The sequence below is a fragment of the Streptomyces sp. NPDC033216 genome, assembly GCF_055577115.1.
The window spans coordinates 55,733-112,871 of sequence record NZ_JBVIQK010000020.1; the positions used below are offsets into that span (position 1 = coordinate 55,733).

Consider the following 57,139-nt stretch of genomic DNA (forward strand, 5'->3'; position numbering starts at 1 on the left):
CATGACGCCGACAACTACGGCACCCCCAGCAAGCTGACCCGCGAAGACCTCCTCGACCTCATCCGCGACGCGGGTTTCCGCCCGGTGGAACGCAACACCCGCTACGAGATCATCCGCGAGTACGACGCCCCGGACCCCGCCCGCCGGGAGTCCCCGCAGCCGATGCGACTCTGACGGCCCCCGCCCCCGCCGCAAGGTCCGCCGCCGGGCGTGCTTCACTGGAAGGCGCCCCTTTGGGACCTTCGGGACCTTCGGACCTCCCCGGGAGGGGAGACCCAGAGACGGAAGAGTGGATTTAGGGATGCTTCGCTACACGCTGATGCGCCTCGGTGTCTTCGCCGGCTGCCTCGCGGCCGTCTGGGGGCTTGTCCGTCTCGGTGTCTTCCCGCGTGGCCTGGGCGACTCCAACGGCATGTGGATCATCCTGCTCTCGCTGGTGCTCTCCGCGCCGATCAGCTTCGTCCTGCTGCGCAAGGAGCGCGACCGAGCCTCGGAGACGGTGGTGCGCCGTGTGGACCGCATGAAGGCCGGCCTGGAGTCCAGCCGCTCCCAGGAGGACGAGACGGTCGACTCCGCCCACGCGCAGGGCCAGCCCTCGTAGGGTCCCCGGTACGGCGCTCGCACCGGTCGGTCATCGGCGGGCGCGCCGCCCTCGGGACCGGCGCCGAGCGGTGACCGCCGCTCGGTCTCGGCCGACTCGGGCCGGGGGACGCCTTCGCAGGGGAGTTCGGCCCTGCCGGCCGCAACTAGTCTTTCCCCATGGGTGCCGTGAAGACCAAGCGGATGCCGCGTGCGGTCCGTGAGCAGCAGATGCTGGACGCCGCCGTGGAGACCTTCGGGCGGCGCGGGTACACGGCCGCGTCGATGGACGAGATCGCCGAACTGGCGGGTGTGTCCAAGCCGTTGGTCTACCTGTACCTGAACTCCAAGGAAGACCTGTTCACCGCGTGCATCCGGCGTGAGGCGGAGGCGCTCGTCGGGGCGGTGCGCGCGGGCGTGGACACCCGCCTGCCGGCCGACCGCCGGCTCTGGGAGGGCCTGCTGGCGTTCTTCGCCCACACCGGCCGCCATCCGCACGCCTGGTCCGTCCTGCACATCCAGGCCCGCACCCACGGCGAGACCTTCGCCGCCGAGGTCACGGCGATGCGCGATGAGATCGTGGCGTTCGTGACCCAGCTGATCGTGGTCGCCGCCCGCGAGGCGCACCGTGACCCGGACCTCCCCGAACGGGAGGTGGCGGGCCTGGCCGAGGCCCTGGTGGGCGCAGCGGAGTCCCTGGCCGCCTGGGCCAACGCGTCCGGGTCGGTCACCCCCCGCCAGGCGGCGGCGACCTTGATGAACTTCGCCTGGGCAGGCCTCGGCAACCTCATGACCGGCCGCCCCTGGTCCCCACCGGAGTCCTGAACCGGGGGCGCTCAGTGAGCCGGGATCGCCGGCTCCACCCGCCCCCGCACGTGGGTTCGCCCCTCGTCTCCCGTGCCTCGCAGCTCGAACCGCCCCCCGTCCGCCGCGAAGGTCACCGTTCCGGGCAGCAGGACCGGCGCCCGGAAATCGACCCGGACGTGCGCGGCGGCCGGGGCGCTGTGGGCGGCGAGGCAGCGGGCCGCCGTCCACATGCCGTGGGCGATGGCGCGGGGCAATCCGAAGAGGCGGGCGGTGAGCGGGGAGAGATGGATCGGGTTGCGGTCCCCGGAGACGGCCCCGTACCGCCGCCCGACGTCGGCGCCGAGCCGCCACTCGCCGACCACGGGGAGGGAAGACCCGGCCGGGGAAGACCCCGCCGGGAGAGTCCCGGCCACGGCGTCCACGTCAGCCGGACCCTGGCCTGCGGCCTGCCCCCGCGTCCGGTGCCGGGCGAGATACGTGCTCTCCGACTCCCACACCACCTCCCCGCTCTCCCGCAGCTCGGTCACGACGACGGCCTCCGTGCCACGCCGGTGCGGGGCCAACCGCTCGACATGCACAGCGAGTTCGTACGTCCCCGTGGCCGGGACGGGCCGGTGCCGGGTCAGGGAGATCGAGGTGTGGACCAGACCGAGCAGCGGGAGCGGGAAGGCGCGGCCGCTCATGATGCGCATGGCCAGGGGGAAGCCCAGGACGTGCGGATAGGTGATCGGCAGGGCGTCGTCGCCGGTCGGGAAGCCGCACACCCGCTCGTAGGCGGCTAGCCGGGCCAGGTCGACGCGCAGGCCGGGCAGGACCAGCCGGCCGCCCGAGAAGTCGGCGCCGGGCCGGGGCCGCTTGAAGGGCGACAGGAGCGCGGCGCGTGCGAACAGCGGGCCGAGGGCCGGGGGTGCGGAGAGCGGCGGGGTCGTCACCGGGCCCGCTCCTCGCCCGCGAGGCGCCCGTTCCGGTCGGCCATGTCCATTTCTCCCGCCCTCTCGCCCGCCCTCTGCCCATTCCTTACTCTGGAGTAGGTTACCGCCGGTAAAGTCTCCGGCAAGTCCACCGGGCGACTTCGCGACAACCGCCCCCGGTGAATCTGAGGGTCACTCACGAACCCCTGGAGGTTGCACAGCCCCGGCCCACGGACGCCCCCGAATGCGCACAGGCCCCACACGTCAGCCCCGTACGATCCCCCTCCTGGCCGGGGGTAACCCCTTTCTGCGGTTCCGTCCCGGTTGAACGCCTCGGCACACGAGGCACGTACCTCATGCAGCAAGCAGTTCGGTCGCTGCACGCCCAGGGAGTCGCCCGTGTCCACCCCGCGTTCATCCACCCCGGCCTTCGCCGGTTACGACGCTCCCCCCGCCCTCGTGGAGCCCGAGACCCGCCGGCTGGACGGCGCCGTACGGGAGGTGTCGATGCCGGTGTTCGCGCGGCCGGTGACGCACGGCTCCCTCGCCGAACTGCCGTTCGACAACGCGGCGGCCGCCCCCGACGCGGTGGTCCTCAGCCGCAGGGACGCGGAGGGCCGGTGGACGGATGTGACGGCACGGCAGTTCGCGACCGAAGTCCTCGCCGTGGCCAAGGGGTTGATCGGTGAGGGTCTGATGCCGGGTGACCGCCTCGCCATCATGGCCCGTACGAGGTACGAGTGGACGCTGCTCGACTTCGCCGCCTGGGCGGCCGGACTGGTGACCGTCCCCGTCTACCCGACCTCGTCCGTCTTCCAGACCCGGTGGATCCTCCAGGACTCCGGCGCGGTGGCCCTCGTCACCGAGACGGGCGGGCAGGCGGCGGCCATCGGCCCCGAACGCGACCGGCTGCCCGACCTCCACCACATCTGGGTGATCGAGAAGGGTCACGTGGACCGCCTCGCCGAACTGGGCGAGCAGCACGTCCCGGAGGCCGAGACCGACATCCGCCGGGGCATGTTGGTCCCCGACACCCTCGCCACCCTCATCTACACCTCGGGTACCACCGGCCGCCCCAAGGGATGTGCGCTCACCCACGGGAACTTCTTCGCCGAGATCGACAACGCGATCGAGCTGCTGTACCCGGTGTTCAAGTCGTCCACCGACGACCTCTCCGTGCTCCTCTTCCTCCCCATGTCGCACGTCTTCGGCCGGATGGTCGCCATCGCCTGCGTCCGCGCCCGCGTCCGCCTCGGCCACGCCCCCAGCCTCAAGGCCGACCAACTCCTCCCGGACCTGGAAGCGTTCAGACCCACCTGCCTGCTCGCCATCCCGTACATGCTGGAGAAGATCTTCAACACGGCCCGCGCGAAGGCGGAGGCGGGCGGCCGGGTGTCCTCCTTCGACCGGGCGGTGAACACGGCCATCCGCTACGGCGAGGCGGTCGAGGCCCACAACGCGGGCACCGGAGGCGGCCCCGGCGCCGGCCTCCGCGCGGCCCGCGCCCTCTACGACCCGCTGGTCTACCGCCGTATCCGCAGCGCCATGGGCGGCCGGGTCCGGCACGCCATCTGCGGCGGCTCCCCGCTGGGCCGACGCCTCGCCGCGTTCTACGCCGGCGCGGGCATCGAGATCTACGAGGGTTACGGCCTCACCGAGACGACCGGCGCCTCGACCGTCACCCCACCCATGAAGCCCCGACTGGGCACGGTCGGCTGGCCGCTGCCCGGCACCAGGATCCGGATAGCGGCCGACGGCGAGATACTCATCGCCGGTGACCACGTCCTGCGCGGCTACTGGGACCCGGCGGCCGGCGGAGTCGTACCCGCCGCCCCCGACGGCTGGCTCGCCACCGGTGACATCGGCGAACTCGACGACGAGGGCTACCTCACGATCACCGGCCGCAAGAAGGAGCTGATCATCACCTCCGGCGGCAAGAGCGTCGCGCCCGCCCCGCTGGAGAACTGGCTGCGCTCGCACCCACTGATCTCCCAGGCCATGGTCCTCGGCGACGGCCGCCCGTACGTCTCCGCCCTGCTCACCCTCGACGCCGACGGCCTCACCCACTGGCGCCAGATGAACGGCAAGCACCCCGTCCCGGTGGAACTCCTCATCGGGGACGAGGAGTTGAACGGCGTCCTCCAGCGCGCGATCGACGAGGCCAACAAGCTGGTCTCCCGCCCCGAGTCGATCCGCCGGTTCGCCGTCCTGCCCGGCGACTTCACCGAGGCGGAGGGCCACCTCACCCCCTCGATGAAACTGCGCCGAGAGGCGATCCTGCGGGACTTCGGTGACGAGGTGGAGAGCCTCTACGGGCAGTGACCCCCACGGGCGGCAAAACGGTTCGCGGCACAGGTCCACGGCCGGGGAGGATGCCGCCCGTGAACGCCATCGAGTTCTTCCAGTACCCCTGCGCCGAAAGCCCGACCCACCCGGTGTGGGGAGTCAGGGTGGACGGCACGGACCTGCGCACGCTCGTAGGCGAGGCGACCCGCCCGCTGTGGCGCGCCGAACTGGCGGGGGAGTTCGACGGCGAGGCGGAGGACGAGAAGGAGACCGCCGAGCAGGTCCGCGTCCAGCACGGCGGCCTCGGCGTCGCCGAGTTCGAGGACCACTTCCGCACCGCCGGGCACGCCGTTCCTTTGCTCGGCTGCTCCTGCGGCATCTGGGGCTGCTGGCCCCTCATGGCCAAGGTCACCCTCACTCCCACGACGGTGACCTGGTCGGCCTTCCGCCAGCCGTACCGGGAGGAATGGGGGGAACTCGCGCTGGGACCCTACGAGTTCCCCCGGGAGGCCTACGAGTCCGCGGTGGGCGCTCCGCTGGCGCTGGGCGAGGACCCGCTGCCGTAGGGGAGGAAGTGGGCCCAGGCCGCGGGGGAGAGACCCAGGGTGGGGCCGGTGGGGTTCTTGGAGCCACGGACGTGGATGGTGGTGGCGCAGGCGGCCACTTCCAGGCATTCGCCGCCTCCGCCACTGCTGTAGCTGCTCTTGAACCAGCTGAGTTCCTGGGTACTCATAGACTTCCCCGCAGTTTGTCGATCAGGTCCAGCGACTCGCTGGGCCTGAGGGCCTGCGCCCTGAGGAGCCCGTAGCGCTCGCCCAGAACGCGAACTTCTTCCGCGTCCGAGATGAGTCGTGGATGCGTGTGGATCTCCACGTACGCTACCTGCTCCCCCTTCCGAACCGTCAGCAGGTTGAACGGGCCGTCCATGCTGGGCTGTTCCTCACGATCCATCGGCATCACCTGAAGTTCAACGGCTCGGAAGCTGCCGATGCGCAGAAGGTTCTGCAACTGTGCTGCGTGCACCTTCTCTCCACCGATCGGCCGGAGCAGCACGCTCTCATCCAGCACGAAACCGAACGTCGGCGACGGTCCACCTGGTTAGAGACAACAGGCCACGCTCAGTCACGTGAACTCCGAAATCTCCACCCAGATCTCCACCCCTCTCGGGGAGCTGACCCTCCGCCTCAGTTCCACGCCGAGGGGGGCCCGGCTGGCCCGGCGGATGACCGGGCAGCAGCTCGACGCCTGGGGATACCCGCACGACGGGGACGCCAACGACACCGCGCAGCACGTCGTCGCGGAGCTGGCCGCGAACGCCGTCACGCACGGCCGGGTGCCGGGCCGGGACTTCGAGCTACGGCTGCTGCTGTTCCCGGAGGGCACGCTGCGTGTCGAGGTGAGTGACACGCGCGGCGACCGGAAGCTGCGGTTCGTGACGGACCCGGACGCGGAGGGTGGCCGGGGCCTGGTGCTGGTCGCCCTACTCGCGAGGACGTGGGGCGTCGACGAGCGGGACGTGGGCAAGACGGTGTGGGCGGAGGTTCCGCTGACGACGCCAGGCCGCTCGACGCCGCCGCCCGGGCCCTGACTCCCCAGGACTCTCGCGCGACGGTCCCGGTCCGTGTCCGGTGGGGCCGGAAGGGGACCGTCGCGCCCGCAGGCGGCGGAGTGCCGTACGCTCCGGCTCCGGGGTCGCCGTGACGGGCCCGGCCGGGCCGGCGCCGGCTCGACGTCCGGCCCGCGATGACCCCGGCCACCTCGTGGCGCTCGACCCGGCAGGGGCTCGCTCCCTAGGCGCGCGCGACCAGGTAGGCCTGCGGAACCTTCTCGTCGAGTTCGGGCTCCGGTGCGCGGACCGTCCGGGAACGCACGGAGAAGCCGGCCTCGCCGAGCAGTTCGGCCATTTCCTCCGGCCTGCGGCGGTGGAAGTCCAGGGACACCGGGTGACCCCACGGCCGGTCGTGGTGCTTGGGCTCGTCGCCGACCTGGAAGGCCAGGAGAGCGTGGCCGCCGGGCTTGAGGACGCGCCGGAACCCGGCGAAGAGACGGGGCAGTTCCGCCACCGGTGTGTGGATGGAGGAGTACCAGGAGACGACCCCGTCCAGTGAGTCGTCGTCGTGCTCCAGCTCCAGCATCGAGCCCCGCTCGAACCGGATGCCCGGATTCTCCCGCCGGGCCACCGCCAGCATCGACTCCGACAGGTCCAGCCCGGACATGGACAGCCCCAGCGAGGCGAGGTGCCCGGTGACCCGCCCCGGCCCGCACCCGAGATCGACCACCTTCCCACCCGGTCCCACGAGTTCGGCGTACAGCGCGAACACGGCCCGGTCGTGGGGCAGCTTCGCGTGCAGGTCACGGAAGCGGTCGGAGTAGTCCTCGGCGACGGCGTCGTAGAAGGTGCGGGTCGCGGTGAGGAAGTCTGCGGCTTCGGTCATGCGCGGGACCGTAGCCGGTGCCACTGACACCGACGGCGGCACGGGCGCGGACCCGCCCTGCCACGGCTCAACCCACCCCCAGCGCCCGCAACCCCGCAGCCGTCACCGCCGCCCCCAGCACCACCACCGGGAACGGCGCCCGCCGCCACGCCAGCACCACGGCCACCAGCACCCCGGCCGGACGCGACCACCCCGCGAAGCCGCCGCCCTCGGTCAGGGCGCCGGTCGCCAGCAGCGCGGCCAGCAGCACCACCGCTCCCGCCGACGACAACTCCCGCACCCGCGCGGGCAGTACGACCCGCCCGTGCAACGCCGGCCCGACCAGCCGGAACGCGTACGTCCCCACCGTCAACACCAGAATCACGACGACCGACGCACTCATACGGCGGCCTCCTCACGGCCGTACAGAAACAGCCCGGCGAGTGCCGACAGGACCGGCACCCCGGCCGGGACGACCGGTGTCAGCGCCAAGGCCAGGGCGGCGCCGAAGGCCGCGGAACGCCGTAGCCGGGTGTCCTCGCGCAGCGCGGGCAGGACCAGGGCCACCAGGACGGCGGGGAAGGCGGCGTCTAGTCCGTAGGCGGCGGTGTCGCCGAGGGCGCCGCCGGCGAGCGCCCCGGCCAGCACACCGACGTTCCACACGGCGAACAGTCCGAGCCCGGAGATCCAGAAGGCCGCCCTGCACCGTCCGGGGTCGGACTGGGCGAGCGCGAAGGCGACGGTCTCGTCCGTGACGAGATGCGCGCCGAGAAGACGGGCCGCGCGACCGGGTCCCAGCAGATCGGCGACGGCCAGTCCGAACGCCACCGTCCGGGTGTTCAGCAGCAGCCCGGTCGCCGCCGCGGCGACCGGCCCGCCCCCGGCCAGCAGCACACCCACCGCGCTGAACTGCGCCGATCCCGCATACACCAGCACGGACATCGCCACCGGCACCCATACCGGAAGACCCCCGGCAACGGAGATCGCCCCGAAGGACACGCCGACCACCCCGCCGGCGAGCCAGACGAGTGAGCTGTCACGGACGAGGGCCCGGCGGACCGCGGGGGCGGCGGCCCAAGGGGTGCGGGGCGTCCGGGGGGAGCGGGGTGTGCGAGATGTTCGGTTCGGCGAACGCATGTTTTCTACAATGGACAGACCGGCCACTGTTCGTCAAGGCGAACGTCCGTACCGATGGAGCGAACAACATGTCCGACGCCGTACCCCCGCCTCCCGCCCCGTCCCCCACTCCGCCCCCCTCCCGCCTCCCTCTCGACTGGATCGCCGCGTCCCTGCGTCGCGAGCGCACCCGCGCCGGGCTGTCCCTCTCCGAACTGGCCAAGCGCGCCGGCATCGCCAAGTCCACGCTCTCCCAGCTGGAGGCGGCGAGCGGGAACCCGAGCATGGAGACGATCTGGGCGCTCGGCGTGGCCCTGGGTGTCCCGTTCAGCGTGCTGGTGGAGCCCCCGGTGTCCGCCGTGCGGGTCGTCAGGGCGGGGGAGGGGCCGACGGTCGCCTCGGAGCAGGCGCCCTACGTGGCGACCCTGTTGTCCGCGAGCCCGCCGGGCGCCCGGAGGGACCTCTATCACCTCCGCGCCGAACCGGGCGCGGCCCGCGTCTCGGAGCCGCACATCCCCGGCACGGTCGAGCATCTGATCGTGAGCACCGGGCGGGTGCAGGCGGGGCCGGTGGGGGAGACGGCGCGGCTGGAGCCCGGCGACTACATGACGTACCGGGGCGATGTGCCGCACTCGTACGAGGCGCTGCTGCCCGGCACGACGTTCGTGCTCGTCATGCAGCATGTGTAGGCGCCGTCACCAAAAGGCAGGAGCCCCGTCGCCTTGCGGCGCGGGGCTCCTTGGGTACTGCTCTCAGAGACTTGCGATCTCAGGGTTTGGCGCGATCAGACGGGGGTGACGTTCTCCGCCTGCGGGCCCTTCGGGCCCTGGGTCACGTCGAAGGAGACCTGCTGGTTCTCCTCGAGCGAACGAAAACCCTGCGCGTTGATCGCGGAGTAGTGGACGAAGACGTCGGGGCCGCCGCCCTCCTGGGCGATGAAGCCAAAGCCCTTTTCGGCGTTGAACCACTTCACGGTTCCGGTAGCCATAAGCCCTCCTTGGGCCCAAAGGGTTGCCCTGCTCCAGAACCCTGCAAGCGTGAAAGCAAGTGCCGCACAACTGCATACGTCTGAAAACGACAAGAGCCTGCGGTTACATGCTCCGCAGGCTCTGTACTGCAAGGGAAACCAAACTGCAACTTGCGGCGAGCCTAGCATGCAGGCGCCCGAAAGCAACAGAGGTCAAGATCACGTCACCCGGATGTTTGAAGATCCGGAAAAGGGGTTGACGCGGGCCGGTCAGGGGCCGGACTCCGGAGGCTGCCGGACGGGGTCTATCGTCGCGATGTGGACAATTCTCGCACCCGGCCGCGCGTCGGCCACATCCAGTTCCTGAACTGCCTGCCCCTGTACTGGGGGCTCGCGAGAACCGGCACCCTCCTCGACTTCGAGCTGACCAAGGACACCCCGGAGAAGCTCAGTGAGCAGTTGGTGCGGGGGGACCTCGACATCGGGCCCATCACCCTCGTCGAGTTCCTGAAGAACGCCGACGACCTGGTCGCCTTCCCCGACATCGCCGTCGGCTGCGACGGCCCCGTGATGTCCTGCGTGATCGTCTCGCAGGTGCCGCTGGAGGAGCTGGACGGCGCCCGCGTCGCCCTCGGCTCCACCTCACGCACCTCCGTGCGCCTGGCCCAGCTCCTGCTGTCCGACCGCTACGGCGTCCGGCCCGACTATTACACCTGCCCGCCGGACCTGAGCCTGATGATGCAGGAGGCCGAGGCGGCCGTACTCATCGGCGACGCGGCCCTGCGGGCGAACCTGCTGGACGGCCCGAAGTTCGGTCTCCAGGTGCATGACCTCGGCGCGCTCTGGAAGGAGTGGACCGGCCTGCCGTTCGTCTTCGCGGTGTGGGCGGCCCGCCGGGACTACCTGGAACGCGAGCCGGTCATCACCCGCAAGGTCCACGAGGCCTTCCTCGCCTCCCGCAACCTCTCCCTCGAAGAGGTCACCAAGGTCGCCGAACAGGCGGCCCGCTGGGAGGCCTTCGACGAGCGGGTCCTGGAGCGGTACTTCACCACCCTGGACTTCCGCTTCGGCCCCGCCCAGCTCGCGGCCGTCACCGAGTTCGCCCGCCGCGTCGGCCCGACGACGGGCTTCCCGGCCGACGTGAACGTGGAGCTGCTCCAGCCGTAACGACGGCACTAGGCTGCTGCCGGGCCTCACGGAGTCCACGGGGCCACGGGCGCACGGGGGAGGGTGGACGTCATGCAGCCGCTCGGTGTCGACGAACCCACCGAGGTGGGGCCCTACCGGCTGCTCGGCCGACTCGGCTCCGGCGGGATGGGCCGCGTCTACCTGGGCCGCAGCTCCGGAGGCCGGACGGTCGCCGTGAAGATCGTGCACCCCCACCTCGCGCTCGACGAGGAGTTCCGCGCCCGCTTCCGCCGCGAGGTCGACGCCGCCCGGCGGGTTGGCGGGGCCTGGACCGCGCCCGTCCTGGACGCCGACGCGACGGCGAACGTCCCCTGGGTCGCCACGGCCTACGCCGCCGGACCCTCGCTGGCCGCGGCGGTGGCGGACGGCGGCGCCCTGCCCGAGCACACGGTACGGGTGCTGGGGGCGGGCCTCGGCGAAGCGCTCGCGACCGTACACGGACTGGGCCTCGTGCACCGGGACGTCAAGCCGTCCAACGTCCTGCTCACCGTGGACGGCCCGCTGCTCATCGACTTCGGCATCGCCCGCGCGACGGACGGCACCGCGTCCCTCACCTCCACCGGCGTCTCGGTCGGCTCCCCCGGCTACATGGCGCCCGAGCAGATCCTCGGCACGAGCGTCTCCGGCGCGGCCGACGTCTTCTCCCTCGGCGCGGTACTGGCGTACGCGGCGACCGGTGAACCCCCGTTCCCCGGTGACTCCTCGGCCGCCCTGCTCTACAAGGTCGTCCACGAGCAGCCCGAACTGGGGTGCCTGGAGGGCGGGTTGCGCGACCTGGTCGCGGCCTGCCTGGCCAAGGACCCGGCCGCCCGGCCGGCCCCCGCGGAGGTCGCCCACCGGCTCGCTCCGGAGGGGGCGGCCCGGCTGGTCGCCTCGGGCTGGCTGCCGGGGAGGCTGGTCGAGCAGGTGGGGCGGAGCGCCGTACAACTGCTGAACCTGGAGGTGACGGGGGCGGGCACCGGGGCGGGTCCGGTGTCCGGACCGGTGGGGTTCAGCAGCGCTTCGGTGGGGGAGGCGCAGGCTCCGGTCACGGCGGGGCAGTTCGGGCCGGCGTCGGCCACGGTGCAGGCGGCGCGGGCTCCGGCCCCGGTGGGGGAGTTCGGGCCGGCACCGGTGATGCCGGATGCGGGGCCGGCGGCGCCGGGTGCGACGCCCGCGGTGTCCGTGCCGGGGGTCGCCGACGGCGACGGGCGGCCCGGCGGCCCCGGCAGGGTGTCCCTCTCCCTCGCGGCGGCCGCGACGCCCGGCGAGGACGGGCGCGGGCGGCGGCTGAGCTGCACCCTGGCACTCGCGGTCGCGGGCGCGCTCGCGGCGGTGACCGTGGGCTCGGTGCTCGTCCTCGACCTGATGCCGGGCTCGGGCTCCGACGACAACGACAGCGCCGCGGGCGACGACGCGTCCTCCCGGCCTCCGGCGGCCACCGCCCCCCCTGCCCCGTCCGGGGCGGTCCCCGCCGCCTACGTCGGCACCTGGGAGGGCCAGGGCAGCGGTCTGGGCGGGCGGCTCCCGATGGGCACCTTCCGCCTCACGGTGAAACAGGCCGCCGTGGGAGAGGAGTTGGGGCGTCTGCGTCAGACGGACGTGCTCGGCGGCGTCTGCCTCGACGTCCTGACCCTGAAGAAGACGACCTCGAAGGAACTGATCGCCACCTCCGTCGGCGCCGAGACCAACCACAGCGGCTGCAACCCGGCTGCCCACACGGTGCGGTTGGCGCGGACGGGCGACGATCTGACGTACCGGTCGCAGAGTTCGGCCGAGGGCGATCCGGTGGCGCGGATGACACGGGTCGACTAGGGCGTGTGTCGTGCGTGCCAGGCGTCGCGGGACGGACGGGCCTTTCGAGACGCGCCCTGGCCGGCACCTCGGATGACGAACCAGGAGAGGCGGAGTTCTTGACCGTCGCATCGATCGACGCCCTGCTGACCGCCCTCGCCGTGGTGTGGGGCGCGGCGACGGGAGCGGTGCTGCCCCGGGCGGCGTACCGGTTCTCGGTGGAACTGGAACTGGAACTGGAACTGGAGGAGGGAGAGGGGGAGGGGTCCGGAGCCGTCGAACCGGGTTGGCATCGGGCCTGCCCCGCCGGGCACCCGCTGCGCGGCTGGCTCGGTCCCGCCCGCTGTCCGCGGTGCCCCGATTCGCCGTACGGCCCCGGCGCCCCGCGTCTCTCCCTCGTCACCGCGCTCCTGTGCGCCGGCCTCGCGCTCGCCACCGGGATCCGGCCCGAGTTGGCCGTATGGCTGGCGTTGGCGCCCGTCGGCGTGCTGCTCGCGGCCGTCGATCTGCGGGTGAGGCGGCTGCCCGACCCCCTGACCCTGCCCCTCGCGGCCGCCGCCCTCGCCCTGCTCGGCGTGGCCGCGCTGCTGCCCGAGCACGCCGGTGACTGGACGACGGCCCTGCTGGGGTCCCTCGCGCTCGGCGCCGGCTACCTCGTGCTGCACCTCATCAATCCGGGCGGCATGGGCTTCGGTGACGTGAAGCTCGCCCTCGGCGCGGGCGCGGTCCTCGGCTGGTACGGCTGGGCGACGGTCATGCTGGGGACCTTCGCCGGGTTCCTGTTCGGCGCGCTGTACGGCGGCGTGCTCCTGCTCGCAGGCCGGGCCGGGCGCAGGACGGCGATCCCGTTCGGGCCGTTCCTGATCGCCGGTGTGTACGCCGGTGTGCTGATGGGGGCGTACGCGGCCTGAGGTGAGCCGGTCGAAGGCGCTGGCGTAGGCTGGCCGGGTCCGTCCACAACCCTTGACGAAAGGGACGCTCCGGTGACCGAGAAGGCCGACCTTCAGTCCGTCCTCGACCGTGCCGCCGAGGGTGGGCGGATCACCCCCGAGGAAGCGCTCGACCTCTACCGTGACGCGCCCCTGCACGCGCTGGGCTCCGCCGCCGACGCCGTACGCCGCCGCCAGTACGCCGGCATCGAGCACATCGCGACGTACATCATCGAGCGGAACATCAACTACACGAACGTGTGCGTCACGGCGTGCAAGTTCTGCGCCTTCTACGCGGCGCCGAAGGACACGGCCAAGGGCTGGACCCGCGACCTGGACGACATCCTGCGCCGGTGCGCGGAGACCGTCGAACTCGGCGGCACCCAGATCATGTTCCAGGGCGGACACCACCCGGACTACGGCGTCGAGTACTACGAGAAGCACTTCTCCGCCATCAAGAGGGAGTTCCCGCAGCTCGTCATCCACAGCCTGGGGGCGAGTGAGGTCGAGCACATGGCGCGGATCTCGAAGGTGTCCGTCGAGGAGGCGATCCAGCGCATCCACGCCGCGGGTCTCGACTCCTTCGCCGGTGCCGGCGCCGAGCTGCTCCCCGCCCGCCCGCGCAAGGCGATCGCCCCGCTGAAGGAGTCCGGCGAGCGCTGGCTGGAGATCATGGAGACCGCGCACAACCTCGGCGTGGAGTCCACGTCGACCATGCTGATGGGCACCGGGGAGACCAACGCCGAGCGCATCGAGCACCTGCGGATGATCCGTGACGTACAGGACCGGACGGGCGGCTTCCGCGCCTTCATCCCGTACACCTACCAGCCCGAGAACAACCACCTGAAGGGCCGCACCCAGGCGACCCTCTTCGAGTACCTGCGGATGATCGCGATCGCCCGCCTCTTCCTCGACAACGTCCGTCACATCCAGGGCTCCTGGCTGACCACGGGCAAGGAGGTCGGCCAGCTGTCGCTGCACTACGGCGCGGACGACCTCGGCTCGATCATGCTGGAGGAGAACGTCGTCTCCTCCGCCGGTGCCAAGCACCGCTCCAACCGCCTGGAGATCATCGACCTGATCCGCAAGGCGGGCCGCGTCCCGGCGCAGCGCGCGACGACGTACGAGCACCTCGTCGTGCACGACGACCCGGCGAACGACCCCGTCGACGAGAGGGTCGTCTCGCACATCTCCTCCACCGCGATCGAGGGCGGCACCGCGCACCCCGAGCTGAAGCTGCTGGCCTCCAACTGACCCGCCCGTGCTGACGATCCACGCGGCGGACGAGGTCCGCCACGTCTGGGACGACGACCCGGCGCCGGTCGGGGGCGGTGCCGTCGCCGTCCAGGGGATCCGGGTGGCGGGTGTGGGGCCCCTCGCGGAGCTGGAGGCGCGGTTCCCCGGCGCGCGGGTCCGGCACTGGCCCGGTGTGCTCGGTCCCGCGCACATCCACGACGGTCCCCTGCCGGACGCCCCGAGCCCGCGCGAGCGGATCCACGCGGTGCTGAAGCTCGGCGCGGTGGCCGTCCTCGCCGAGCACGCCGGCTCACCCGAACTCCGGTCCGCCGCCGAGCGCAACGACGTCGTGGTGCTGTCGCGGGTCCGGCCCACCGCGATCGTCGAGAACGGCCGCGCCGACCTCGCCGTCTTCGACGAGAACGGCACGTGCGTCGCCACGGTGTGTGCGGGGCGACTGGTGCACCGACGGCGGTGATCGGCCGTGCGGTGACCGGTCGGCTGCCGCCGCGGCGTGACCTGCCGGGTGTCCAGGGGCCTGCCGGGTGTCCAGAGGACGGTGACCGGTCATGTGGTGACCGGTCATGTGGTGACCGGTCGGCTGCGTCCGGCGGCGCCGGCCTGCGGGGTGCCTCAGCCCTCGCCAGGCGGAGAAGACCTCCGCGAACGCCGGCGGACTCTGCTCCACCCCACTGCAATGGGTCATCGCGTCGAGGCTGCTGCCATGACGGCCGACCCCCTGCTGCCACAATGGGCGGGTGACCCGTGCTTCCCTGAACAAGCAGCCCCGCGAAGTCGCCTCCATGTTCGACCGCGTGGCGGAGCGGTACGACCTCACCAACGACGTCCTCTCGCTCGGCCAGGACCGCAGATGGCGCAAGGAGGTCGCGCGCGCGGTCGACGCCCGTCCCGCGCAGAAGGTCCTCGACCTGGCCGCGGGCACGGCCACCTCCTCGATGCCCTTCGCCCGCACCGGCGCCTACGTCGTCCCCTGCGACTTCTCCCTCGGCATGCTCCAGGTCGGCAAGCAGAAGCATCCCTGGCTGCCGCTCACCGCGGGCGACGCGACGAAGCTGCCTTTCAAGGACGACACCTTCGACGCCGTCACCATCTCCTTCGGGCTGCGCAACGTGCAGGACTTCGACGCGGCCCTGCGGGAGATGTACCGGGTCACGCGGCCCGGCGGACGCGTCGTGATCTGCGAGTTCTCGCACCCGACCTGGGCGCCGTTCCGTCAGGTCTACACCGAGTACCTGATGCGGGCGCTGCCCCCGGTCGCCCGCGCGGTGTCCTCGAATCCCGACGCGTACGTCTATCTCGCCGAGTCCATCCGCGCCTGGCCGGACCAGCCGGCCCTCGCCGAGCACCTGCGCGGGGCCGGCTGGTCCAAGGTCGCCTGGCGCAACCTCACCGGCGGCGTGGTCACCCTGCACCGGGGCTTCAAAGTCGACTGAGCCACCCGACGGCCGGGCGCTCCCCGCCCGCGGCTACCTGGGGACCGGGCTCGAAGAGGTCTTCCGGCGCGTGCGTTTCGCGCCGCATCCCGCAGCTGCCCGGCGCCGGCAGCCGCGGCTCGCGGACGCCCGCGCCTCCGCCGCCCTCCCCGTCGGCGAAGTCGAACCACACGGTGACGACGGCCCCGCGCGGCACCTCGGCACCGGGCGGCGGGCACTGCCGTACGACGTGGTCGACGACGGTGCGGTGGAAGTCGGGCCGGTCGGGCGCGGCCAGCAGCACTCCCCGCGCGGTGGCCGCTTCGCGCGCGTCCCTGGCCATCAGGCCGACGAGCCTCGGTACGCGCACCTCGGGTGGTGTGGGTCGTATGCGCACGGATGTCACCCCCAGCGGTACCGGCAGCGCAACCGCCGGGGGGGGGGGTGCCGTCGGGCAGCTCTCGGTATCTTCCGTGACGATCCACTACTGAAGGTCACGAAAGGGGAGTCGGGGCCTCTACAGGTCCAGCCGGTAGCAGTGCCCCTCCTGCCCCGACCCAGGGGTGGTGAACACGTCGGCGCGCCGCATGCCGAGCCGCTGGGTGACGGCGATGGACCGGGTGTTGCGCGCGACGACCATGGCCACCACGCTCGGCACCCCCGCGTCCCGCACCCGCTCCAGCGTCATCCGCGCCGCCGCCGTGACGTACCCCCGGCCCCAGTACTCCCGGCCGAGCCGCCAGCCGATCTCGATCTCACCGGTCGGGCCCCACTCCCGCTCCCAGGGCTGGGCGCCGGTGAAGCCGATGACCCGTCCCGACTCGTCGAGCATCGTCCACAGGCAGAATCCGCGCTCGGCGTCGTGCCGGCGCTGGCGGGCGGTGAGCTCCTCGTAGACGGAGAGCCCCGCGGAACGGCCGCCGTGGAACTCCATGACCTCGGGATGGTCGAAGACCCGGTGCCACGCGACCGCGTCCTCGTCCGTGGGGACGCGCAGCCGTACTACGGGCGGAACTCGGTTCACGGGGGCAGCCCTTCAGCAGGTCGATCAATTCTCCCGAATAGACTGCCCATGTCCAGTGCCGGTCGGCACGTAGTTCCGAACCTTGGGGAGAACCCGCCGTGACCGAGCCCCTCTCCGAAAACAGCGCCGACGTGATCGTGGTCGGCGCGGGGCCAGCGGGCTCCACGACCGCGTACCACCTCGCCAAGGCCGGTCTCGACGTACTCCTGCTGGAGAAGACCGAATTCCCGCGCGAGAAGGTCTGCGGCGACGGCCTCACCCCGCGCGCCGTCAAGCAGCTCGTCGCCATGGGGATCGACATCTCCGAGGAGGCCGGCTGGCTGCGCAACAAGGGGCTGCGCATCATCGGCGGCGGCGTCCGCCTCCAGCTGGACTGGCCGGATCTCGCCTCCTTCCCGGACTACGGCCTCGTCCGCAAGCGGGACGACTTCGACGAGCAGCTCGCCCGCCAGGCCCAGAAGGCGGGCGCCCGCCTCTACGAGCGCTGCAACGTCGGCGCGCCCATCGTCGACGACCGCACCGGCCGGATCACCGGCGTGCACGCCAAGCTCGGCGAGGAGAAGCGCGAGGTCACCTTCCGCGCCCCGCTCGTCGTCGCCGCCGACGGCAACTCCACCCGCCTCTCCCTGGCGATGGGCCTGCACCGCCGCGAGGACCGCCCGATGGGCGTCGCGGTGCGCACCTACTTCACCAGCCCCCGCCACGAGGACGACTACCTCGAGTCCTGGCTCGAACTCTGGGACCGGCGAGGGCCGGGCGAGGACCGTCTGCTGCCGGGCTACGGCTGGATCTTCGGCATGGGCGACGGCACCTCCAACGTCGGCCTGGGCGTCCTCAACACCTCCGACTCCTTCAAGGAACTGGACTGGCGCGAGGTCCTGAAGGCCTGGTGCGCCTCCATGCCGCAGGACTGGGGCTACACGCCGGACAACATGACCGGCCCCATCCGCGGCGCCGCACTGCCGATGGCCTTCAACCGCCAGCCGCACTACACCCGCGGCCTGCTGCTCGTCGGCGACGCCGGCGGCCTGGTGAACCCCTTCAACGGCGAGGGCATCGCCTACGCCATGGAGTCCGGCCAGCTCGCCGCCGACGTCATCGTCCAGGCCCACGCCCGCTCGACGCCTTCGGGCCGCGAACTCGCGCTCCAGCGCTACCCCCGCGTCCTCAAGGACACCTACGGCGGCTACTACACACTGGGCCGCGCCTTCGTGAAGCTCATCGGCAACCCGAAGGTCATGAAGATCGCGGCCCAGCGCGGCCTGACGCACCCGCTGCTGATGAAGTTCACGCTCAAGATGCTCGCCAACCTCACCGACCCCACCGGCGGCGACGCCATGGACCGCATCATCAACGGTCTGAGCAAGGTCGCTCCGAAGGCCTGACCGGGCGGGTGCGGCGACGGCGTGGCGGGGCTGTGCGGGCCGTGCGCCCGCGGCGGAGCCACCGACGCGCACCGGGCGGCACCGGCGCGGTCCCGGGCGGCCGTACGGCCGGTGGCGGTGTGATCAGGCGGTGAGCGTCCGCCGCCCGGCGGCCCGGCGGGCGGGGACCTCCTCCCGTCGGTCCGCCACCTGCCGCGGCTCCTTCTGCCCCCGCCGGGAGAGCCGGAGCGACTCCTCAGGGGTCCGGCGCCGGAGCCGGTCGACGCGGCCCGCAGGCGGCTGCTCGAAGACATCGAGAGCCGGCGGTCCGGGAGCCGGCCTCGCGGCGAACCACGGGGCCGATCTGCGACTGTCCGTCCACGCCCGCCGGACCATACCGGTTCCCGGCGTGCCGGACACCTCGTTCGTCAACGACGGCACGGGGTCCTTCGTGTGATCGAGGACGTTCGGTGCTTCACGTGATCGAGGGGGCGGGGGGCCTTCGCGCGGTCGAGGGGGCGGGGGCTTCTTCGCGCGCTGCCTCGCCCGCCGGAGCGGCCGGGTGAGAGAGCCCGAAGGGCCGCAGCCCCCGAGCGGCTGCGGCCCTTCCGGATGGGTCCGTGCGTGCGGACCGGCGCGTGTCAGAGCACGCGCACCGCACCCGACGCCGGGTAACCGGACAGATCCTGGATCACCACGCCCTTGGACGGGTTGGCCGCGTCGAGGTACTGGCCGCCCCCGATGTAGACGCCCACGTGGTACGCGGAACCCTTCCCGCCCCAGTACAGGATGTCGCCGACCTGAAGGTCGGACAGCGACACGTCCGTGCCGAACATCGACTGGTCCTGCGAGACGCGCGGGAGGTCCACACCGACCTCACGGAACGCGGCCTGCACCAGGCTCGAACAGTCCCAGGCGTTGGGGCCGGTGGCGCCCATGACGTACGCGTCGCCCACCTGTGCCCGGAGGAAGGAGATGACCGTCGCGACGCTGCCGCTGGCCGGAGCGGAGACGGTCGTCGAGGTGGACAGGGTGGTCCGCTCCGAGGAACGGGACACGGCGGCCTCAGCGGCAGCCTTGCGGGCCTCCTCGGCCTTCTTCTTCTTCGCCTCGGCCTTCTTGGCGGCGTCGAGGTCCTTCTTGGCCTCCTTGGCGGCCGCGGCGGCGGCCGCGTCGCGCTCCGCCTCGAGCTGGTAGTTCGCGGCGGCCTGCTGCGTGGCGTTCGCGGACTGTGCGACCTGTGCGGCCACGTCGCCCGTCAGGACGGGCAGTTCGAGCGTCTGCGTCACCGGCTCGGCGGCGTTGGCCGATCCGGCCGCGGCGGCCACGGCCAGCGAGCCGAGAACACCACTGGCGACTCCGGCGCGCATCGCGATCGTCGACGCGCTGCGGCGGGGTTTCCGGTGGCTGCGTATGTGAGCGGTGTGGGACATGGGTACAAGCGGTATCAGGGGCTCCTCCATACCTTCAAGAAACGTGTGCTGCGCCACAATTACTCAATGGGGACCCCGAACACCTGCCGCAGCGCTCTTCACTGACGCCGTAACGGACAAAGCGGACTCGGGCGATCATGCCTGTGATCATGGGCTTTCGTCGTTACGTCCGGATTGCTCCGCGCCTACCACTGGTGGAGATCGTTGGCCAAGCCCGGCTCTCGGGCGCCACCCGCGAGTGTGGCGGAGGTCACGGAACGATTAACGGAGAGCCCGCGTCCGCCGCGTGCGGCACGACCGGTTCCGCTCGTGAACGCGCGCACGCGTCCACACCGGTCCCCGCGACTCCCTCTGATGTGTGAACGCGCCCTCTATCAAGACACCCCGCCCCATGCCAATTTGCATGCAGCAGAACCCTCTTGATATAGAGACGCCCCTCGCGACCTGCGGTGACGAGCGAAAATGTCACTTCTTGTGATCACTCTGACGCTTCGCGTACGAAGATCACTGCTGATATGACTTCATGATCCTTCGTCAGGTGGTGGAGATCACAAAGCTTGTGCAATACCCCGTGTCGCAGATCACAGAGCGGCAGGCATAGGATGCGAGGCAGTTGGGCTTGTGACCTGCTTCACATGTTCGCGATCTTCGTCAGGACGGCGAGGGCCGCGGAGCCGGTGAGGCGGATTGCGAGTCCCCGACATCGCCAGCAGTCAGTGCCGACTGAGAGGAGCGAGGAGCGGTGAACGCGTATGCGCCCATCCTCGTACTGGGAGCCCTCGGGGCAGGCTTTGCGATCTTCTCCGTGGTCATGGCCACGCTGATCGGGCCGAAGCGGTACAACCGCGCCAAGCTCGAGGCCTATGAGTGCGGTATCGAGCCGACCCCCACGCCGGCCGGCGGCGGGCGCTTCCCCATCAAGTACTACCTGACGGCGATGCTCTTCATCGTCTTCGACATCGAGATCGTCTTCCTCTACCCCTGGGCCGTCACCTTCGACGCCCTCGGGGTTTTCGGGCTCGTGGAGATGTTGCTCTTCGTGCTCACCGTCTTCGTCGCCTACGCCTACGTGTGGCGACGCGGCGGCCTGGAATGGGACTGAGGGGCCTTTAAGTCATGGGACTCGAAGAAAAGCTGCCGAGCGGTTTCCTGCTGACCACCGTCGAGCAGGCCGCGGGCTGGGTGCGCAAGGCGTCGGTCTTCCCCGCCACGTTCGGCCTCGCCTGCTGCGCCATCGAGATGATGACCACCGGCGCCGGCCGCTACGACCTGGCGCGCTTCGGCATGGAGGTCTTCCGGGGTTCGCCCCGCCAGGCGGACCTGATGATCGTGGCCGGCCGGGTCAGCCAGAAGATGGCGCCGGTGCTGCGGCAGGTCTACGACCAGATGCCGAACCCGAAGTGGGTGATCTCCATGGGGGTGTGCGCCTCCTCGGGCGGCATGTTCAACAACTACGCGATCGTCCAGGGCGTCGACCACATCGTCCCCGTCGACATCTATCTCCCGGGTTGCCCGCCGCGCCCCGAGATGTTGATGGACGCGATCCTCAAGCTCCACCACAAGATCCAGAACTCCAAGCTGGGCGTGAACGCCGAGGAAGCGGCCCGCGAGGCGGAGGAAGCGGCGCTCAAGGCCCTGCCCATGATCGAGATGAAGGGGCTGCTGCGGTGAGCGACGCCAACGGCACCGGCGCGGGCGCCGAGGGAACCAACCCCGACAAGGACCTCTCCGCCTCCAACCTCCCCGGCCAGCGCGGCCAGGGCGGCGAGGAGATCCGCGTGCAGCGCGGCATGTTCGGCGCCAACAACGGTGGCGACACCTCCGGTTACGGCGGCCTGGTCCGCTCGGTACGCCTGCCCGGTGCGACCGCCCGCCCCTACGGCGGCTGGTTCGACGAGGTCGCCGACGAACTCGAGGGCGCGCTGGAGGAGCAGGGGCTCCTCCCCGAGAACGCGATCGAGAGGACGGTCGTCGACCGCGACGAACTCACCTTCCACATCGAACGCGAACACCTGGTCCGCGTCGCCCGCACCCTGCGCGACGACCCGGCCCTGCGCTTCGAACTCTGCACAGGCGTGAGCGGTGTCCACTACCCGAACGACAAGGGCCGCGAACTGCACGCCGTCTACCACCTGCGCTCGATCACCCACACCAGGGTGATCAGGCTCGAGGTCAGCGTCCCGGACTCCGACCGCCACATCCCGTCCCTGGTCTCCGTGTATCCGACCAACGACTGGCACGAGCGCGAGACCTACGACTTCTTCGGGATCGTCTTCGACGGTCACCCGGCCCTGACGCGGATCATGATGCCGGACGACTGGCCGGGCCACCCGCAGCGCAAGGACTACCCCCTCGGCGGCATCCCCGTCGAGTACAAGGGCGCCCAGATCCCGGCTCCGGACCAGCGGAGGTCGTACTCGTGAGCACTCCCCACCCGTCGCCCGGCCACCACCCCTCATCGAGTCCCTCCGGGGCCACCTCCTCGACGGCATCGGCACGCGAGACCACCGAGGGCACCGTGTACACGGTCACCGGTGGCGACTGGGACGAGGTCGTGCAGTCCGCGGCCCGCGCCGACGACGAACGCATCGTCGTCAACATGGGGCCCCAGCACCCCTCCACCCACGGTGTGCTCCGCCTGATCCTGGAGATCGACGGCGAGACGGTCACCGAGGCCCGCTGCGGCATCGGCTACCTGCACACCGGCATCGAGAAGAACCTCGAGTTCCGCACGTGGACGCAGGGCACCACCTTCGTGACGCGCATGGACTACCTGACGTCCTTCTTCAACGAGACCGGCTACTGTCTCGCCGTCGAGAAACTCCTCGGCATCGAGGACCAGATCACCGAGCGAGCCAAGATCATCCGGGTCCTCCTGATGGAGCTGAACCGGATGTCCTCGCACCTGGTGTGCATCGCCACCGGTGGCATGGAACTCGGTGCCACCACGATCATGATCTACGGATTCCGTGATCGTGAACTGATTCTCGACATCTACGAACTCATCACCGGCCTGCGGATGAACCACGCGTACATCCGCCCCGGTGGACTCGCCCAGGACCTCCCGCCCGGCGCGGTGGACCAGATCCGCGAGTTCGTGAAGAAGATGAAGAGGAACCTCCCGGAGTACGACAAGCTCGCCACCGGGAACCCCATCTTCAAGGCCCGCATGCAGGACATCGGCTACCTCGACCTGGCCGGCTGCATGGCCCTCGGCGCCACCGGCCCGATCCTGCGCGCCACGGGCCTGCCGCACGACCTGCGCAAGAGCCAGCCCTACTGCGACTACGAGACGTACGACTTCGACGTCCCGACCGCCGACTCCTGCGACGCCTACGGCCGCTTCCTGATCCGCCTGGAGGAGATGCGCCAGTCGGTCAGGATCGTCGAGCAGTGCCTGGACCGGCTCCAGCCCGGCCCGGTCATGGTGCCCGACAAGAAGATCGCCTGGCCCGCCCAGCTCGCCCTGGGCCCGGACGGTCTCGGCAACTCCCTCGACCACATCAAGAAGATCATGGGCACCTCCATGGAGGCCCTGATCCACCACTTCAAGCTGGTCACCGAGGGCTTCCGGGTCCCGCCGGGGCAGGCGTACGCGGCCGTCGAATCCCCCAAGGGCGAACTCGGGGTGCACGCCGTGTCCGACGGCGGCACGCGCCCCTACCGGGTCCACTTCCGCGATCCGTCCTTCACCAATCTTCAGGCCATGGCGGCGATGTGCGAAGGCGGCCAGGTCGCCGACGTGATCGTCGCCGTGGCGTCCATCGACCCCGTGATGGGAGGCGTCGACCGGTGACCACCTCTTCTTCCGAGCGGGGCGTCAGCCTGGGCATGCCCGAGCTGCCCGCGCCCGCCTACCCGGACGACGTCCGAGCCCGGCTGGAGACCGACGCGCGCGAGATCATCTCCCGCTACCCCGACTCCCGCTCCGCGCTCCTGCCGTTGCTCCACCTCGTGCAGTCGGAGGAGGGACATGTCACGCGCACCGGGATGCGGTTCTGCGCGGACGTACTGGACCTGACCACCGCCGAGGTCACCGCGGTCGCCACCTTCTACACCATGTACCGGCGCCGGCCGAGCGGTGACTACCAGGTGGGCGTCTGCACCAACACCCTCTGCGCGGTGATGGGCGGGGACGCCATCTTCGAGGCGCTCCAGGACCACCTCGGCGTCGGCAACGGCGAGACCACCGACGACGGCAAGGTCACCCTGGAGCACATCGAGTGCAACGCGGCCTGTGACTACGCGCCGGTCGTGATGGTCAACTGGGAGTTCTTCGACAACCAGACCGTGCAGAGCGCGAAGCGCCTGGTGGACGACCTGCGCGTCGGCCGTACCGTCTCACCCACGCGTGGGGCGCCGCTGTGCACCTTCAAGGAGACCGCCCGGATCCTGGCGGGCTTCCCCGACGAGCGCGAGGGCGCCGTCGACGCGAGCGGCAGCGCGGGACCGGCGTCGCTGGTCGGTCTTCGCCTGGCGAAGGGAGAGACCGCACCGGCGCGCGTGGTCCATCCACGCGACGGCGGACCGCACGACGCGCCGCAGGACCGGACCGTGCACGACCCGTCGCCGTCGCAGCACCTCAGTTCGCACGACGCGCCGCAGGACACGTCGGCCTCCGACCCGGCCCACCCGGCAGGGCCCACCGCCGAGGAGGGGGAGTGATGACCTTGGCAGCCGAACTGAAGGACACCGGCCCCGAGAAGCTGCTCGCGCCCGTGCTGTCGGCCTTCTGGGACGAGGACAGGTCCTGGACGCTGGACGTCTACCGAAGGCACGAGGGGTACGAGGGACTCCGCAAGGCGCTCGCCATGTCGCCGGACGACCTGATCGCGTACGTGAAGGAATCCGGTCTGCGCGGCCGCGGTGGCGCGGGTTTCCCCACGGGAATGAAATGGCAGTTCATTCCCCAGGGAGATGGAAAGCCGCACTATCTGGTCGTCAACGCCGACGAGTCGGAGCCGGGAACCTGCAAGGACATCCCGCTCCTCTTCGCGAACCCGCACAGCCTCATCGAGGGCATCGTGATCGCGTGCTATGCCATCAGGTCGTCTCATGCCTTCATCTATCTGCGGGGTGAAGTCGTCCCGGTTCTGCGGCGGTTGCACGAGGCCGTGCGCGAGGCCTACGCGGCGGGCTTCCTCGGCGAGAACATCCTGGGCAGCGGACTCGACCTCGAACTCACCGTGCACGCCGGCGCCGGCGCGTACATCTGCGGTGAGGAGACCGCGCTGCTGGACTCGCTCGAAGGCCGCCGTGGCCAACCGCGGCTGCGTCCCCCTTTCCCTGCCGTCGCGGGCCTCTACGCGTGCCCGACTGTGGTGAACAACGTCGAGTCGATCGCGTCGGTTCCCGCCATTCTGCAGAACGGGAAGGAATGGTTCAGGTCGATGGGCAGCGAGAAGTCCCCGGGCTTCACGCTCTACTCGCTCAGCGGCCATGTCGCCAGTCCCGGCCAGTACGAGGCCCCCCTCGGCATCACCCTCCGTCAGCTCCTGGAGATGAGCGGCGGCATGCGACCGGGCCACCGCCTCAAGTTCTGGACACCGGGCGGGTCCTCGACCCCGATGTTCACCGACGAGCACCTCGACGTCCCTCTCGACTACGAAGGAGTGGGTGCCGCGGGCTCCATGCTCGGCACGAAGGCACTCCAGTGCTTCGACGAGACGACCTGCGTCGTGCGAGCGGTCACCCGCTGGACCGCGTTCTACGCCCACGAGTCCTGCGGCAAGTGCACACCCTGCCGTGAAGGCACCTACTGGCTGGTGCAGCTGCTGCGGGACATCGAGGCAGGCAAGGGCGCCATGTCCGACCTCGACAAGCTCAACGACATCGCCGACAACATCAACGGCAAGTCCTTCTGCGCCCTCGGCGACGGTGCCGCCTCGCCGATCTTCTCCTCGCTCAAGCACTTCCGCGAGGAGTACGAGGAGCACATCACGGGCCGCGGCTGCCCCTTCGACCCGGCCAAGTCGACGGCCTGGGCCGACCGCACGGAGGTGAACGCATGACGGTGACCACCAGCGCTCCCTCCGGGGGCGGAGAGGCGGCTCTCCCGCCGGAAGAACTCGTGACGCTGACCATCGACGGCGCGGAGATCAGCGTGCCCAAGGGCACCCTGGTCATCCGGGCCGCCGAACAGCTCGGCATCGAGATCCCGCGCTTTTGCGACCACCCTCTCCTAGACCCGGCCGGCGCCTGCCGCCAGTGCATCGTCGAGGTCGAGGGCCAGCGCAAGCCGATGGCCTCCTGCACGATCACGTGCACGGACGGGATGGTGGTGAAGACCCAGCTCACCTCTCCGGTGGCCGAGAAGGCCCAGCACGGCGTGATGGAGCTGCTCCTCATCAACCACCCGCTGGACTGCCCGGTGTGCGACAAGGGCGGCGAGTGCCCCCTCCAGAACCAGGCCATGTCGCACGGCAACGCCGAATCCCGCTTCGAGGGCCGCAAGCGGACCTACGAGAAGCCCGTCCCGATCTCGACGCAGGTACTGCTCGACCGTGAGCGGTGCGTGCTGTGCGCCCGGTGCACCCGGTTCTCCAACCAGGTCGCCGGCGACCCGATGATCGAACTGATCGAGCGGGGTGCGCTCCAGCAGGTCGGCATCGGCGAGGGCGACCCCTTCGAGTCGTACTTCTCCGGCAACACCATCCAGATCTGTCCGGTGGGCGCGCTCACCTCGGCGGCCTACCGGTTCCGTTCGCGGCCCTTCGACCTGATCTCCACGCCGTCCGTCTGCGAGCACTGCTCGGGCGGCTGCGCGACGCGCACGGACCACCGGCGCGGCAAGGTCATGCGGCGGCTCGCCGCCGACGACCCCGAGGTCAACGAGGAGTGGATCTGCGACAAGGGGCGGTTCGCGTTCCGGTACGCGCAGCAGCGCGATCGGCTCGGCACCCCGCTCGTGCGCAACGCCGAGGGCGACCTCCAACCCGCCTCCTGGCCGGAGGCGTTGCAGATCGCCGCCCAGGGACTGCTCGCCTCGCGCGGCAGGACGGGCGTCCTGACCGGCGGCCGTCTGACCATCGAGGACGCCTACGCGTACAGCAAGTTCGCGCGCGTGGCGCTCGACACCAACGACATCGACTTCCGCGCGCGGGTGCACAGCAGCGAGGAGGCCGACTTCCTGGCGTCGAGAGTGGCGGGCCGCGGCCGTGACCTCGACGGCAGCGGGATCACGTACACGACGCTGGAGAAGGCGCCCGCCGTCCTGCTGGTCGGGTTCGAGTCCGAGGAGGAGGCGCCCGGCGTCTTCCTGAGGCTGCGCAAGGCCTGGCGCAAGCACGGGCAGAAGGTGTTCTCGCTGGCCACGCACGCCACCCGAGGCCTGGAGAAGGCCGGCGGCACGCTGCTGCCGGCCGCTCCGGGCACCGAGACGGAGTGGCTGGACGCCCTGTCCAGCGGCGTCGGCCTGGAGGACGAACCGGGGAGCAGGGCCGCCGAGGCGCTGCGCGCCGGGGGCGCCGTGATCATCGTCGGCGAGCGGCTCGCCGCCGTCGCCGGCGGTCTCACCGCCGTCGTACGGGCGGCCGCCGCCACGGGGGCGGACCTGGTGTGGATTCCGCGTCGGGCGGGGGAGCGGGGCGCCATCGAGGTGGGCGCGCTGCCGTCGCTGCTGCCGGGCGGACGTCCGGCCACCGACCCGCGCGCGCGGGAGGAGGTGGCGGCCGCCTGGGGCGTCGGCGAACTCCCGCTGCGCTACGGCCGGGACACCGGGCAGATCATCGAGGCCGCCGCCCGCGGCGAGCTCCAGGCACTGCTCGTCGCCGGGGTGGAGGTCGCCGACCTGCCCGACCCGGCGCGCGCGCGTGAGGCGCTCGCCGAGGCCGGTTTCGTGGTGTCGCTGGAGCTGCGGCCCGGCGAGGTCACCGCTCACGCCGACGTCGTACTGCCCGTCGCCGCGGTCGCCGAGAAACCGGGATCCTTCCTGAACTGGGAGGGCCGGGTGCGCTTCTTCGAGGCCGCGCTCAAGCCCGAGCAGATGACGCGCCGTCTGGCACCGTCCGACGCGCGGGTGCTCCAGATGCTCGCCGACGCCATGGACGTCCATCTGGGCCTGCCGGACCTGCGCACCACGCGCGCGGAGCTGGACCGGCTCGGCGCCTGGGACGGCCCGCGGGCCACCGCACCGCTGGACACCGCGGGCGTCCTGCCGCGGCCCGCCGCCGGTGAGGCCGTGCTCGCCGGACACCGCCTGCTGCTCGACCAGGGCCTCCTCCAGCAGGGCGACGAGGCGCTCGCCGGGACCCGGCACGCCGCCCACGCGCGCGTGTCCGCCGCCACCGCCGCCGAAGCCGGCGTCAAGGACGGCGACGTACTCGCCGTGACCGGCAGCGCCGGAACGGTGGAACTGCCCGTGGAGATCACGGAGATGCCCGACCGGGTGGTGTGGCTCCCGCTGAACTCCACCGGTGGGGGCGTCGCCTCCGACACCGGGGCCCGGCCCGGCTCCCTCGTCCGCATCGGCCCGGCGACGCTCGCCGCCGAAGCCCCCAAGGAGGTGGAGGCATGAGCCCGTACCTCGCAGCTGAAGACCTCTCGATGTTCGGCCGCGACCCCTGGTGGCTGGTCGTGATCAAGGCGGTGTTCTGCTTCGCCTTCCTGATGCTGACCGTGCTGTTCTCCATTGTCTGGGAGCGCAAGGTCGTCGCCTGGATGCAGCTGCGCATCGGCCCCAACCGGCACGGCCCCTGGGGCATGCTCCAGTCGCTCGCCGACGGCATCAAACTGATGCTCAAGGAAGACCTCGTCGTCAAACGCGCCGACAAGGTGGTGTACGTCCTCGCACCGGTCGTCGCGGCCATCCCGGCCTTCATGGCGATCGCGGTGATCCCCTTCGGCCCGGCCGGCAACGAGATCTCGATCTTCGGCCAGCGCACCACGATGCAGCTCACCGACCTGCCGATCGCGATGCTCTACATCCTCGCGGTCGCCTCGATCGGCATCTACGGCATCGTCCTGGCGGGCTGGAGTTCCGGATCCACCTATCCGCTGCTGGGCGGTCTGCGTTCCTGCGCGCAGATGATCTCGTACGAGATCGCCATGGGCGCCGCCTTCGCCTCGGTGTTCCTCTACTCCGGGTCGATGTCGACGTCGACGATCGTCGAGCAGCAGCAGGACCGCTGGTACATCCTCCTGCTGCCGGTCTCCTTCATCCTCTACATCGTCACCATGGTCGGCGAGACCAACCGCGCCCCCTTCGACATGCCGGAGTCCGAGGGCGACCTGGTCGGCGGCTTCAACACCGAGTACTCGTCGATCAAGTTCGCGATGTTCATGCTCGCCGAGTACGTGAACATGGTGACGGTCTCGGCCGTGGCGACCACCCTCTTCCTCGGCGGCTGGCGGGCTCCCTGGCCGGTCAGCACCTTCTGGGAGGGGGCGAACCACGGCTGGTGGCCGATGCTCTGGTTCGTCGTCAAGGTGCAGCTGCTGCTGTTCTTCTTCATCTGGCTGCGCGGCACGCTGCCCCGGGTCCGCTACGACCAGCTGATGAAGCTCGGCTGGAAGGTCCTCATCCCGGTCTCGGTGGTCTGGCTGATGCTCGTCGCGACCGTGCGGACCCTGCGCAACGAGAACTACGACTTCGCCGACATCGCCCTCTACGTGGGCGGCGGCGTCCTCGTTCTGCTGCTGCTCTCCTTCATCGCGGACATGTTCCGCGACCGCGGCAGGCAGGAGAGTGCCCCCGTCGAGCCCACCGGATTCGACCCGATGGAGGGCGGGTTCCCCGTGCCCCCGCTGCCCGGACAGGAGCTGCCGCCGGTGCCCAGGCGCCGGTCGCGCCGGGAGCGGGAGCTGATTGTCAGTGGCGGGGTCGATACTCACAGTGACGGATCTCTGGATGGAAAGGAGGCGTCCGATGGCTGAGGAGCCCAAGGAGACCACACCCGGTTTCCAGAATCCGGTGGCCGGCTTCGGCGTGACCTTCAAGGCCATGTTCAAGAAGCGGCTCACCGAGCAGTACCCCGAGCAGCAGAAGACCACCGCTCCGCGGTTCCACGGACGGCACCAGCTCAACCGCCATCCGGACGGCCTGGAGAAGTGCGTCGGCTGCGAGCTGTGCGCCTGGGCCTGCCCCGCCGACGCCATCTACGTCGAGGGAGCGGACAACACCGAGGAGGAGCGCTACTCGCCGGGCGAGCGGTACGGGCGCGTCTACCAGATCAACTACGCCCGCTGCATCCTGTGCGGACTGTGCATCGAGGCCTGCCCCACACGCGCGTTGACGATGACCAACGAGTTCGAGCTGGCCGACAGCAGCCGCGCCAATCTGATCTACACCAAGGAGCAGCTGCTGGCCGGCCTGGACGAGGGCATGGTCGACAGTCCGCACGCCATCTACCCCGGCATGGACGAACAGGACTACTACCGGGGTCTGGTGACGGAGGCCGCGCCCGGTACCGAGCGGCAGGTCGCCCTCTCCGCGGGCGAGGTCCCGCAGGAGGCGGCGTCCACGTTCGGCGAGGGTGAGCCCGCCTCCGGGGAGGTGATCGGCCGATGAGCGCACAACTCGCCGCCTACTCCACCTCCACCGGCGAGGCGTTCCAGTTCTGGGTGCTGGGCACCGTCGCGGTGATCGGCGCCCTGTGCACCGTCTTCATGCGCAGAGCCGTGCACAGCGCTCTCTGCCTCGCCGGCACCATGATCATCCTGGCGGTGTTCTACCTCGCCAACGGCGCCTACTTCCTGGGCGTCGTACAGATCGTCGTCTACACCGGCGCGATCATGATGCTGTTCCTGTTCGTGGTGATGCTCGTCGGCGTCACCGCCGCGGACTCCCTGAAGGAGACCATCAAGGGCCAGCGCTGGCTGGCCCTCGTCTGCGGTCTCGGCTTCGGCATCCTGCTGGTCGCCGGCATCGGCAACGCCTCCCTGACCGAGTTCGGCGGTCTCGCCGACGCCAACGCGGGCGGCAATGTGGAGGGCCTCGCAACCCTCATCTTCACCAAGTACGTCTTCGCCTTCGAGATCACCGGCGCGCTGCTCATCACGGCAGCCGTCGGCGCCATGGTGCTCACCCACCGCGAGCGCACCGAGCGGGCGAAGACGCAACGCGAGATGGCCGAACAGCGCGTCCGCGAGGGCGTCCACCTGCCGCCGCTGCCGGCGCCCGGGGTGTACGCCCGGCACAACGCCGTGGACATCGCCGGCCTGCTGCCCGACGGCACGCCGTCCGAACTCACCGTCAGCAAGACGCTGCGGGATCGAGGCCAGATCCGGGACGTGTCCACCGAGGCGCTCAACGACCTCAGGGCGCTCGAGCAGCGCGCCGAGGAGCGTCTGGAACGCACCCCGACCGAGCCGCCGACCTTCAAGCGGGCCGAGGAGGCGTCGAAGTGAACCCCGTCAACTACCTCTACCTCGCCGCCCTGTTGTTCACGATCGGCGCCACGGGCGTCCTGATCAGGCGCAACGCGATCGTCGTGTTCATGTGCATCGAGCTGATGCTCAACGCCTGCAACCTCGCCTTCGTCGCCTTCTCCCGCATGCACGGCAATCTCGACGGCCAGATCATCGCCTTCTTCACGATGGTCGTCGCCGCAGCGGAGGTCGTGGTGGGCCTCGCGATCATCGTGTCGCTGTTCCGCTCCCGCCACTCGGCCTCGGTCGACGACGCCAGCCTGATGAAGCTGTAAGGGGTCGGAAGAATCGTGGAGAACCTGATTGCGCTGCTGATCGCGGCGCCCCTGCTCGGAGCGGCCGTCCTCCTGGTCGGCGGCCGGCGGCTCGACGCCGTCGGCCACTGGCTCGGCACACTGCTCGCGGCCGTCTCCTTCGTCATCGGCCTCGTCCTCTTCGCCGACCTGCTCGGCAAGGACGCCGACGACCGGACACTCACGCAACACCTGTTCAGCTGGATCCCGGTCGAGGGCTTCCAGGCGGACGCCGCCTTCCGGGTCGACCAGTTGTCGATGACGTTCGTCCTGCTGATCACGGGCGTCGGCTCGCTGATCCACCTGTACTCGATCGGGTACATGGAGCACGACGAGCGCCGCCGCCGCTTCTTCGGCTACCTGAACCTGTTCCTCGCGGCGATGCTCCTGCTCGTCCTCGCCGACAACTACCTGCTGCTGTACGTCGGCTGGGAGGGCGTCGGTCTCGCCTCCTACCTGCTGATCGGCTTCTGGCAGCACAAGCCCAGCGCCGCCACGGCCGCGAAGAAGGCCTTCCTGGTCAACCGCGTCGGTGACGTGGGCCTGTCGATCGCCATCATGCTGATGTTCACCACCTTCGGCACCTTCGCCTTCGGTCCCCTGCTGGGCACGCACGGGGAGGCCGGGCTCGCCGGTGACGCGAGCGAGGGCCGGCTCACCGCGATCGCCCTGATGCTGCTGCTCGCGGCCTGCGGCAAGTCCGCCCAGGTGCCGTTGCAGTCCTGGCTCGGGGACGCCATGGAGGGCCCGACGCCCGTCTCGGCCCTCATCCACGCGGCCACGATGGTGACCGCGGGCGTCTACCTGATCGTCCGCTCCGCGGCGATCTTCAACCTGGCGCCCGACGCACAGCTCGTCGTCACCGTCGTGGGTGCCGTCACGCTCCTGTTCGGTGCGATCGTCGGTTGCGCCAAGGACGACATCAAGAAGGCCCTGGCCGGCTCGACCATGTCGCAGATCGGCTACATGGTGCTGGCCGCCGGCCTCGGCCCCATCGGCTACGTCTTCGCGATCATGCACCTCGTGACGCACGGCTTCTTCAAGGCCGGTCTGTTCCTCGGCGCCGGTTCGGTCATGCACGGCATGAACGACGAGGTCGACATGCGCAAGTACGGCGGCCTGCGCACGTACATGCCGGTCACCTTCATCACCTTCGGCCTCGGATACCTCGCCATCATCGGCTTCCCGGGTCTGTCCGGCTTCTTCTCCAAGGACAAGATCATCGAGGCCGCCTTCGCCAAGGGCGGCACCGAGGGCTGGATCCTCGGCGGCTGCGCGCTGCTGGGCGCGGCCCTCACGGCGTACTACATGACGCGCGTGATGCTGATGACGTTCTTCGGCGAGGAGCGCTGGAAGAACCGGCCCACCCGCTCCCCGGAGGCGCCGAGCGCCGAGCCCGCCGCCGCACACGGCGGCGAGGCCGCCTCCGGTCATGCCGCCGCCGCGACGGGGGAGCCGCACCCGCACGAGTCCCCGAAGTCCATGACGATCCCGATGATCGTGCTGGCCTTCGGATCGGTCTTCGCCGGCGCCTTCTTCGGCATCGGCGACCGCTTCGTGCACTGGCTGGAGCCCGTCACGGGACACAGCCACGGCGACGCCCCGGTCAGCGCCCTGACGGTCACCCTCGCGACCATGGTGGTCCTGGTGATCGGCGTCGCCGCCGCCTACGTCCAGTACGGCCGCCGCCCCGTCCCGGTCGTCGCCCCGCGCGGGTCCCTGCTCACCAGGGCCGCCCGGCGCGATCTCCTCCAGGACGACTTCAACCACATCGTCCTGGTCCGCGGCGGCGAGCACCTCACGCGGTCCCTGGTGTACGTCGACCACACCCTGGTCGACGGCGTCGTCAACGGCACGGCGGCCTCGGTCGGCGGCCTCTCCGGACGCATGCGCAAACTCCAGAACGGCTTCGCGCGGTCGTACGCGGTCTCGATGTTCGGCGGTGCGGCGGTCCTCATCGCCGCGACCCTGCTGATGAGGGCGGTCTGATACCGATGTCCTTTCCTCTGCTGACAGCGACGGCGGCCCTCCCCGCGATCGGGGCGGTCGCCACGGCCGCCGTCCCGGCCGCGCGGCGCAACGCCGCCAAAGCGCTGGCGCTGGTGTTCTCGCTCGCCACGCTCGTCCTGGCGATCGTCGTCCTGGTCCGCTTCGACCCGGACGGCGACCGCTACCAGCTCACCGAGTCCCACTCCTGGATCGCCGAGTTCGGCGTCCGGTACGAACTCGGCGTGGACGGCATCGCGGTGGCGCTCATCGCGCTGACGGCGCTGCTGATCCCGTTCATCGTCCTCGCGGGATGGCACGACGCCGACCCTTCCCCAGGCTCTCGACTTCGGTCGAGCGGGGGAGGCACCCAGGAGACCGGCACTGAGCTGACCAGCGTCGCCGAGGGGCGGTGGCGGCCGACGCAGGGCTTCTTCGCCCTGATCCTCGCCGTCGAGGCGATGGTGATCATCTCCTTCGAGGCCACCGACGTCTTCCTCTTCTACATCTTCTTCGAAGCCATGCTGATCCCGATGTACTTCCTCATCGGCGGCTTCGGGGACCGGGCCCACGAGCACGGCGAGGAGGCGGCGTCCACCCAACGGTCGTACGCGGCCGTGAAGTTCCTGCTCTACAACCTGGCCGGCGGGCTGATCATGCTGGCCGCGGTGATCGGGCTGTACGTGGTCGCCGGGAACTTCTCGCTGGCGGAGATCGCGCAGGCCCGCGCCAACGGCTCGCTCGACATGGCGACGAACACCGAACGCTGGCTGTTCCTGGGCTTCTTCTTCGCCTTCGCCGTGAAGGCGCCCCTGTGGCCTCTCCATACCTGGTTGCCCAACGCCATGGGGGAGGCCACCACCCCGGTCGCCGTCCTCATCACGGCGGTCGTCGACAAGGTCGGCACCTTCGCGATGCTCCGCTTCTGCCTCCAACTGTTCCCGGAGGCGAGCAAGTGGGCCACGCCCGTGGTCCTCGTCCTCGCCGTGATCAGCATCATCTACGGCGCGCTCCTCGCCGTCGGGCAGCGGGACATCAAGCGGCTGGTGGCGTACGCGTCGATCTCGCACTTCGGCTTCATCATCCTGGGGATCTTCGCGATGACCAGCCAGGGCCAGTCCGGCGCGACGCTCTACATGGTCAACCACGGCATCTCGACGGCCGCCCTGATGCTGGTCGCCGGCTTCCTCATCTCGCGGCGCGGCTCGCGGCTCATCGCCGACTACGGCGGCGTGCAGAAGGTCGCCCCCGTGCTCGCCGGCACCTTCCTGATCGGCGGCCTCGCGACCCTGTCGCTGCCGGGACTGGCGCCGTTCGTGAGCGAGTTCCTGGTGCTGGTGGGGACGTTCTCCCGCTATCCGGCGATCGGCATCGTCGCCACGTTCGGCATCGTGCTCGCCGCGCTCTACACCCTCGTCCTCTACCAGAGGACGATGACCGGTCCCGTCAGACCCGAGGTCGCCACGATGCCGGACCTCCGCGCGCGTGAGCTGGTGGTCGTCGCCCCGTTGATCGTTCTGCTGATCTTCCTGGGCGTCTATCCGAAGCCCGTCACGGACATCGTCGACCCGGCGGTCAAGCAGACGCTGTCCGACGTACACAAGAAGGACCCCCAGCCCGAGGTGGAGGCGGCCAAGTGAGCACAGCAGTCGTCCACAGCCTGTGGACAACCGCGGCCGACCCGATCTCGAAGATCGACGCGCCGAAGATCGAATACGCACAGCTGTCGCCCACCCTGATCGTCGTGGGCGCGGCCGTCGTCGGGATCCTGGTCGAGGCATTCGTGCCGCGCAGATCCCGCTACCACGCCCAACTGTTCGTATCCGTCGTCGCCCTGGTCGCCGCGTTCGCCGCGGTGGTCGCACTGGCGGCGGACGGATACGGCACCACCAAGGCACACATCGCGGCGATGGGCGCGATCGCGGTCGACGGACCGGCCCTGTTCCTCCAGGGCACGATCCTGCTGTCCGCCCTCGTGGGCCTGTTCACCTTCGCCGAACGCCGGCTCGACCCGGAGGCCCACGGCAACCGCGTCGACTCCTTCGCCGCCCAGGCCGCCTCCGTGCCGGGCAGCGACAGCGAGAAGGCCGCGGTCAAGGCCGGATTCACCACCACCGAGGTCTTCCCGCTCCTGCTGTTCGCCGTCGCGGGCATGCTGGTCTTCCCGGCGGCCAACGACCTGCTGACCCTCTTCATCGCCCTGGAAGTCTTCTCGCTGCCGCTCTACCTGCTGTGCGCGCTGGCCCGCCGCAAGCGGCTCCTGTCGCAGGAGGCAGCGGTCAAGTACTTCCTCCTCGGTTCCTTCGCCTCCGCGTTCACCCTGTTCGGCATCGCCCTGCTCTACGGGTACGCCGGCTCGGTGTCCTACGCGACGATCGCGCAGGTCGTCGACGGCACGGTCACCGACGTCAGCCCGGCCCTCGCCGACACCATGGGCAACGACGTGCTGCTGCTCATCGGTGCCGCGATGATCGTGACGGGGCTGCTGTTCAAGGTCGGCGCGGTTCCGTTCCACATGTGGACACCGGACGTCTACCAGGGCGCGCCGACCCCCGTCACCGGCTTCATGGCCGCCGCCACCAAGGTGGCCGCCTTCGGCGCCCTGCTGCGGATCCTGTACGTCGTGCTGCCGGGCCTGCGCTGGGACTGGCGGCCGGTCATGTGGGGCGTCGCGGTCGTCACCATGCTGGGCGGCGCGATCGTGGCGATCACCCAGACCGACATCAAGCGGCTGCTGGCGTACTCGTCGATCGCCCACGCGGGATTCATCCTCGCGGGTGTCATCGCGACCACGCCGGACGGTGTCTCGTCCGTCCTCTTCTACCTGGCCGCGTACTCGTTCGTCACGGTCGGCGCGTTCGCCGTGGTGACGCTGGTGCGGGACGCCGGCGGCGAGGCGACGCACCTGTCCAAGTGGGCGGGGCTGGGCCGCCGGTCACCGCTGGTGGCGGCGGTGTTCGCGGTGTTCCTGCTGGCCTTCGCCGGTATTCCGCTGACCTCCGGGTTCGCCGGGAAGTTCGCCGTGTTCAAGGCGGCGGCGGAGGGTGGTGCGGCGCCGCTGGTCGTGGTCGGTGTGATCTCGTCGGCGATCGCCGCGTTCTTCTACATCCGCGTCATCGTCCTGATGTTCTTCAGCGAGCCGCGGCCCGAGGGCCCCACCGTCGCCGTGCCGTCGCCCCTGACGATGACGACGATCGGGGTGGGCGTGGCGGTCACCCTGGTGCTCGGCGTGGCACCGCAGTACTTCCTGGACCTGGCGAGCCAGGCGGGAGTGTTCGTGCGCTGACCTGCGAGGTTCGTGCGACGGGCCCCGGTTCCCGCAGAGGGATCCGGGGCCGTCGTGCGTGCCGGGCGGATGCGATGGGCGTACAGCGGGTGCGGCGGCGGGGGTGCGGCGCGCGTACGGGGCGGGTGCTCGCCACCGGGTCGGCTCGTGCGGACGCGGCATGGCGCGACCGAAAGGTCACCGCCGGCCTGTGGACAACTCCGGCGGTGTCAGTCCGGACCCCTATCGTGGACACCGTGGTCGAGGGACGACCTACGGGGGACGGGACGATGCGAGGGACGGGCGGGATCACGGAGATGCCAGGAACCACCGAGATGCCGGGGACGGAGAGCGAGGCGCTGGCCACGCTCCACCGGGTCTTCGGGTACGAGGCCTTCCGGGGCGAGCAGGGCGAGGTCGTCGAGCACGTCGTGGCCGGCGGGGACGCGGTCGTGCTCATGCCGACCGGCGGCGGCAAGTCGCTGTGCTACCAGATCCCCTCCCTCGTCCGACCGGGCACGGGCGTCGTCGTCTCTCCGCTGATCGCGCTGATGCAGGACCAGGTGGACGCGCTGCGGGCACTGGGCGTGCGCGCCGGGTTCATGAACTCCACGCAGGACTTCGACGAGCGGCGCACGGTCGAGGCCGAGTTCCTCGCCGGCGAGCTGGACCTGCTCTACCTCGCCCCGGAGCGGCTGCGCCTGGACGCCACGCTGAACCTGCTGTCCCGCGGCAAGATCGCGGTCTTCGCCATCGACGAGGCGCACTGCGTGTCCCAGTGGGGGCACGACTTCCGCCCGGACTACCTCTCCCTCTCCCTGCTCGGCGAGCGCTGGCCCGACGTCCCCCGGATCGCGCTCACGGCCACGGCCACCCACGCGACGCACCAGGAGATCACGCAGCGGCTGCGCATGCCGACGGCCCGGCACTTCGTGGCGAGCTTCGACCGGCCCAACATCCAGTACCGGATCGTGCCGAAGGCCGACCCCAAGAAGCAGCTGCTGGGCTTCCTGCGCGAGGAGCACGCGGGCGACGCGGGCATCGTCTACTGCCTCTCGCGCAACTCGGTGGAGAAGACCGCCGAGTTCCTCTCCCGCAACGGCATCGAGGCGGTGCCGTACCACGCCGGCCTGGACTCGGGCACGCGCGCGGCACACCAGTCCCGGTTCCTGCGGGAGGAAGGGCTGGTCGTGTGCGCGACCATCGCTTTCGGCATGGGCATCGACAAGCCGGACGTGCGGTTCGTGGCCCACCTCGACCTGCCCAAGTCGATCGAGGGCTACTACCAGGAGACGGGCCGCGCGGGCCGTGACGGACTGCCGTCGACCGCCTGGATGGCCTACGGCCTCAACGACGTCGTACAACAGCGCAAGATGATCCAGTCGAGCGAGGGCGACGAGGCGTTCCGGCGCCGGGCAGCCGCCCACCTCGACTCGATGCTGGCACTGTGCGAGACGGCCCGGTGCCGCCGCGGGCAGCTCCTGGCCTACTTCGGTCAGGAACCCGATCCCAACGGCTGCGGCAACTGCGACACCTGTCTGGCACCCCCACAGACCTGGGACGGCACGGTCGCGGCGCAGAAGGTGCTGTCGACGGTGGTGCGACTCCAGCGCGAGCGCGGCCAGAAGTTCGGCGCGGTGCAGATCGTCGACATCCTGATGGGCAAGCGCACGGCCAAGGTGATCCAGTTCGACCACGACCAGCTGTCGGTGTTCGGCATCGGCGAGGAGCTGTCCGAGGGCGAATGGCGCGGGGTCGTACGCCAGTTGCTGGCGCAGGGGTTGCTTGCCGTCGAGGGGGACTACGGCACGCTGGTGCTGACGGACTCCAGCGGCGAGGTGCTGCGGCGCGAGCGGGACGTGCCGCTGCGCAAGGAGCCGGAGAAGCCGATGACGGCGAAGACGCCGGGTTCCTCCTCCGGCAGGGGCAAAACGAAGGCCGCCGCCGTCGAGCTGCCCGAGACGCTGCTCCCCGCCTTCGAGGCGCTGCGCGCCTGGCGCGCCGAGCAGGCCCGCGAGCAGGGCGTTCCGGCCTACGTCATCTTCCACGACGCCACACTGCGGGAGATCGCCACCGCGTGGCCGACGTCCGTGGGCGAGCTGGGTGGGATCAGCGGGGTCGGCGAGAAGAAGCTGGCGACGTACGGGCAGGGTGTGATCGGCGTGCTGGCCTCGCTGGCCCCGGCGGGCGTGGCGCCGGAGTCGGCATCCGGGACCGCTGACTCCGGGACGGTCCCGGACCTCGCCCCCGCAGCGGGTGGCGTGCCGGCGCCCTCCGCGGACGGGCCCGACGACCACTGGCCCGAGATGGACGCGGAGCCGGAACCGGACGACTGGATGTAGACGACCGGTGACAAGGGGCTGGGGCGCCGGATTCCGGCCGTGCTCGGCCGGCGTTCAGCTCAGTGCGGTCAGCCCCGGGGCGAAGGTGATCAGCAGCGGGAGCAGGGGCACCAGCGCCGCCACGGTCGTCGTCAGGGCCCGGTGCCTGCGCAGCAGGCGTGGGGGCGGCTGGAGGAGGCGGTCCACGCGTTCGCCCAGGAGGCGGTGGGAGGACGCGCAGGACAGGACGCCCCGGTGCTGGTTCAGCTCGATCAGCGCGAGGGCCGTCGTGAGGTGACCGCAGCGGCGGGACGCCGTGTCGTCGGCGGAGAGTTCGACCAGCCGGTGGGTCTGGTCGCAGAAGTGGGCGAACAGCGGCACGCGCGGGAAGCCGGTCGCCAGGGCCGTCGACAGGTGCAGCAACCAGTCGTGGTGGGCGCGGGCGTGCCCCCGTTCATGGGTGAGGACCGCGTCGATCTGATGGGAGGTGAGGCGGTGCAGGGCACCGGTGGTCACGATCAGTTGAGGCGGGTTGCCGGGCATCCACCAGGCGTCCGGGTACTCGTCCTCGAGCACGAGCAGCGGTCCCCGGGCGGAGGGCAGTCCCGCGGGCAGGTCGGGGGCGCGTTCCCGCAGGTGGGCGCGGGTCCGGAGGCGGCGCCGACGGGCCTCGAACAGCTCGCGGCCGAGCATGGCGGTGGTCCAGGCGGCACCGCAGGCCAGCAGCAGTGTGAGGGCACTCGCCCACACCGGGGCGGTGGAGAGGTCGTAGGCCTCCGTCACGGCCGGGGGCGCCGGGGCGAAGACCCGGGTGCGGACGGTGTGGAAGACGGCGGCGGCCCCCAGCACCAGCGCCGTCAGGCAGCACAGCAGCACCGTGGCGACCAGGCACTGCCAGACCCACAGCGCGACCACCGGCTCCCGCTCGGGCCACTCGGCCCGGGTCAGCGCACGGGGGACCGGCACGGCGGCGGTCAGGGCGACGACGCTCAACAGGAGCAGGCAGAGGGTCATTGCCATGGGCTCCGGATCCTGGTCGGGGAAGACGGGGAGGAACGGGTCGGAGGCGCCGGACGGGGCCGTGCTCCGGGACGGTACGTGCGGCGGGCCCGGCGCGAGGACCGTGCCCGCCGCCAGTATGACGGGGCGGACCGCCGGAGTCAGCCCGTGAGAACCCGCCCGCTCACCTCGCCCAGACCGACCCGCACCCCGCCCGGACCCGGGGCCCACGCCGACAGGGTCACCACGTCCCCGTCCTCCAGGTACGTCCGCTTGCCGTCGGGGAGTTCCAGGGGGTCTCGACCGTTGCAGGTCAGCTCCAGGAGGGAGCCTCGCTGGTTGTCGGCGGGGCCGCTCACCGTGCCGGATCCGTACAGGTCGCCGGTGCGCAGGGAGGCGCCGTTGACCGTCAGGTGGGCGAGCTGCTGGGCTGCCGTCCAGTACATGGTGGAGAAGGGTGGCTCGGAGACGACGTGGCCGTTGACGGCGACCGAGATGCGCAGGTCGTAGCCGGCGGGTTCGGTGGCGGAGTCGTCGAGGTAGGGCAGCAGGGGGTGGGTGCGCTCGGGGGGTGAGAGCCGCGCGTCCTCCAGCGCCTCCAGCGGGGTGATCCACGCCGACACCGAGGTGGCGAAGGACTTGGCGAGGAAGGGGCCGAGGGGGACGTACTCCCAGGCCTGGATGTCGCGGGCCGACCAGTCGTTCAGGAGGCACAGGCCGAAGACGTGCTCGCGGAAGTCGGTCAGCGGGACCGGGTGCCCCTGCCGCGACGGCGTGCCCACCACGAAGCCGACCTCGGCCTCGATGTCGAGCCGCTGGGACGGGCCGAAGACGGGGGCCGGATCGGTGGGCGCCTTGCGCTGGCCCGAGGGGCGGACGACGTCCGTGCCGGACACCACGACCGTGCCGGCGCGGCCGTGGTAACCGATCGGCAGGTGCTTCCAGTTCGGCAGGAGGGTGTCCGTGGCGTCCGGGCGGAAGATGGCGCCCGCGTTCCGGGCGTGGTGCTCGGAGGCGTAGAAGTCGACGTAGTCGGCCACCTCGAAGGGGAGGTGCAGCCTCACCGAGGCCAGGGGGTGCAGGAAGGGGAGCAGCCTCCGCTGGTGGGCGGGGTCCGTGACCCACTCGGTCAGGGCGCTGCGCACCTCGGACCAGACCGTTCGGCCCGCCGCCATGAGCGGGTTGAGGGTCGGGCGGCTCAGCAGGGAGGCGTGCGGGGAGCCGAGGGCCCGGGCTGCCGCACCGGCGTCGAGGACGTGGCCGCCGAGCCGGACACCGACGGTCCGCTGTCCGGAGCCGGACTCCGACTCGGCTTGCGGGTCGGGGTCGGGGACGGGGAGGGAGAAGACGCCGTACGGAAGGTTGTGCGGGCCGAAGGGGTCGCCCTCGGGGAGGTCGAAGGGGGCCAAGGGGGGCATCGGGTGCTGCCTCACTTTCGTGCTCGCCATCTGTTCGCCAGGTCTGCACATGCGCTCGCCATGGCCGGGTGCCGGCCATGCGCAGGTGCTCCGCGGGTGCTCTGCGGGTGCGCCGAGCCGCCGCACACGTTACGGCTGACCTCGCGGGAGGGACACCGCAGCGGTACCCGAGTGACACAGGAGGCGGGAGATGAGGCGGCCGGTCGGAGCGCTCCGCTTCCGTTCGTGTACGGCAAGTTGTCCACAGCCCGTTCCGCAATCTTGACGGAGCGGTGCGAAAGGGGAGACTCTGGGCGGGTGCCGGAAGGCCTCGGGGAGGGGGCGTTCCCATGGCACATTTGGGGGGCGGATGGCCGTAGGGGAGGCCGGCCTCGCGTCGACGCGGCATGCTTCGCGGCCGAAACGGCTGGAAGAGACCATGCGCGGCCGACTCGGCCGGGAATGCGTGTACGTGCCGTCGTGCCGGTTCGGGCTGTTCGTGGCCTTGCGCCACTGGTGTCCGCCGGGCGGGCGGGTGTTGATGTCGCCGGTGAACGACGACGTGATCTTCTTCGTCGTGCTCGCGGCCGGACTCCGACCCGTGCAGGCGCCGTTGAACCCGCTGGACGCGTCGATCGACGTCGACGCCGTGCCGGACGAGACGTGGCGCTCGCTGTCCGCGGTCCTCACGACGAACCTGTACGGCAATCCGGACGACGCGCCGCGGCTGCGGGCGAAGTGCGACGCGTCGGGGATCCCGCTGTTGGAGGACGGGGCGCACGCCATCGGCAGCGAGGTGGCCGGCCGACCGGTCGGGACCTGGGGCGACGCCTCCGTCTTCAGCCTGTCCAAGCACGTCGGCGCCAAGGCGGGCGGTTTCCTGTCCTGCGCCGACGAGGGCGTGCGTGACGCGCTGGAGAAGACCTGCGAGGACCTGCTGCTGCCCGGACGGTTCACGGCCGAACTGGCCTACACGGTCCGGCCCTACGCCGAGGCGGCGGTCCGTGGGCTGCGGTTGCGGCGGGCCGCGTGGGCCACGATGCGGATGCTCGGGCTGATGGAGCGCGAGGAGATCCGGATGCCGTTGCGGGCGGGGGAACTGGCCCGGGCGGTCGGTGTGGCGCCGGACCTCACCGCGAGCGACTCCTGGGTCCGGGTCGACATGCACGACTACCGGTTGCGTTCCGGCGCGCTGCGGCTGGGCCGTGTCGTCCGCAAGCTCGACCGTCTCGACGAGGTCCTCGCCGCCTGCCGGGCGGGCACGGCACGGTTGCTGTCCACGCGGTGGGCGCGGCCGGTCACGGGCGGTGGCACGGGTGAGTCCGGTGCCATTCCGGCAGGGTCGGCGGTCGTCCGGCCCGACCCCCAACCCCTGTTCCGCGTTCCCCTGTTCGTCGCCGACCGCGATGCCGCCGTCGCGGCTCTCGCGCGACACGGAATCGTCGTCGGGTACCTCTACGACCCGCCGCTCGACGACTACGCGGGCGCCGACTTCACCGACCTCTCGCCGGATCCGGAAGGGGCCCGCTGGTTCGCCCGGCATGCGCTGCCGGTCGATCCCTTGCGGGCGTGGCAGGTCATCGACGTACTGGAGGAGTCCGGCGCGCGGCCGGCCGAGGCGAGGGGAGGGCTGGAGCCGACCCGTGGCTGACACTCAGGCCGGAACACCCGCCGTGACCCCGGCCGAGACGCGGGGCGCGGCGCGAGCCGGGGCGCCCGCCGGAACCGCGGTGGGCGCACCGGCCGGGGGTGGGGCCGAGTCATCCACCGGTGCCGGGCGCGGGGCGAGCGCCGGTCCGGGGGCCGGGACACCCGCCGGAACCGGAAGCAGGGAACACGCCGGAAGCAGGGAACACGCCGGGAGCACGGAACGCGCCGGGGCCGGGGCCGGGGCACCGTCGGGGGGCTCCGGTGACGGACGGGACTCCGACTCGCTGTTCCGCAACGCCTACTTCCTGATGCTCAGCACCGGTGTCTCCGCCGTGCTCGGCCTCGGCTTCTGGCTCGTGGCCGCCCGCTACTACACCGAGGAGGCCGTCGGCCAGGGCTCCGCCGCCATCGCCGCGATGCGCCTGCTGGCCAGCATCACGGCGACGACGATGATCGGCGCGGTCGTCCGCTTCGTCCCGCGCGCGGGACGGGCGACCGGCTCCTTGGTCTGGCGGGCGTACGCGGCGAGTTCGGTGGTGGTCACCGTCGCCGCCGTCGTCTTCCTGCTCACGCTCGACCTGTGGGGGGCGTCGTACGCGCCGCTCGGCACGACGGCCGCGGGAGCGGCGTTCGTCGTCGCGTGCGTGGCCTGGGCGCTGCTCACCCTCCAGGACGGGGTGCTGACCGGACTGCGCAGGTCCGGATGGGTTCCGGTCGGCAACGCGGTGTTCTCCGTCGGCAAGCTGATCCTGCTGATCGTGTTCGCCACCACCCTGCCTGCGCTCGGGATCTTCGTGTCCTGGGCGGCCGCGATCGCCTTCTCCACGCTGCCGCTGGGATGGCTGATCTTCCGCAAGCTCATTCCGCGCCAGGCCGCGGCCGACCGAGACCTGGAACCTCCCGGAGTCCGCGAGATGGGCCGGTTCCTGGCCGGGGACTCGCTCGGCGCGCTGTTCAGCCTGGCGATGATCAACCTGCTGCCGGTGATGGTCGCCGTCCGCTTCAGCGCGGCGGAGAACGGCTACTTCTACGTGGCCTACACCGTCGGCGGCACGATGGAGTTCATGGCCATCAACATGGCCTCCTCCCTCACCGCGCACGCCTCGCACGACCCGCGCCGGCTCGCCGACGGTGTCCGCGGGGCGCTGCGCCGCATGACGCTGCTGCTGGTGCCGGTGGTGCTGGTGCTGGTGGTGTTCGCGCCGCAGATCCTGCTGCCGTTCGACGATGACTATGCCGAACACGGCACCACGGTGCTGCGCTTGCTGGCCGCCGGGGCGCTGCCGCGGGTCGTGGTGGAGCTGTACATCGGGGTGCTGCGCGTGCAGGGCCGCACCGGCGTGCTCGCCGCGCTCCAGGGCGCCATGTGCACGCTGGTCCTGGGCAGCGCGGCCGTGCTGTTCACCCCGGCGGGCATCGCGGGCGCCGGCTGGGCGGTGCTGCTGAGCATGTCGCTGATCGCCCTCGTGTCGGTCGTCGGGCTCAAGGCGGCGCTCCGCGAGGCCGGCCCGGCGCCCGTCACCGCGCCGGCCGACGCCCCGCCCGCCGGGGTCCGGATCGTCCCGGCCGCCGCGACCGACGGCCCGCCGCCGGATGACGGCGCGCGCTGGGCCCGGCTGAACGCCACCGCCGGGTACGGCACGAACTGGGCGCGCCGGGCGGCGTACGAGCACGGCGCCTCCGACGAGGACACCGTCGCGCTGTTCATAGGCCGCCCCGGATACGAGCGCGAGGCACTCCAGGCGGAATCCCTCGCGGTGATCGTCCGTCCGCCCAAGGGCACACCGCCGGCCGAGCGCGACGAGGCGCCGGGCCCGCCGGTGCCCGACCACGAGGGCGAGGGCCTCTGGTCCGCGCGCGGACAGCGGTGGCTGCGCGCCGGGCTGTGGAGCCTCCTCGGCATCGCCACGGTGTCCTACGTCGTGGCGCTGCGGAAGCTGCCGTGGCTCGGCGGGCGGCTCACGGGCGGTCTCGCCGAGCCGTTGAGCGGGCGCGGGATGCTCGGCCTGCTGCCCGTCCCGGCACTCCTCGCCGGGGGAGCACTGCTGTCGTTGTTCGTCGCCGCCGTGACGCTGGGCGTGCGGCGCGACGCCTGGCTGCCGGGCACGGCGCTGGGAGCCGTCGCCCTCGCGTTGTACGCCGTACCTGTCGCTCTCGGACGGGAACCACGGGCACTGGCTGGGCCGTTCTACACGCGAACGGCGGATTTCTTCGCGCAGACCCTGGGCCTGCCCGGGCCCGAACCGCTGCTGCGCTGGGTGCCGCCGCTGTGTCAGCTGCTGTGTCTCGTGCTGCTGTGGCTGCTGCTCGACCGCATCGGTCAGCGCTTCGGCGACTTCCTGGGCGGGCGGCTGCCGTGGGCGGCGCGCTGGGGGATCGTCTATCTCGTCGCCGTGGGGGGCTGGGCGGGGAGGGAGGCGCTCGCGCCCGCCGCGCCGCCGACGCTCGGCCTGCTGTTCCTGCTCGTCCTGCTCCTGTCGCTCCGCCGCGCCGAGCCGCCGTCGGAGTCCGCGCCGGATCCCTGCCCGCCACGGGTGAACGACAGCGGCGGCGGCGGGGTCCGGACCGCGAGGGGTCCCGCCGCACACACCGCACGCGGCACCGCCGGCCCCACCACCGTCCGAAGCAGCGACCCGTCCAGCGACTGATCAAGCTCAGTGCCGAACCGCCAGGGGGGAACCGTCGTGCGTCCGCCAACCAGCCCACGGGAGAGATCCGAGCCGGAGCCCGCGACCGTCCCGGAGGTGCCATCTGAGGTGGGCGGTGAGCCGGTGGGCGATCTCTCCGACCTTCCGCCCGGGCACCCCTGGTGGCAGGCAGCGCTGCACCCGGCGCCCGCGCTGCTCGCCTCGCTCGCGCTGTGGGCCTGGGCGGTGACCCACACCGACGTCTCCGGACTCGACGCCTTCGGTCTCGTCACCGCCGTCCACCCCACGTTCTGGGCAGGCCTGGCGCTGCTCACCGTCGGCTTCTGGGTCACGCTGCGCGGCCCGCGCCGCCACCCCGTCTGGGCACCGGCGTACGTCGTGGGCCTGCTCGTGATGGAGCGCGCCACCCAGGCGGTCCTGTACCCGACGCCCCTGTACGCCTGGGCGTGGAAGCACGACGCGGTCATCGACCACCTGCTGACGGCGGGCCGGCTGGAGAACGCCGACGCGATCGGCGACATGGCCGTCTACGACCAGTGGCCGGGGTTCTTCGCCGCCCAGGCCACGCTGGTGCGGCTGCTCGGCGTGGACTCCGCCACGCGGTTCATGGCCTGGTGGCCGCTGGTCTCCAGTCTGATGCTGCTGCTCCCGCTCCTGTTGCTCTACCGCACCTTCACGGAGGACCGGCGGCTGATCTGGACCGGCGTCTGGCTCTTCTGCGTCGCCAACTGGGTCGGCCAGGACTACTTCTCGCCCCAGTCCGTGGCCTTCGCCCTGCATCTCGGCGCGCTGGCCGTCGTCCTGCGCCGCTACGGCCGCCCCGGTCGGCCCGCCGCGCGGCCGCGGCAGGCCGTGTGGACGGTGCTGCTCACGCTGCTGGTCGTGGCCATCGTCATCTCGCACCAGCTCACGCCGGGCATGCTGATCGTCTCGCTGGCCGCCCTCCTCCTCACCCGCCGCTACCGCGACAGGATCCCGCTGATCACGACCGTCGTGATCTTCCTGGCCTGGTGCCTCACGGCCGCCCTGCCCTTCCTCTCCGCCACGATGCCCGACATGATCCGCTCGATCGGCGACATCGGGGGCAACGTCGCCACCGGTTACGGCACCACCCCGACCGGCACCGGCGCGGTGACGACGTCCTGGGTCGCCCGGCTGCTGTCGGCGTCGGTGCTGCTGCTCGCGGTGGTGGGCGTGCTGCGCCGGCCGGTGCTGCGCCACCGCGCGATGCCGCTGCTGCTGATCGCGGCGGCCCCCCTGCCGATGCTCGGGGCGAGCAGCTACGGCAGCGAGATGATCTTCAGGGTGCTGATGTTCACGCTGCCCGGCGCCGCCTTCTTCGCCGCGGCGGCCCTGCTGCCGCAGGTGCGCACCCTGACGGCGGTGGAGAGGACCAGCCGGGCCGAGCCTCGCCGGTACCTGTGGCTGCCGCTCCTGGCCCTCCTCGCCGGCACCCTCGCCTTCGTGCCGAGCTACTCCGGCAAGGACCGCATCAGCTACTTCCCGCCGGCCGAGGTGGACCTCGTGCGGCAGGTCGTCGACCAGGCACCGGACGACTCCCTCGTCGTCGCGGCCGACCGCAACTACCCGTTGGCCTTCGCCGACTACTGGAGAGTGCACCACTACTGGTTCCTCGACGACGGCCGCGAGCACGTCGATGCCGTCGTGCGCGATCCGGCGGCCACCCTCGCCCGCGACATGTCCGCCGTGGAGTCTCCGGGCCGGGCCTACCTGCTGTTCACCCGAGGTCAGTTCGCCGACTCCGAGATGAACGGGCTGCTCACGAAGGCCCAGTTGCACCGCATCCGGCGGTCGGTCGACGCCTCACCCCTGTTCGAGCGGGTGGCGGGGAACGACGCCGGGGTGGCCTACGTCCTGAAGGAGACGAGCCGATGACACCGCAGGAACTGGCCGTACGGATGCTGCCCCCGTTGGGCGGCTGGCTGGCGCTGTCCGCGCTCGCGCTGCCGGACGGTTCCGTACTGCGGGGCGCGGCGATGGTCGCCTTCCTGGCGGCCGGGCCGGGCGCCGCCGTGCTGAGGATCTGCGGTCCCGCGCTGACCGTGGTCCCCGCCGCGGGGCCCGCGGAGCGCCGGGAGCCCGCTTTCGATCACCACTCCGACCTGCTCGAACGGCTGATGCTGGCCGTCTTCCTGAGCGTGGCCCTCGTGCTGCTCGCCGCGACGGTGTTCATCGCCACGCACGCGTTCAGCGCGCAGCGCGTCCTGCTCACGCTCACGCTGCTCACCACGGTCGCCGCGTTCTGCCCGCGGCTGCGCGCCTGGCGGCCGAGGACGGCGAAGGGTTCCGCTCCGTGAGGTTGGTCCCCCCCGACGACGACGCCCGCACCCCGCACGACGACGCCCGGTCCGGAGGCGACGACGGCCGCGCACACCCGGACCATCGTCCGTCGGGCCATGACGGCCGCGCACACCCGGTCCGCCGTCCGTCCGGAGGCGACGGCCGTGCCCTCCGCGACGGTCGTCCGTCCGGCGGGGACGGCGACGGCACGCGCGCGGATGACCGCTCGTCCGGCGGGGCCGGTACGGGTCCGGACGGCCTTCCATGCGGTGGCGGCGACGGTCGTGCACCGCGGGACGGCTGTCCGTCCGGCGGCGACGACGGCCGCCCGTCCCCCGACCGCGCCGACCGCGCACAGCGCCACCGGCGCCCACGTGCCCCCGGTCGTGATCCCAACCCCCGTGACCCATGTCCTCGTGACCCGCACCCCTGTGACCCCGGTCCGCGTACCTCTCCTCCCCTCGCCCCCCGGTCCTTCACCGCCCGCTCCGCCCGCCCGCGATCCCGCTTGCTCACCGTCGCCGCAGTCGCCTGTGCCGTCCTGACCGTCGTTCTGCTCTTGCATGGTCCCGGTCCCGGCCTCGGCCTCGACGGCTCCGGCTCGGAGCCGTCGAGGCCCCCCGCCCTCGGCGGGAGGTGCGCGCCGACCGCGCTGCTCGAACCGCCCTGCGGGGCCTGGTTCGGCGCGTTCGTGCCGCACAGCAAGGACGACCTCGCGGAGAAGGTCCGCGGCTACGAGCGGCGCATCGGCCGCAAGCTCGACATCGTGTACACGTACCACGACATGTCCCTGGTCCGCGGAGACCGTCTGGAGGGGCAGCTGCTCACCCCGGCGGAACAGCGTGTCGCCGGTGAGGAGCATCTGCTGCTGCTCTCGTGGGAGAGCAAGTGGTGGGGCGGCACCAGAGCACAGCAGCCCACCTGGAAGCAGATCGCGGACGGTGTCCTGGACGCCTCCGTCATCGACGTACAGGCCGCACGGGTCAAGGCGTTCGGGCGGAAGGTCTTTCTCTCGTTCGACCTGGAGATGGACACCCGCACCCCGGCCAACGGCACCCCCGAGGACTACGTCCGCGCCTACCGCCACATCCACGACCGGTTCCGGGAACTGGGTGTGACCAACGTGGTGTGGACGTGGACCACCACCGGCTATCTGGAGCACGCCGACCTGATCAAGCGGATGTACCCGGGCGACGACTACGTCGACTGGGTGGCCTACAACCAGTACAACTACTACCGGTGCCACAAGGCGGGCTGGCTCTCCTTCGCCGAGACCCAGCGGGCCACGCACGACTGGATCCGCGAGAACATCTCCGACGACAAACCGCTGATGCTCTCCGAGTTCGGTACGGCCGACGACCCGTCCCGTCCGGGCCGGCAGGCCGAGTGGTACGCGCAGGTGCCGACGGTCCTGAAGGGTCTGTCGGGCGTCAGGGCCGCGCTCCAGTGGAACCACCGCGATCCCGGCCCGCACTGCGACCTCGCGATCGCCGGCGACGAGTCCTGGGCGAGCCTGCGCGAGGCGGTCTCCGACCCCTACCTCAACCAGCCGTTCGGCTAGCCCGCGAGAACCGCGGGCCGGGGATCCCCGGCCCTCCAGACCTGCGGGCGGGGGGTCCCTAGCCCGCGAACACAGGCCCGCGCAGCACCGCGCGGGCCCGCCGGTACCACCGCCACCCCACCGTCCTCGGGCCGTCCCGGTACGGCGCCACCCGTGCACCCCCGCCGGCCAGCCAGGTCTCCACGTCGGCGACGGTGTGGGAGCGCCGCACGATGAGCCGGGCGATGCGGTAGGCCTCGTCCCGTTCCGAACTCAGCGCGTGCCGCACGGCGGTGGCCGTCTCGTACCCGGCGGCGGCCGCCATGCGCCGCACCCGCCCGCTGTTGTAGCCGTGCGGGTAGGCGAGGTGGCGCACGGGATGCCCGAGGGAGTCCTCCAGCACGACGCGTGAGTCCCGCAGTTCGCGGGCGAGGTCACGTGACGGCAAGGTGTCGAGCTGGGCGTGCGTGACGGTGTGGCTGCCGACCTCCATGCCGGACTGCTCCAGCCCGGCGGCCTGGTCCAGGGTCATCATCGGCGCGGGCGGCAGCAGACTGTGCCCGCCGGGACTGATCGCGCCGGTGGTGAGATAGGCCGTGGCGGCCAGTTTCCGGACGGCGAGCGCCTCGGCGGTCGGCCCCGGCAGGTCGGCGAACCCGTCGTCGAAGGTCAGCAGCACCGGCCGGGCGGGCAGCCGCGTCCGCCCGGCGAGGTGGTCGGCGAGCGCGCTCACCGTCACGGGCGTACGACCGCTGTCGACGATGGCGTCGAGGTGCGCGGCGAACTGCTTCGGGGCGACCGTGAACTCCGCGATCCAGTCCGGCGGTTCCTCCATCACCGCGTGGTACAGGAGGACCGGTACGGCGGCGTGGCCGCCCGGCCCGGTCATCGGGACCTCTCCGACACCCCGGACGCCCCGGACGCCCCGGCCCGGAGGGCGGCCCGCAGCGCACGCCGGGCGCGCAGATAGCCGACCGGCCCGTACGCCATCCCCCTGCGTTGCAGCCGCGACAACCGGCGTGGCCACGGATGACCACGGTCGTCGTGCTCGCCCGGAACCCCCTTCGCGCCGGGAACCCCCGTGTCCCCCGGAACCCCCGTGTCCCTTGGAACACCCGTATCCCCCGTATCCCCCGGAGCCCCCGTGTCCCTTGGTACACCCGTATCCCTCTCCCCGTCCTGGGCGTCCGCGTCCCGGACCGCCGTCAGCGTGCGGGCGTGTGCGAGTCCGCGGGGCAGCCGGGCCAGGAACGCCGGCAGCAGGGCGGGCCGGTTGACCAGGATCGCGGTGAGGTAGGCGGTGAGTCCGGCGCCGTAGCCGTACGCCTGGGTCTCCAGGTCCCGCCAGGTCTCGCGGTGGTGGTGCCAGACCAAGGCCTGTGGGGTGTAGTGCAGGCGGTGGCCCTGGGCGAGCACGCGGACGAAGCCGTAGAGGTCGTCGCCGCCACGCGCGAGCGTCCCCGCCCCCGTCGCGGGGTCGAAGCCACCGACCGCGCGCAGCACGCCGGTTCGGAACGCCATGTTCGCGCCGGATCCGAACCGGCCCGCCGTGAACGGGAACAGCGGCTCGTCGGCGGGCGGGTCGAGGGGGTCGTACGTCCGTGGCGTGAACCCCTTCGCGAAGCCCCCGTGGCTCTCCAGGAGCACTTGGGCGGGGGTGCGCATCCGGGCGGGCAGGATCAGCCCGGTGGCGCAGCCCAGGCCCGGGTCGGCGGCGAAGGGCGCGGTGAGTTCGGTCAGCCAGCGCGGGTCGGCGACCACGTCGTCGTCGGTGAACGCGACGACGTCGCCGCGCGCGGCAGCGAGGCCGGTGTTGTGGGCGACGGCGAGACCGGGCACGGGCTCGGTCACGTACCGCACGTGCTCGCCGTACTTGTGCGCGACCAGGTCGCGGGTCGTGTCCGACACCGGGGCGTTGTCGACGACGACGATCTCGAAGTCGGGGTGGTCCTGGGAGAGCATCGAGTCGAGCGCGTGGGCGAGCCGGTCGGCGCGTTCACGGGTGGCGACCACGACGCTGGTGAACGGGACGGTGACCCCCGTGGGTGCCGGTGCCGGTGCCGGTCCGGCGTCCGCGTGCCGCTGGGCCAGTGCGGTGAGGACCGCCCTCGGGTCGGCGCCCTGCGGCACCCGCCCGAGCAGCGTGGCGACCGGCCGGCCACCCCTGCGGACCAGCAGGAACACCTCGCCGTGCGTGACGGGCGGGCTGCCGGGGCCGGGTCTCAGCACCCCGCCGCCGCCCGGTCCCAGTTCCAGTTCGGCGACCTGAACCGGCTCGATCGCGAGGAACCTCTGAATCTCCTGCCGTACGCGTGCCGCGTGGGACACGAGTCCTCCCCCTCCACTGGCCTGGAACCCGCCGCCGGAACCCACCGGAAACGTGTCGGGAACCGGTCGGAACCCGACAGGAACCCCTCAGGACCGGCGCAGCCGCCCGACACCCTTCAGCGCCCGCTGGGCCGCCGCCGCGAGCCGCGGCCGACTGCGCACGAAGTGGTGCGCTCGGCGCGAGGGCTCGCGGCTGAGCCAGTAGAGCGCGGCGCCCGCCCCCGGACGCGTCCACGCTCCTTCGTACACGGGCAGTTCGCCCGTCTTCAGCGAGTCCTTGTACGCGGCGGCCCCCCGGCCGAGGTCGAGCAGGCCGATGCCCTCGGCGGCGGCAGCCTCGGCCATCCGCAGATGCAGCACCAGACCGGGCGAGTATTTCGCGAACTCCGGGTCGTAGGCCGGGAACCAGCAGGCCAGGACGCTCGTCGAGCGCAGCCCGAAGTGCGCGGCGATCGGTTGCCCGCCGGCGTAGAGGACGGACAGGGTGCCGGAGCAGTCCGGGCCGCGCGACTGCGAGGCGAGCAGCTGCACGAGCCGCGTGATCCAGTCCTGCGCGAACCGGTCCCGGCGGCCGGTCCTGCGGTACTGCGCGGACTTCCACGCCATCAGCGTGCGCAGCGCGGCCGGATCACGCTCGTCGAAGACGAACCGCAGGTCACCGACCTGGCGGCCGAGCCGGCGCTCTTTGGCGAGCGTCGTCTTCACGAATTTCGGCGACTGCGCGCGCAGGACGGACTCGTACGTTTCGTAGCCCTTTTCCACGTCGATGACGTAGGACGTGTACTCGGCCGCCGCGTGCGGGACGAGCAGCTCCTGGTCCGCCTCCAGATTGTCGAAGGCGAAGCTCGACAGGGCGCAGGCCCGCAGGAGTTCCTCCGCGTTCAGACCGAGACCCCGGCCGAGGACGGCTCCCTGGGAGTCCGAGACGCCGTACGCGAGGGCGCGGCCCTGACCCAGCCGGCCGCGCTCGTGGGGCAGGAAGCCGACCGGCTCGCGCCCCTCGTACACCACCGCGACGCGCGCACGGGGCCGCACCCGGCCCACGGCGTCGGTGAACTCCGGTTCCATGAACGGGTTGCGCGGAGCCGTCGACGCGGCGCGCAGCGCGCGCCACCGCTCCCGTTCCCCCTCGCCGAGATCCTCCGGCTTCAGCACACGAATACGTCCGCTGCTCAACCTGACCCCCCGATCAAGTCCCCCCTGGACTGTCTGGACGGTACCGCCCCAGGCACTACGGGCGGTAGGTAGCGGACCATGTTGTTGCCAACCGGTGCATAGGCCTTCAACGTCCCTGTACCCGGCGTTGCGGTAGAAAACCGTTTCTCGTGTGAACGGTGCGGAAGGGGAAGGAGCGGGCGCCGAACGGGAAGCGAGTCGGGGGCCGTCGGGGTCCGTATTCTCTGATCATGGCCGCACCCTCCGCATATGCCGCGCGCTGCGCGTACTCCCTCGTCGCCACCGACCTGGACGGAACGCTGCTGCGCGGCGACGACACCTTCTCCGACCGGTCGCTCGACGCGCTCGCGAGGGTGGCGGCCGCGGGCGCCCGCCACCTCGTGGTGACCGGCCGGCCGGCCCCTCGCGTACGGCCGCTGCTGGAGATCCTGCGCGGCCGGGGGCTCGCGGTGTGCGGACAGGGCGCGCAACTGTACGACGTCGGAGCGGACCGTCTGCTGTGGTCGGTCACCCTGGACCGGGACCTGGCCGAGACGGCGCTCGGCAAGATCGAGGCGGAGGTGGGCGAGGTGTACGCGGCCGTCGACCAGGACGGCGTCGACGGGCTCACGCTGATCGAACCGGGCTATCTGATGCCGCACCCCACGCTGCCGGCCCTGCGCGTCGGAGCGCGCGAGGACCTGTGGTGCGAGCCGATCAGCAAGGTGCTGCTGCGTCATCCCACCCTGTCCGACGACGAGTTGGCGGCGACGGCCCGTTCGGTGGTCGGCTCGCTGGCCGGCGTCACGATGTCCGGGCCGGGCACGGTGGAGCTCCAGCCCTGCGGAGTCACGAAGGCGACCGGACTGGCCCTGGCCGCCGAGCACCTCGGGCTGCGGCCCGAGGACACGATCGCCTTCGGCGACATGCCCAACGACATCCCGATGTTCGACTGGGCGGCGCGCGGTGTCGCGATGGCCAACGCCCATCCCGAACTCAAGGCGGTGGCCGACGAGGTCACGACGTCGAACGAGGACGACGGCGTGGCCGTCGTCCTCGAGAGACTGTTCCCCTAGTTCCCCCGGGTTTTGCTGAGTTTTCCTCGTTCACTGGGTTTTGTTGAGTTCCCCTGGTGCCCCTGAGGTCCTCTGGTTCCTTGGCCCTCCAGGGGCGGGGCGGCTGTCTGTCAGTAGGCGCCGAAGACGTTGTCGATCGAGCCGTACCGGTGCGCCGCGTAGTTGCAGGCGGCGGTGATGTTGGCGACCGGGTCGTACGGGTCGTAGGCGGTGCCGGCCACGTGGTACGCGGCGAAGGTGGGGTCGATGACCTGGAGCAGGCCCTTGGACGGGATGCCCGCGGCCGCGTTGGAGTCCCAGAGATTGATGGCGTTCGGGTTGCCCGAGGACTCACGCATGACATTTCGGTAGATGCCGTTGTACGTGCCCGGAATGCCCTTCTCGGCCATGATCGCGAGGGATTCGCGGATCCAGCCGTCCAGGTTGTTGGCGTACCCGGCCGAGGTGGTGGCGGCCGTGGTGGCCGAGGCCGTGGTGGCCGCGGAGGCGCTCGTCGAGCCGATGAGCGGAAGGGTCAGCACGGCGGCGCCGGTGGCGGCGACGGCGAGGGTGCGGGCAAGGCGGGTGCGGCGGTGCTGGACGGCAGCAGGCATGACGAAACGTTCCTCTCCGGCGCCTGCGAGGTGAGCTGTCGGGTTCGGGCTGGAAAGTGCCCGGCCGGCCGCCGTAGGGGTACGGCGACGCGACTTCACCCCGAGCCGGTCCGGTACGTGCGTGACGTACGGCTCGGCGACTTACCTGGGTCCCCCGCTCCTGCCGTGCGTGAGTGTCGGTCGATGGGGTGCCGGGCGGCGGCAGGATTAGGCGTCTGCCCGACAGGCCGGGAACGTATGCGAGAGCGCATGTCCGGAACAAGTGCCGGATTCACAGATGGCCCCTATTGACCTTGATCAGAGGTTTGATCCTTCTTGATCCTTTTCGTGCGCCGGACGTCAACTTGCCGATGGGCAAAGCGGAATCACAACTTCCGGTCCAGGTTGCCCGCGTGGGGGCGACGTGAGCCAACTCACCAGCGTCCACAAGAAGGGTAAAACGGGCATTGGACCCCAAGTCTCTTTTAAAGGGGCGTGCGTGGGATGTGCCTGTGCCAGGTCGGTGGAACACCACCTCGCCGCCCTCCGTGCACACCACCTCGTCGGTGGCGACGAAGTCGCTCTCGTCGCAGGTGACCTCGGAGCGGGTGCGCACGCTCGTGTCCCAGCCCCGCTCCGGGCGGCGCAGCCGGATCGTCCGGTCACAGCGGACCTGGGCCGACAGGGGCTCGCGCTCGGCGATCGTGTACGTCGTCAGCCCCTCCTCCGTGTACTCCAGGCCGTCGGGGTACACGCGGGTGCCGGCGTCCGGCGGGGCGACCTCCAGCTGCCACGCGCCCCCGGCCGCGTCCCGCACCACGCGCCGCTCGGGACGCGGCTCGTCGAGCGTGACGGGGAAGCTCACTCCGAGCGGCGGCGCCTGCTCGGGCTCCTCGAAGGAGGGGCCGGCATCCGCCTCCCGGACCCGCACCGGCAGCTCCAGCGCGCTGCCCGCCGGATCCACGGTGAATCCCGCCGCCGACTCCGGTCCGGGCCAGACCCACGGCCAGTAGGCGGAGGAGAGGGCCAGACGGACGCGGTGGCCGGCTGGGAAGGCGTGGCCGGTGGGGGTCAGGGCGAGGGTGACCTCCCCGCCCGCGGTGTGTGTGCCCCGGAGTTCCAGGACGCCGCGTGCCACGAGGGTGGCGGAGCCGTCCGGTGCCACGTCGCAGATCCTCGCGACCACCTGGGCGTGCGGCGCCTCGCACGTCAGCCGCAGCCGCACCCGGGGTTCGCCCAGCACCCAGGTCTCCTCACCCACCGGAAACTCGAAACAGACCGAGCGCCCGTCCTCCTCGCGCTGGTCCGGCGGGAGATCGCCGTCGTCGCCACGGGGGAGAAGACGGCCGGCGTCCACGCCCGTGTGCAGGAGGGAGCGCACCAGGACCGGGGCGCCCCGGAGGGCGTACCTCAGGACGCTCGCGCGAGGGGAGGGCCAGGCCGGCTCGCCGATCCAACGGCCGGGTGGGCCGCCGTCCGCCGCGGCCGACGGGTGGGCGCCGCGGACGTACGCGCGCAGGAGCGGGTCGGACAGGACGCCGGTGTCCCTGCCCTTCAGCCAGTGGTCCCACCAGCGCAGGGTCTCCTGGAGGAAGCCGATCGCGGGGCCGGGGTGCGGGACGTGGTCGGGGTACCGGTGCGGCCACGGCCCGACCAGGCCGCGCACCCGGTCGGGCGGGAGGTGCTCGACCACCCCGAGGACCGCGTCGGGGTACGGGTCGTACCAGCCGCCCACCGCCAGGACGGGCACGCCGGTCCCCGGCGCGTCGCGGACATCGCCGTCGACGGCGCGCGGGACCGGCCGGGTGGGGGCGGACGGCTCGACCCCCTCCAGGCGCCGGAGCCACATCTCCCGCCAGGCGTCGCCGACGTGCTCGGGGTCCGGCGGCAGGCAGAGGACGGCAAGCCGGGCCTCCGCCGCCTCGGTGTGCGGCGGGTCGGCAGGGAGGGCGGAACCGGCGGAACCGTTCGGGCGTCGCACGCCGTCGTCGTGGTGGCCGTCCGCACAGCAGACGGCGACGACCGCCCTGAGCGGCTCGGGTGCGAGGGCCGCCACCCGGAGGGCCTGGACACCGCCCCCGCCGATGCCGAACATGCCCACCGTGCCGTCGCACCACGGCTGTGCCGCCAGCCACGCGACCACGGCGAGCGCGTCGGCCTCCGGGCCGTCGGCCGTGGCCCCGTCCGCCGCCCCCGCCGTTGCCGCCGCACCCGTCGTTCGGGCGGAGGGTCCCGTCGCCGGGGGTGCGGTGTCGGACGGTCCCGCCGGTGGGGGTGCGGCGTCGGCCGGCGCGTCCGGTACGCCCTCGCTGTTGCCGTGGCCGCGCGCGTCCACGCGTACGGAGGCGTAGCCATGGCCCGCGTACCAGGGATGGCGCTGCCGGTCGCGGACCGCGGTGCGGTCGGAGAGCCGGTCCGGGGCGTACTCCAGGAGCGCCGGCACGGGCTCGTCCGTCAGGGGTCGCCACACACGGGCGTACAGCAGGGTGCCGTCGGGCAGACGGATGCGGAAGTCCTCGTGGGCCGTCTCGTAGGGGAAGGACGAACGGATGCGCATGTGCGTGGCCCCCGTGAGGTCAGCGGGGCGGATGGGCCCGACGGCTCCGGCCGGACGGCTGACGTGAGTGACCGGACGGAGTCGCCGGTCCGACTTCCCTCCTGCCCGAATACTCATATCGGCTGATCAGCAACATACCGGGCATGATCCGATGTCGCCCGGCCGCCCGAGGGCACCTCGCGGGCGAGCCACGTTCGATACGGGGGGACGTGGGGCCTGTCAGT

Annotated in this window: 51 protein-coding genes, 1 pseudogene and 1 riboswitch (1 of these 53 only partly in view); of the genes and pseudogenes, 35 read left to right on the forward strand and 17 right to left on the reverse strand. The window is 71.5% G+C overall.

Going from position 1 to position 57,139, the window contains the following annotated elements:
* The 3 genes from mqnE to ACZ5Y0_RS28725 all read left to right on the forward strand — a co-directional run.
* Positions 1-174, forward strand: partial view of an aminofutalosine synthase MqnE gene (mqnE, locus tag ACZ5Y0_RS28715; RefSeq protein ID WP_469131590.1) — the 3' end only. The gene continues 990 nt to the left of window position 1, outside the view; the window shows 174 of its 1,164 coding nt (coding positions 991-1,164); its start codon lies beyond the left edge, outside the window; it ends in the stop codon at positions 172-174.
* A 127-nt stretch (positions 175-301) separates the two neighbouring features.
* The gene (locus tag ACZ5Y0_RS28720; protein ID WP_469131591.1) at positions 302-601 is read left to right on the forward strand and encodes a DUF4229 domain-containing protein; all 300 of its coding nucleotides are present in this window, start codon (positions 302-304) and stop codon (positions 599-601) included.
* Between the two features lie 158 nt (positions 602-759).
* A complete protein-coding gene (locus ACZ5Y0_RS28725) occupies positions 760-1,404 on the forward strand; it encodes a TetR/AcrR family transcriptional regulator (protein ID WP_469131592.1) in 645 nt (214 codons plus the stop codon).
* Between the two features lie 11 nt (positions 1,405-1,415).
* Here ACZ5Y0_RS28725 and ACZ5Y0_RS28730 read toward each other — a convergent pair whose 3' ends face one another.
* On the reverse strand, positions 1,416-2,318 hold the full coding sequence (locus tag ACZ5Y0_RS28730) for a MaoC family dehydratase (RefSeq protein WP_469131593.1): 903 nt from the start codon (positions 2,316-2,318) through the stop codon (positions 1,416-1,418).
* 378 nt (positions 2,319-2,696) lie between these two features.
* Between ACZ5Y0_RS28730 and ACZ5Y0_RS28735 the strand changes: the two genes are divergently transcribed.
* Both ACZ5Y0_RS28735 and ACZ5Y0_RS28740 read left to right on the forward strand, forming a co-directional pair.
* Positions 2,697-4,619: an AMP-dependent synthetase/ligase gene (locus tag ACZ5Y0_RS28735; RefSeq protein ID WP_469131594.1), complete on the forward strand. Its 1,923-nt coding sequence runs from the start codon at positions 2,697-2,699 to the stop codon at positions 4,617-4,619.
* A gap of 59 nt (positions 4,620-4,678) precedes the next feature.
* The gene (locus ACZ5Y0_RS28740) at positions 4,679-5,149 is read left to right on the forward strand and encodes a hypothetical protein (RefSeq protein ID WP_469131595.1); all 471 of its coding nucleotides are present in this window, start codon (positions 4,679-4,681) and stop codon (positions 5,147-5,149) included.
* Here the strand turns inward: ACZ5Y0_RS28740 and ACZ5Y0_RS28745 are convergent.
* The gene (locus ACZ5Y0_RS28745; protein WP_469131596.1) at positions 5,095-5,316 is read right to left on the reverse strand and encodes a DUF397 domain-containing protein; all 222 of its coding nucleotides are present in this window, start codon (positions 5,314-5,316) and stop codon (positions 5,095-5,097) included. The genes ACZ5Y0_RS28740 and ACZ5Y0_RS28745 overlap by 55 nt on opposite strands.
* Positions 5,313-5,663: pseudogene (locus ACZ5Y0_RS28750) on the reverse strand (Scr1 family TA system antitoxin-like transcriptional regulator); the annotation flags it as partial. The gene ACZ5Y0_RS28745 and the pseudogene ACZ5Y0_RS28750, both read right to left, overlap by 4 nt.
* A 46-nt stretch (positions 5,664-5,709) precedes the next feature.
* Here ACZ5Y0_RS28750 and ACZ5Y0_RS28755 point away from each other — a divergent pair.
* A complete protein-coding gene (locus ACZ5Y0_RS28755) occupies positions 5,710-6,171 on the forward strand; it encodes an ATP-binding protein (RefSeq protein ID WP_469131597.1) in 462 nt (153 codons plus the stop codon).
* A gap of 202 nt (positions 6,172-6,373) precedes the next feature.
* On the opposite strand, the gene ACZ5Y0_RS28760 is transcribed toward ACZ5Y0_RS28755, so the two are convergent.
* The 3 genes from ACZ5Y0_RS28760 to ACZ5Y0_RS28770 all read right to left on the reverse strand — a co-directional run bounded on the left by ACZ5Y0_RS28760 (position 6,374) and on the right by ACZ5Y0_RS28770 (position 8,134).
* Positions 6,374-7,018: a class I SAM-dependent DNA methyltransferase gene (locus tag ACZ5Y0_RS28760; RefSeq protein WP_469131598.1), complete on the reverse strand. Its 645-nt coding sequence runs from the start codon at positions 7,016-7,018 to the stop codon at positions 6,374-6,376.
* Positions 7,019-7,085: 67 nt separating this feature from the next.
* A complete protein-coding gene (locus tag ACZ5Y0_RS28765; RefSeq protein ID WP_469131599.1) occupies positions 7,086-7,400 on the reverse strand; it encodes an AzlD domain-containing protein in 315 nt (104 codons plus the stop codon).
* Positions 7,397-8,134 carry an AzlC family ABC transporter permease gene (locus ACZ5Y0_RS28770; RefSeq protein WP_469131600.1) on the reverse strand — a complete coding sequence of 246 codons (738 nt, stop codon included), beginning with the start codon at positions 8,132-8,134 and terminating at the stop codon, positions 7,397-7,399. Before ACZ5Y0_RS28770 ends, ACZ5Y0_RS28765 begins: the two co-directional genes overlap by 4 nt.
* Before the next feature lie 68 nt (positions 8,135-8,202).
* Between ACZ5Y0_RS28770 and ACZ5Y0_RS28775 the strand changes: the two genes are divergently transcribed.
* Positions 8,203-8,802: a helix-turn-helix domain-containing protein gene (locus ACZ5Y0_RS28775; protein WP_469131601.1), complete on the forward strand. Its 600-nt coding sequence runs from the start codon at positions 8,203-8,205 to the stop codon at positions 8,800-8,802.
* A 95-nt stretch (positions 8,803-8,897) separates the two neighbouring features.
* On the opposite strand, the gene ACZ5Y0_RS28780 is transcribed toward ACZ5Y0_RS28775, so the two are convergent.
* The gene (locus tag ACZ5Y0_RS28780; protein ID WP_003974443.1) at positions 8,898-9,101 is read right to left on the reverse strand and encodes a cold-shock protein; all 204 of its coding nucleotides are present in this window, start codon (positions 9,099-9,101) and stop codon (positions 8,898-8,900) included.
* 297 nt (positions 9,102-9,398) lie between these two features.
* Between ACZ5Y0_RS28780 and ACZ5Y0_RS28785 the strand changes: the two genes are divergently transcribed.
* From ACZ5Y0_RS28785 to ACZ5Y0_RS28810, 6 genes are all read left to right on the forward strand, one after another.
* Positions 9,399-10,247, forward strand: coding sequence for a menaquinone biosynthetic enzyme MqnA/MqnD family protein (locus ACZ5Y0_RS28785; protein WP_469131602.1), 849 nt, complete (start codon positions 9,399-9,401; stop codon positions 10,245-10,247).
* 72 nt (positions 10,248-10,319) lie between these two features.
* Positions 10,320-12,062 (forward strand): serine/threonine-protein kinase, encoded by a 1,743-nt coding sequence (locus ACZ5Y0_RS28790; RefSeq protein ID WP_469131603.1) that lies wholly within the window; start codon positions 10,320-10,322, stop codon positions 12,060-12,062.
* A gap of 98 nt (positions 12,063-12,160) precedes the next feature.
* The gene (locus tag ACZ5Y0_RS28795) at positions 12,161-12,952 is read left to right on the forward strand and encodes a prepilin peptidase (RefSeq protein WP_469131604.1); all 792 of its coding nucleotides are present in this window, start codon (positions 12,161-12,163) and stop codon (positions 12,950-12,952) included.
* A 72-nt stretch (positions 12,953-13,024) separates the two neighbouring features.
* Positions 13,025-14,224, forward strand: coding sequence for a cyclic dehypoxanthinyl futalosine synthase (gene mqnC / locus ACZ5Y0_RS28800; RefSeq protein ID WP_469131605.1), 1,200 nt, complete (start codon positions 13,025-13,027; stop codon positions 14,222-14,224).
* A gap of 7 nt (positions 14,225-14,231) precedes the next feature.
* Positions 14,232-14,684: an imidazolonepropionase-like domain-containing protein gene (locus tag ACZ5Y0_RS28805; RefSeq protein WP_469131606.1), complete on the forward strand. Its 453-nt coding sequence runs from the start codon at positions 14,232-14,234 to the stop codon at positions 14,682-14,684.
* A 280-nt stretch (positions 14,685-14,964) separates the two neighbouring features.
* On the forward strand, positions 14,965-15,660 hold the full coding sequence (locus tag ACZ5Y0_RS28810; RefSeq protein ID WP_469131607.1) for a demethylmenaquinone methyltransferase: 696 nt from the start codon (positions 14,965-14,967) through the stop codon (positions 15,658-15,660).
* Here the strand turns inward: ACZ5Y0_RS28810 and ACZ5Y0_RS28815 are convergent.
* Positions 15,647-16,036, reverse strand: a complete 390-nt coding sequence (locus tag ACZ5Y0_RS28815; protein ID WP_469131608.1) for a PASTA domain-containing protein — start codon at positions 16,034-16,036, stop codon at positions 15,647-15,649. The genes ACZ5Y0_RS28810 and ACZ5Y0_RS28815 overlap by 14 nt on opposite strands.
* 120 nt (positions 16,037-16,156) lie before the next feature.
* On the reverse strand, positions 16,157-16,663 hold the full coding sequence (locus tag ACZ5Y0_RS28820; protein WP_469131609.1) for a GNAT family N-acetyltransferase: 507 nt from the start codon (positions 16,661-16,663) through the stop codon (positions 16,157-16,159).
* 98 nt (positions 16,664-16,761) lie between these two features.
* Between ACZ5Y0_RS28820 and ACZ5Y0_RS28825 the strand changes: the two genes are divergently transcribed.
* Positions 16,762-18,048, forward strand: coding sequence for a geranylgeranyl reductase family protein (locus ACZ5Y0_RS28825; RefSeq protein ID WP_469131610.1), 1,287 nt, complete (start codon positions 16,762-16,764; stop codon positions 18,046-18,048).
* A 620-nt stretch (positions 18,049-18,668) separates the two neighbouring features.
* Here ACZ5Y0_RS28825 and ACZ5Y0_RS28830 read toward each other — a convergent pair.
* On the reverse strand, positions 18,669-19,490 hold the full coding sequence (locus ACZ5Y0_RS28830) for a C40 family peptidase (RefSeq protein ID WP_469131611.1): 822 nt from the start codon (positions 19,488-19,490) through the stop codon (positions 18,669-18,671).
* 712 nt (positions 19,491-20,202) lie between these two features.
* Here ACZ5Y0_RS28830 and ACZ5Y0_RS28835 point away from each other — a divergent pair.
* The 15 genes from ACZ5Y0_RS28835 (at position 20,203) to recQ (ending at position 38,713) form a co-directional block, all read left to right on the forward strand.
* Positions 20,203-20,562 (forward strand): NADH-quinone oxidoreductase subunit A, encoded by a 360-nt coding sequence (locus ACZ5Y0_RS28835; RefSeq protein WP_007383963.1) that lies wholly within the window; start codon positions 20,203-20,205, stop codon positions 20,560-20,562.
* Between the two features lie 14 nt (positions 20,563-20,576).
* A complete protein-coding gene (locus ACZ5Y0_RS28840; RefSeq protein WP_057602796.1) occupies positions 20,577-21,131 on the forward strand; it encodes a NuoB/complex I 20 kDa subunit family protein in 555 nt (184 codons plus the stop codon).
* Complete coding sequence (locus ACZ5Y0_RS28845; RefSeq protein WP_469131612.1) at positions 21,128-21,883, forward strand: NADH-quinone oxidoreductase subunit C; 756 nt, start codon at positions 21,128-21,130, stop codon at positions 21,881-21,883. Before ACZ5Y0_RS28840 ends, ACZ5Y0_RS28845 begins: the two co-directional genes overlap by 4 nt.
* Entirely contained in the window at positions 21,880-23,256 is a 1,377-nt protein-coding gene (locus tag ACZ5Y0_RS28850) for an NADH-quinone oxidoreductase subunit D (RefSeq protein ID WP_469131613.1), read from the forward strand. The genes ACZ5Y0_RS28845 and ACZ5Y0_RS28850 overlap by 4 nt, the downstream gene beginning before the upstream one ends.
* The gene (nuoE, locus tag ACZ5Y0_RS28855) at positions 23,253-24,125 is read left to right on the forward strand and encodes an NADH-quinone oxidoreductase subunit NuoE (RefSeq protein WP_469131614.1); all 873 of its coding nucleotides are present in this window, start codon (positions 23,253-23,255) and stop codon (positions 24,123-24,125) included. Before ACZ5Y0_RS28850 ends, nuoE begins: the two co-directional genes overlap by 4 nt.
* Positions 24,122-25,471 (forward strand): NADH-quinone oxidoreductase subunit NuoF, encoded by a 1,350-nt coding sequence (gene nuoF, locus ACZ5Y0_RS28860; RefSeq protein WP_469131615.1) that lies wholly within the window; start codon positions 24,122-24,124, stop codon positions 25,469-25,471. Before nuoE ends, nuoF begins: the two co-directional genes overlap by 4 nt.
* The gene (locus tag ACZ5Y0_RS28865; RefSeq protein WP_469131616.1) at positions 25,468-27,975 is read left to right on the forward strand and encodes an NADH-quinone oxidoreductase subunit G; all 2,508 of its coding nucleotides are present in this window, start codon (positions 25,468-25,470) and stop codon (positions 27,973-27,975) included. The genes nuoF and ACZ5Y0_RS28865 overlap by 4 nt, the downstream gene beginning before the upstream one ends.
* Positions 27,972-29,333: an NADH-quinone oxidoreductase subunit NuoH gene (nuoH, locus tag ACZ5Y0_RS28870; RefSeq protein ID WP_469131617.1), complete on the forward strand. Its 1,362-nt coding sequence runs from the start codon at positions 27,972-27,974 to the stop codon at positions 29,331-29,333. The genes ACZ5Y0_RS28865 and nuoH overlap by 4 nt, the downstream gene beginning before the upstream one ends.
* On the forward strand, positions 29,326-29,967 hold the full coding sequence (nuoI, locus tag ACZ5Y0_RS28875) for an NADH-quinone oxidoreductase subunit NuoI (RefSeq protein ID WP_469131618.1): 642 nt from the start codon (positions 29,326-29,328) through the stop codon (positions 29,965-29,967). The genes nuoH and nuoI overlap by 8 nt, the downstream gene beginning before the upstream one ends.
* Complete coding sequence (locus ACZ5Y0_RS28880) at positions 29,964-30,806, forward strand: NADH-quinone oxidoreductase subunit J (RefSeq protein ID WP_469131619.1); 843 nt, start codon at positions 29,964-29,966, stop codon at positions 30,804-30,806. The genes nuoI and ACZ5Y0_RS28880 overlap by 4 nt, the downstream gene beginning before the upstream one ends.
* Positions 30,803-31,102: an NADH-quinone oxidoreductase subunit NuoK gene (nuoK, locus tag ACZ5Y0_RS28885; protein ID WP_003974374.1), complete on the forward strand. Its 300-nt coding sequence runs from the start codon at positions 30,803-30,805 to the stop codon at positions 31,100-31,102. Before ACZ5Y0_RS28880 ends, nuoK begins: the two co-directional genes overlap by 4 nt.
* 15 nt (positions 31,103-31,117) lie before the next feature.
* Complete coding sequence (gene nuoL / locus ACZ5Y0_RS28890; protein WP_469131620.1) at positions 31,118-33,109, forward strand: NADH-quinone oxidoreductase subunit L; 1,992 nt, start codon at positions 31,118-31,120, stop codon at positions 33,107-33,109.
* 5 nt (positions 33,110-33,114) lie between these two features.
* Positions 33,115-34,746, forward strand: coding sequence for an NADH-quinone oxidoreductase subunit M (locus ACZ5Y0_RS28895; RefSeq protein ID WP_469131621.1), 1,632 nt, complete (start codon positions 33,115-33,117; stop codon positions 34,744-34,746).
* Complete coding sequence (nuoN, locus tag ACZ5Y0_RS28900; RefSeq protein ID WP_469131622.1) at positions 34,743-36,392, forward strand: NADH-quinone oxidoreductase subunit NuoN; 1,650 nt, start codon at positions 34,743-34,745, stop codon at positions 36,390-36,392. The genes ACZ5Y0_RS28895 and nuoN overlap by 4 nt, the downstream gene beginning before the upstream one ends.
* Before the next feature lie 269 nt (positions 36,393-36,661).
* On the forward strand, positions 36,662-38,713 hold the full coding sequence (gene recQ / locus ACZ5Y0_RS28905) for a DNA helicase RecQ (protein WP_469131623.1): 2,052 nt from the start codon (positions 36,662-36,664) through the stop codon (positions 38,711-38,713).
* Between the two features lie 54 nt (positions 38,714-38,767).
* Here the strand turns inward: recQ and ACZ5Y0_RS28910 are convergent, their stop codons facing one another.
* Positions 38,768-39,706 (reverse strand): M56 family metallopeptidase, encoded by a 939-nt coding sequence (locus tag ACZ5Y0_RS28910; RefSeq protein ID WP_469131654.1) that lies wholly within the window; start codon positions 39,704-39,706, stop codon positions 38,768-38,770.
* Between the two features lie 146 nt (positions 39,707-39,852).
* Complete coding sequence (fahA, locus tag ACZ5Y0_RS28915; protein ID WP_469131655.1) at positions 39,853-41,100, reverse strand: fumarylacetoacetase; 1,248 nt, start codon at positions 41,098-41,100, stop codon at positions 39,853-39,855.
* 427 nt (positions 41,101-41,527) lie between these two features.
* Between fahA and ACZ5Y0_RS28920 the strand changes: the two genes are divergently transcribed.
* The 5 genes from ACZ5Y0_RS28920 to ACZ5Y0_RS28940 all read left to right on the forward strand — a co-directional run bounded on the left by ACZ5Y0_RS28920 (position 41,528) and on the right by ACZ5Y0_RS28940 (position 49,248).
* Positions 41,528-42,739 (forward strand): DegT/DnrJ/EryC1/StrS family aminotransferase, encoded by a 1,212-nt coding sequence (locus ACZ5Y0_RS28920; RefSeq protein ID WP_469131624.1) that lies wholly within the window; start codon positions 41,528-41,530, stop codon positions 42,737-42,739.
* Positions 42,732-45,386 carry a lipopolysaccharide biosynthesis protein gene (locus ACZ5Y0_RS28925; RefSeq protein WP_469131625.1) on the forward strand — a complete coding sequence of 885 codons (2,655 nt, stop codon included), beginning with the start codon at positions 42,732-42,734 and terminating at the stop codon, positions 45,384-45,386. The genes ACZ5Y0_RS28920 and ACZ5Y0_RS28925 overlap by 8 nt, the downstream gene beginning before the upstream one ends.
* A 96-nt stretch (positions 45,387-45,482) precedes the next feature.
* Entirely contained in the window at positions 45,483-47,282 is a 1,800-nt protein-coding gene (locus ACZ5Y0_RS28930; RefSeq protein ID WP_469131626.1) for a glycosyltransferase, read from the forward strand.
* Positions 47,279-47,704, forward strand: a complete 426-nt coding sequence (locus ACZ5Y0_RS28935) for a hypothetical protein (protein ID WP_469131627.1) — start codon at positions 47,279-47,281, stop codon at positions 47,702-47,704. Before ACZ5Y0_RS28930 ends, ACZ5Y0_RS28935 begins: the two co-directional genes overlap by 4 nt.
* 542 nt (positions 47,705-48,246) lie before the next feature.
* Positions 48,247-49,248 carry a glycosyl hydrolase gene (locus ACZ5Y0_RS28940; protein WP_469131628.1) on the forward strand — a complete coding sequence of 334 codons (1,002 nt, stop codon included), beginning with the start codon at positions 48,247-48,249 and terminating at the stop codon, positions 49,246-49,248.
* Between the two features lie 58 nt (positions 49,249-49,306).
* On the opposite strand, the gene ACZ5Y0_RS28945 is transcribed toward ACZ5Y0_RS28940, so the two are convergent.
* The 3 genes from ACZ5Y0_RS28945 to ACZ5Y0_RS28955 all read right to left on the reverse strand — a co-directional run bounded on the left by ACZ5Y0_RS28945 (position 49,307) and on the right by ACZ5Y0_RS28955 (position 52,716).
* Positions 49,307-50,116 carry a polysaccharide deacetylase family protein gene (locus ACZ5Y0_RS28945; protein ID WP_469131629.1) on the reverse strand — a complete coding sequence of 270 codons (810 nt, stop codon included), beginning with the start codon at positions 50,114-50,116 and terminating at the stop codon, positions 49,307-49,309.
* Positions 50,113-51,555, reverse strand: coding sequence for a glycosyltransferase family 2 protein (locus ACZ5Y0_RS28950; protein WP_469131630.1), 1,443 nt, complete (start codon positions 51,553-51,555; stop codon positions 50,113-50,115). The genes ACZ5Y0_RS28945 and ACZ5Y0_RS28950 overlap by 4 nt, the downstream gene beginning before the upstream one ends.
* 87 nt (positions 51,556-51,642) lie before the next feature.
* Complete coding sequence (locus ACZ5Y0_RS28955) at positions 51,643-52,716, reverse strand: GNAT family N-acetyltransferase (RefSeq protein ID WP_469131656.1); 1,074 nt, start codon at positions 52,714-52,716, stop codon at positions 51,643-51,645.
* A gap of 245 nt (positions 52,717-52,961) precedes the next feature.
* Here ACZ5Y0_RS28955 and ACZ5Y0_RS28960 point away from each other — a divergent pair, with 245 nt between their 5' ends.
* Positions 52,962-53,786: an HAD family hydrolase gene (locus tag ACZ5Y0_RS28960; protein WP_469131631.1), complete on the forward strand. Its 825-nt coding sequence runs from the start codon at positions 52,962-52,964 to the stop codon at positions 53,784-53,786.
* Between the two features lie 110 nt (positions 53,787-53,896).
* Here ACZ5Y0_RS28960 and ACZ5Y0_RS28965 read toward each other — a convergent pair whose 3' ends face one another.
* Complete coding sequence (locus tag ACZ5Y0_RS28965) at positions 53,897-54,379, reverse strand: transglycosylase SLT domain-containing protein (RefSeq protein WP_469131632.1); 483 nt, start codon at positions 54,377-54,379, stop codon at positions 53,897-53,899.
* A gap of 5 nt (positions 54,380-54,384) precedes the next feature.
* Positions 54,385-54,565, reverse strand: a riboswitch (cyclic di-AMP (ydaO/yuaA leader).
* 85 nt (positions 54,566-54,650) lie between these two features.
* Positions 54,651-56,915: a CocE/NonD family hydrolase gene (locus ACZ5Y0_RS28970; protein WP_469131633.1), complete on the reverse strand. Its 2,265-nt coding sequence runs from the start codon at positions 56,913-56,915 to the stop codon at positions 54,651-54,653.
* Positions 56,916-57,139 lie beyond the last annotated feature (224 nt).

Bases quoted from the DNA above. Each gene is read 5' to 3' on its own strand.
- ACZ5Y0_RS28720 (WP_469131591.1), top strand. From the start codon at position 302: ATGCTTCGCTACACGCTGATGCGCCTCGGTGTCTTCGCCGGCTGCCTC.
- ACZ5Y0_RS28725 (WP_469131592.1), top strand. From the start codon at position 760: ATGGGTGCCGTGAAGACCAAGCGGATGCCGCGTGCGGTCCGTGAGCAG.
- ACZ5Y0_RS28745 (WP_469131596.1), bottom strand. From the start codon at position 5,316: ATGAGTACCCAGGAACTCAGCTGGTTCAAGAGCAGCTACAGCAGTGGC.
- ACZ5Y0_RS28760 (WP_469131598.1), bottom strand. From the start codon at position 7,018: ATGACCGAAGCCGCAGACTTCCTCACCGCGACCCGCACCTTCTACGAC.
- ACZ5Y0_RS28765 (WP_469131599.1), bottom strand. From the start codon at position 7,400: ATGAGTGCGTCGGTCGTCGTGATTCTGGTGTTGACGGTGGGGACGTAC.
- ACZ5Y0_RS28770 (WP_469131600.1), bottom strand. From the start codon at position 8,134: ATGCGTTCGCCGAACCGAACATCTCGCACACCCCGCTCCCCCCGGACG.
- ACZ5Y0_RS28775 (WP_469131601.1), top strand. From the start codon at position 8,203: ATGTCCGACGCCGTACCCCCGCCTCCCGCCCCGTCCCCCACTCCGCCC.
- ACZ5Y0_RS28780 (WP_003974443.1), bottom strand. From the start codon at position 9,101: ATGGCTACCGGAACCGTGAAGTGGTTCAACGCCGAAAAGGGCTTTGGC.
- ACZ5Y0_RS28790 (WP_469131603.1), top strand. From the start codon at position 10,320: ATGCAGCCGCTCGGTGTCGACGAACCCACCGAGGTGGGGCCCTACCGG.
- ACZ5Y0_RS28830 (WP_469131611.1), bottom strand. From the start codon at position 19,490: ATGGAGGAGCCCCTGATACCGCTTGTACCCATGTCCCACACCGCTCAC.
- ACZ5Y0_RS28840 (WP_057602796.1), top strand. From the start codon at position 20,577: ATGGGACTCGAAGAAAAGCTGCCGAGCGGTTTCCTGCTGACCACCGTC.
- ACZ5Y0_RS28865 (WP_469131616.1), top strand. From the start codon at position 25,468: ATGACGGTGACCACCAGCGCTCCCTCCGGGGGCGGAGAGGCGGCTCTC.
- nuoH (WP_469131617.1), top strand. From the start codon at position 27,972: ATGAGCCCGTACCTCGCAGCTGAAGACCTCTCGATGTTCGGCCGCGAC.
- nuoI (WP_469131618.1), top strand. From the start codon at position 29,326: ATGGCTGAGGAGCCCAAGGAGACCACACCCGGTTTCCAGAATCCGGTG.
- ACZ5Y0_RS28880 (WP_469131619.1), top strand. From the start codon at position 29,964: ATGAGCGCACAACTCGCCGCCTACTCCACCTCCACCGGCGAGGCGTTC.
- ACZ5Y0_RS28895 (WP_469131621.1), top strand. From the start codon at position 33,115: ATGTCCTTTCCTCTGCTGACAGCGACGGCGGCCCTCCCCGCGATCGGG.
- recQ (WP_469131623.1), top strand. From the start codon at position 36,662: ATGCGAGGGACGGGCGGGATCACGGAGATGCCAGGAACCACCGAGATG.
- ACZ5Y0_RS28910 (WP_469131654.1), bottom strand. From the start codon at position 39,706: ATGACCCTCTGCCTGCTCCTGTTGAGCGTCGTCGCCCTGACCGCCGCC.
- ACZ5Y0_RS28920 (WP_469131624.1), top strand. From the start codon at position 41,528: ATGCGCGGCCGACTCGGCCGGGAATGCGTGTACGTGCCGTCGTGCCGG.
- ACZ5Y0_RS28935 (WP_469131627.1), top strand. From the start codon at position 47,279: ATGACACCGCAGGAACTGGCCGTACGGATGCTGCCCCCGTTGGGCGGC.
- ACZ5Y0_RS28945 (WP_469131629.1), bottom strand. From the start codon at position 50,116: ATGACCGGGCCGGGCGGCCACGCCGCCGTACCGGTCCTCCTGTACCAC.
- ACZ5Y0_RS28960 (WP_469131631.1), top strand. From the start codon at position 52,962: ATGGCCGCACCCTCCGCATATGCCGCGCGCTGCGCGTACTCCCTCGTC.
- ACZ5Y0_RS28965 (WP_469131632.1), bottom strand. From the start codon at position 54,379: ATGCCTGCTGCCGTCCAGCACCGCCGCACCCGCCTTGCCCGCACCCTC.
- ACZ5Y0_RS28970 (WP_469131633.1), bottom strand. From the start codon at position 56,915: ATGCGCATCCGTTCGTCCTTCCCCTACGAGACGGCCCACGAGGACTTC.